The 56760-nt window shown below is 52.9% G+C and carries 57 protein-coding genes, 1 pseudogene and 1 riboswitch (2 of these 59 running past the window's edge); of the genes and pseudogenes, 29 read left to right on the top strand and 29 right to left on the bottom strand.

The features are described from left to right. From HQN87_RS32995 to HQN87_RS14170, 6 genes are all read right to left on the bottom strand, one after another. On the bottom strand, positions 1-594 hold the 5' portion of the coding sequence (locus HQN87_RS32995; protein WP_173134199.1) for a HAMP domain-containing sensor histidine kinase. It extends 810 nt beyond the left edge of the window; only the first 594 of its 1404 coding nucleotides appear in the window; the start codon lies at positions 592-594; its stop codon lies beyond the left edge, outside the window. Continuing rightward, entirely contained in the window at positions 582-1244 is a 663-nt protein-coding gene (locus HQN87_RS14190; protein WP_173134197.1) for a response regulator transcription factor, read from the bottom strand. Before HQN87_RS14190 ends, HQN87_RS32995 begins: the two co-directional genes overlap by 13 nt. 38 nt (positions 1245-1282) lie before the next feature. After that, positions 1283-2041 carry a lantibiotic immunity ABC transporter MutG family permease subunit gene (locus HQN87_RS14185; protein WP_173134195.1) on the bottom strand — a complete coding sequence of 253 codons (759 nt, stop codon included), beginning with the start codon at positions 2039-2041 and terminating at the stop codon, positions 1283-1285. A gap of 1 nt (position 2042) precedes the next feature. Further along, the gene (locus HQN87_RS14180; protein WP_173134193.1) at positions 2043-2771 is read right to left on the bottom strand and encodes a lantibiotic immunity ABC transporter MutE/EpiE family permease subunit; all 729 of its coding nucleotides are present in this window, start codon (positions 2769-2771) and stop codon (positions 2043-2045) included. Then, on the bottom strand, positions 2764-3480 hold the full coding sequence (locus HQN87_RS14175) for a lantibiotic protection ABC transporter ATP-binding protein (RefSeq protein ID WP_173134191.1): 717 nt from the start codon (positions 3478-3480) through the stop codon (positions 2764-2766). Before HQN87_RS14175 ends, HQN87_RS14180 begins: the two co-directional genes overlap by 8 nt. Positions 3481-3615: 135 nt before the next feature. Further along, positions 3616-3873 (bottom strand): GlsB/YeaQ/YmgE family stress response membrane protein, encoded by a 258-nt coding sequence (locus HQN87_RS14170; RefSeq protein ID WP_173134188.1) that lies wholly within the window; start codon positions 3871-3873, stop codon positions 3616-3618. A gap of 174 nt (positions 3874-4047) precedes the next feature. Between HQN87_RS14170 and HQN87_RS14165 the strand changes: the two genes are divergently transcribed. The 3 genes from HQN87_RS14165 (at position 4048) to HQN87_RS14155 (ending at position 7001) form a co-directional block, all read left to right on the top strand. After that, on the top strand, positions 4048-4746 hold the full coding sequence (locus HQN87_RS14165) for a response regulator transcription factor (protein ID WP_173134186.1): 699 nt from the start codon (positions 4048-4050) through the stop codon (positions 4744-4746). A gap of 29 nt (positions 4747-4775) precedes the next feature. After that, positions 4776-6143: a sensor histidine kinase gene (locus tag HQN87_RS14160; RefSeq protein ID WP_254075494.1), complete on the top strand. Its 1368-nt coding sequence runs from the start codon at positions 4776-4778 to the stop codon at positions 6141-6143. A 111-nt stretch (positions 6144-6254) separates the two neighbouring features. Further along, positions 6255-7001: a hypothetical protein gene (locus HQN87_RS14155; protein ID WP_173133733.1), complete on the top strand. Its 747-nt coding sequence runs from the start codon at positions 6255-6257 to the stop codon at positions 6999-7001. Between the two features lie 143 nt (positions 7002-7144). Here HQN87_RS14155 and HQN87_RS14150 read toward each other — a convergent pair whose 3' ends face one another. Next, positions 7145-8230, bottom strand: a complete 1086-nt coding sequence (locus tag HQN87_RS14150) for a GntR family transcriptional regulator (RefSeq protein ID WP_173134779.1) — start codon at positions 8228-8230, stop codon at positions 7145-7147. 281 nt (positions 8231-8511) lie between these two features. Here HQN87_RS14150 and HQN87_RS14145 point away from each other — a divergent pair, with 281 nt between their 5' ends. From HQN87_RS14145 to araA, 3 genes are read left to right on the top strand one after another with little or no spacing between them, the layout of a single operon-like run. Beyond that, positions 8512-10125, top strand: coding sequence for a xylulokinase (locus HQN87_RS14145; protein WP_173134184.1), 1614 nt, complete (start codon positions 8512-8514; stop codon positions 10123-10125). A 3-nt stretch (positions 10126-10128) separates the two neighbouring features. Continuing rightward, positions 10129-10824 (top strand): L-ribulose-5-phosphate 4-epimerase, encoded by a 696-nt coding sequence (locus HQN87_RS14140; RefSeq protein WP_173134182.1) that lies wholly within the window; start codon positions 10129-10131, stop codon positions 10822-10824. A 37-nt stretch (positions 10825-10861) separates the two neighbouring features. After that, positions 10862-12286 carry an L-arabinose isomerase gene (araA, locus tag HQN87_RS14135; protein WP_173134180.1) on the top strand — a complete coding sequence of 475 codons (1425 nt, stop codon included), beginning with the start codon at positions 10862-10864 and terminating at the stop codon, positions 12284-12286. Between the two features lie 434 nt (positions 12287-12720). Here the strand turns inward: araA and HQN87_RS14130 are convergent, their stop codons facing one another. The 5 genes from HQN87_RS14130 to HQN87_RS14110 form a co-directional block, all read right to left on the bottom strand. Next, positions 12721-14346, bottom strand: a complete 1626-nt coding sequence (locus HQN87_RS14130; protein WP_173134178.1) for a helix-turn-helix domain-containing protein — start codon at positions 14344-14346, stop codon at positions 12721-12723. Between the two features lie 7 nt (positions 14347-14353). Further along, on the bottom strand, positions 14354-16066 hold the full coding sequence (locus HQN87_RS32330) for a sensor histidine kinase (protein WP_173134176.1): 1713 nt from the start codon (positions 16064-16066) through the stop codon (positions 14354-14356). 112 nt (positions 16067-16178) lie between these two features. After that, complete coding sequence (locus HQN87_RS14120) at positions 16179-17774, bottom strand: ABC transporter substrate-binding protein (protein ID WP_173134173.1); 1596 nt, start codon at positions 17772-17774, stop codon at positions 16179-16181. Positions 17775-17844: 70 nt separating this feature from the next. Beyond that, positions 17845-18759 (bottom strand): carbohydrate ABC transporter permease, encoded by a 915-nt coding sequence (locus HQN87_RS14115; protein WP_173134171.1) that lies wholly within the window; start codon positions 18757-18759, stop codon positions 17845-17847. 14 nt (positions 18760-18773) lie between these two features. Then, complete coding sequence (locus tag HQN87_RS14110) at positions 18774-19751, bottom strand: ABC transporter permease (protein ID WP_173134168.1); 978 nt, start codon at positions 19749-19751, stop codon at positions 18774-18776. 252 nt (positions 19752-20003) lie between these two features. Further along, positions 20004-20083, top strand: a riboswitch (glycine riboswitch). A 145-nt stretch (positions 20084-20228) separates the two neighbouring features. On the opposite strand from HQN87_RS14110, the gene HQN87_RS14105 reads away from it, so the two are divergent. Genes HQN87_RS14105 through HQN87_RS14095 form a run of 3 tightly spaced genes read left to right on the top strand, consistent with a single transcriptional unit; the run spans position 20229 to position 23230 of the window. Then, the gene (locus HQN87_RS14105) at positions 20229-21605 is read left to right on the top strand and encodes an amino acid permease (RefSeq protein WP_173134166.1); all 1377 of its coding nucleotides are present in this window, start codon (positions 20229-20231) and stop codon (positions 21603-21605) included. Between the two features lie 34 nt (positions 21606-21639). Next, the gene (locus HQN87_RS14100) at positions 21640-22587 is read left to right on the top strand and encodes a helix-turn-helix transcriptional regulator (RefSeq protein ID WP_173134163.1); all 948 of its coding nucleotides are present in this window, start codon (positions 21640-21642) and stop codon (positions 22585-22587) included. Between the two features lie 46 nt (positions 22588-22633). Then, positions 22634-23230, top strand: coding sequence for a Crp/Fnr family transcriptional regulator (locus HQN87_RS14095; RefSeq protein WP_173134161.1), 597 nt, complete (start codon positions 22634-22636; stop codon positions 23228-23230). On the opposite strand, the gene HQN87_RS14090 is transcribed toward HQN87_RS14095, so the two are convergent. Next, positions 23187-23894 (bottom strand): DUF4386 domain-containing protein, encoded by a 708-nt coding sequence (locus HQN87_RS14090; protein ID WP_173134158.1) that lies wholly within the window; start codon positions 23892-23894, stop codon positions 23187-23189. The genes HQN87_RS14095 and HQN87_RS14090 overlap by 44 nt on opposite strands. Before the next feature lie 202 nt (positions 23895-24096). On the opposite strand from HQN87_RS14090, the gene HQN87_RS14085 reads away from it, so the two are divergent. Further along, positions 24097-24918 carry a methyl-accepting chemotaxis protein gene (locus HQN87_RS14085; protein WP_173134156.1) on the top strand — a complete coding sequence of 274 codons (822 nt, stop codon included), beginning with the start codon at positions 24097-24099 and terminating at the stop codon, positions 24916-24918. A 42-nt stretch (positions 24919-24960) separates the two neighbouring features. On the opposite strand, the gene HQN87_RS14080 is transcribed toward HQN87_RS14085, so the two are convergent. Beyond that, positions 24961-25329 carry a DUF1304 domain-containing protein gene (locus tag HQN87_RS14080; RefSeq protein WP_173134153.1) on the bottom strand — a complete coding sequence of 123 codons (369 nt, stop codon included), beginning with the start codon at positions 25327-25329 and terminating at the stop codon, positions 24961-24963. Between the two features lie 131 nt (positions 25330-25460). Here HQN87_RS14080 and HQN87_RS14075 point away from each other — a divergent pair, with 131 nt between their 5' ends. Next, positions 25461-25967, top strand: a complete 507-nt coding sequence (locus tag HQN87_RS14075) for a GNAT family N-acetyltransferase (RefSeq protein WP_173134150.1) — start codon at positions 25461-25463, stop codon at positions 25965-25967. A gap of 61 nt (positions 25968-26028) precedes the next feature. Here the strand turns inward: HQN87_RS14075 and HQN87_RS14070 are convergent, their stop codons facing one another. The 3 genes from HQN87_RS14070 to HQN87_RS14060 all read right to left on the bottom strand — a co-directional run bounded on the left by HQN87_RS14070 (position 26029) and on the right by HQN87_RS14060 (position 29864). Continuing rightward, the gene (locus HQN87_RS14070; RefSeq protein WP_173134147.1) at positions 26029-27060 is read right to left on the bottom strand and encodes an S-layer homology domain-containing protein; all 1032 of its coding nucleotides are present in this window, start codon (positions 27058-27060) and stop codon (positions 26029-26031) included. Between the two features lie 123 nt (positions 27061-27183). Beyond that, entirely contained in the window at positions 27184-28113 is a 930-nt protein-coding gene (locus HQN87_RS14065) for a phosphotransferase enzyme family protein (RefSeq protein WP_173134144.1), read from the bottom strand. 89 nt (positions 28114-28202) lie between these two features. Next, positions 28203-29864 (bottom strand): histidine kinase N-terminal 7TM domain-containing diguanylate cyclase, encoded by a 1662-nt coding sequence (locus tag HQN87_RS14060; RefSeq protein ID WP_173134141.1) that lies wholly within the window; start codon positions 29862-29864, stop codon positions 28203-28205. A 148-nt stretch (positions 29865-30012) separates the two neighbouring features. On the opposite strand from HQN87_RS14060, the gene hprK reads away from it, so the two are divergent. Together hprK and HQN87_RS14050 are read left to right on the top strand one after the other, a co-directional pair. Next, entirely contained in the window at positions 30013-30930 is a 918-nt protein-coding gene (gene hprK, locus HQN87_RS14055) for an HPr(Ser) kinase/phosphatase (RefSeq protein WP_173134126.1), read from the top strand. A gap of 61 nt (positions 30931-30991) precedes the next feature. After that, positions 30992-31276 carry an alpha/beta-type small acid-soluble spore protein gene (locus HQN87_RS14050; RefSeq protein WP_173134123.1) on the top strand — a complete coding sequence of 95 codons (285 nt, stop codon included), beginning with the start codon at positions 30992-30994 and terminating at the stop codon, positions 31274-31276. A gap of 110 nt (positions 31277-31386) precedes the next feature. Here the strand turns inward: HQN87_RS14050 and HQN87_RS14045 are convergent, their stop codons facing one another. Both HQN87_RS14045 and HQN87_RS14040 read right to left on the bottom strand, forming a co-directional pair. Continuing rightward, on the bottom strand, positions 31387-32256 hold the full coding sequence (locus tag HQN87_RS14045) for a GNAT family N-acetyltransferase (protein WP_216857300.1): 870 nt from the start codon (positions 32254-32256) through the stop codon (positions 31387-31389). Next, positions 32253-33053, bottom strand: coding sequence for an AIM24 family protein (locus tag HQN87_RS14040; RefSeq protein WP_173134117.1), 801 nt, complete (start codon positions 33051-33053; stop codon positions 32253-32255). The genes HQN87_RS14045 and HQN87_RS14040 overlap by 4 nt, the downstream gene beginning before the upstream one ends. A 225-nt stretch (positions 33054-33278) precedes the next feature. On the opposite strand from HQN87_RS14040, the gene HQN87_RS14035 reads away from it, so the two are divergent. The 4 genes from HQN87_RS14035 to HQN87_RS14020 all read left to right on the top strand — a co-directional run bounded on the left by HQN87_RS14035 (position 33279) and on the right by HQN87_RS14020 (position 37755). Next, complete coding sequence (locus tag HQN87_RS14035; protein ID WP_173134114.1) at positions 33279-34517, top strand: ATP-binding protein; 1239 nt, start codon at positions 33279-33281, stop codon at positions 34515-34517. 87 nt (positions 34518-34604) lie between these two features. Then, positions 34605-35063 (top strand): tetratricopeptide repeat protein, encoded by a 459-nt coding sequence (locus HQN87_RS14030; RefSeq protein WP_173134111.1) that lies wholly within the window; start codon positions 34605-34607, stop codon positions 35061-35063. Between the two features lie 322 nt (positions 35064-35385). Beyond that, complete coding sequence (locus HQN87_RS14025; RefSeq protein WP_173134108.1) at positions 35386-37092, top strand: ABC transporter ATP-binding protein; 1707 nt, start codon at positions 35386-35388, stop codon at positions 37090-37092. 81 nt (positions 37093-37173) lie between these two features. Then, positions 37174-37755: a GNAT family N-acetyltransferase gene (locus HQN87_RS14020; protein WP_173134104.1), complete on the top strand. Its 582-nt coding sequence runs from the start codon at positions 37174-37176 to the stop codon at positions 37753-37755. Positions 37756-38519: 764 nt separating this feature from the next. Here the strand turns inward: HQN87_RS14020 and infC are convergent. Beyond that, positions 38520-39029: a translation initiation factor IF-3 gene (gene infC / locus HQN87_RS14015; protein ID WP_173134101.1), complete on the bottom strand. Its 510-nt coding sequence runs from the start codon at positions 39027-39029 to the stop codon at positions 38520-38522. A 198-nt stretch (positions 39030-39227) separates the two neighbouring features. Here infC and HQN87_RS14010 point away from each other — a divergent pair, with 198 nt between their 5' ends. Beyond that, positions 39228-39809, top strand: a complete 582-nt coding sequence (locus tag HQN87_RS14010) for an RNA polymerase sigma factor (protein WP_254075493.1) — start codon at positions 39228-39230, stop codon at positions 39807-39809. Further along, on the top strand, positions 39802-40650 hold the full coding sequence (locus HQN87_RS14005) for an anti-sigma factor domain-containing protein (RefSeq protein ID WP_173134773.1): 849 nt from the start codon (positions 39802-39804) through the stop codon (positions 40648-40650). The genes HQN87_RS14010 and HQN87_RS14005 overlap by 8 nt, the downstream gene beginning before the upstream one ends. A 292-nt stretch (positions 40651-40942) precedes the next feature. Here the strand turns inward: HQN87_RS14005 and HQN87_RS14000 are convergent, their stop codons facing one another. Both HQN87_RS14000 and HQN87_RS13995 read right to left on the bottom strand, forming a co-directional pair. Beyond that, positions 40943-42169, bottom strand: coding sequence for an MFS transporter (locus tag HQN87_RS14000; protein ID WP_173134770.1), 1227 nt, complete (start codon positions 42167-42169; stop codon positions 40943-40945). Positions 42170-42192: 23 nt separating this feature from the next. Next, positions 42193-43365, bottom strand: coding sequence for a serine hydrolase domain-containing protein (locus HQN87_RS13995; RefSeq protein WP_216857299.1), 1173 nt, complete (start codon positions 43363-43365; stop codon positions 42193-42195). A 177-nt stretch (positions 43366-43542) separates the two neighbouring features. On the opposite strand from HQN87_RS13995, the gene HQN87_RS13990 reads away from it, so the two are divergent. The 5 genes from HQN87_RS13990 (at position 43543) to HQN87_RS13970 (ending at position 47919) form a co-directional block, all read left to right on the top strand. Next, positions 43543-44001, top strand: a complete 459-nt coding sequence (locus tag HQN87_RS13990) for an Lrp/AsnC family transcriptional regulator (protein WP_173134098.1) — start codon at positions 43543-43545, stop codon at positions 43999-44001. 104 nt (positions 44002-44105) lie between these two features. Beyond that, positions 44106-44426, top strand: a complete 321-nt coding sequence (locus HQN87_RS13985; RefSeq protein WP_173134095.1) for an ArsR/SmtB family transcription factor — start codon at positions 44106-44108, stop codon at positions 44424-44426. A 23-nt stretch (positions 44427-44449) separates the two neighbouring features. After that, entirely contained in the window at positions 44450-44959 is a 510-nt protein-coding gene (locus HQN87_RS13980) for an SRPBCC domain-containing protein (RefSeq protein ID WP_173134092.1), read from the top strand. Between the two features lie 234 nt (positions 44960-45193). After that, entirely contained in the window at positions 45194-46924 is a 1731-nt protein-coding gene (locus HQN87_RS13975; RefSeq protein WP_173134073.1) for an Imm51 family immunity protein, read from the top strand. 68 nt (positions 46925-46992) lie between these two features. After that, positions 46993-47919: a copper amine oxidase N-terminal domain-containing protein gene (locus tag HQN87_RS13970; protein WP_173134070.1), complete on the top strand. Its 927-nt coding sequence runs from the start codon at positions 46993-46995 to the stop codon at positions 47917-47919. 131 nt (positions 47920-48050) lie between these two features. On the opposite strand, the gene HQN87_RS13965 is transcribed toward HQN87_RS13970, so the two are convergent. After that, positions 48051-48410 carry a helix-turn-helix domain-containing protein gene (locus HQN87_RS13965; RefSeq protein WP_173134067.1) on the bottom strand — a complete coding sequence of 120 codons (360 nt, stop codon included), beginning with the start codon at positions 48408-48410 and terminating at the stop codon, positions 48051-48053. Next, positions 48400-48750, bottom strand: a complete 351-nt coding sequence (locus tag HQN87_RS13960) for a helix-turn-helix domain-containing protein (RefSeq protein ID WP_173134064.1) — start codon at positions 48748-48750, stop codon at positions 48400-48402. The genes HQN87_RS13965 and HQN87_RS13960 overlap by 11 nt, the downstream gene beginning before the upstream one ends. A gap of 165 nt (positions 48751-48915) precedes the next feature. Between HQN87_RS13960 and HQN87_RS13955 the strand changes: the two genes are divergently transcribed. Then, complete coding sequence (locus tag HQN87_RS13955) at positions 48916-49731, top strand: DNA-binding protein (RefSeq protein WP_173134061.1); 816 nt, start codon at positions 48916-48918, stop codon at positions 49729-49731. Between the two features lie 18 nt (positions 49732-49749). On the opposite strand, the gene HQN87_RS13950 is transcribed toward HQN87_RS13955, so the two are convergent. Next, entirely contained in the window at positions 49750-49953 is a 204-nt protein-coding gene (locus HQN87_RS13950) for a hypothetical protein (RefSeq protein ID WP_173134058.1), read from the bottom strand. A gap of 48 nt (positions 49954-50001) precedes the next feature. On the opposite strand from HQN87_RS13950, the pseudogene HQN87_RS13945 reads away from it, so the two are divergent. Next, positions 50002-50185 (top strand): annotated as a pseudogene (locus tag HQN87_RS13945) (helix-turn-helix domain-containing protein); the annotation flags it as partial. Between the two features lie 79 nt (positions 50186-50264). Here the strand turns inward: HQN87_RS13945 and HQN87_RS13940 are convergent. Together HQN87_RS13940 and HQN87_RS13935 are read right to left on the bottom strand one after the other, a co-directional pair. Then, positions 50265-51398, bottom strand: a complete 1134-nt coding sequence (locus tag HQN87_RS13940; RefSeq protein ID WP_173134055.1) for an SMP-30/gluconolactonase/LRE family protein — start codon at positions 51396-51398, stop codon at positions 50265-50267. Beyond that, positions 51398-52198 carry an SDR family NAD(P)-dependent oxidoreductase gene (locus HQN87_RS13935; RefSeq protein ID WP_173134052.1) on the bottom strand — a complete coding sequence of 267 codons (801 nt, stop codon included), beginning with the start codon at positions 52196-52198 and terminating at the stop codon, positions 51398-51400. Before HQN87_RS13935 ends, HQN87_RS13940 begins: the two co-directional genes overlap by 1 nt. A 195-nt stretch (positions 52199-52393) precedes the next feature. Here HQN87_RS13935 and HQN87_RS13930 point away from each other — a divergent pair, with 195 nt between their 5' ends. Both HQN87_RS13930 and HQN87_RS13925 read left to right on the top strand, forming a co-directional pair. Next, positions 52394-53071 (top strand): TetR/AcrR family transcriptional regulator, encoded by a 678-nt coding sequence (locus tag HQN87_RS13930; protein ID WP_173134049.1) that lies wholly within the window; start codon positions 52394-52396, stop codon positions 53069-53071. A 15-nt stretch (positions 53072-53086) separates the two neighbouring features. Next, complete coding sequence (locus HQN87_RS13925) at positions 53087-53833, top strand: sugar phosphate nucleotidyltransferase (protein ID WP_173134046.1); 747 nt, start codon at positions 53087-53089, stop codon at positions 53831-53833. A 112-nt stretch (positions 53834-53945) separates the two neighbouring features. Here HQN87_RS13925 and HQN87_RS13920 read toward each other — a convergent pair whose 3' ends face one another. Next, positions 53946-55055, bottom strand: coding sequence for an NADH:flavin oxidoreductase (locus HQN87_RS13920; RefSeq protein WP_173134043.1), 1110 nt, complete (start codon positions 55053-55055; stop codon positions 53946-53948). A 218-nt stretch (positions 55056-55273) separates the two neighbouring features. On the opposite strand from HQN87_RS13920, the gene HQN87_RS13915 reads away from it, so the two are divergent. Next, positions 55274-55858: a TetR/AcrR family transcriptional regulator gene (locus HQN87_RS13915; protein ID WP_036722827.1), complete on the top strand. Its 585-nt coding sequence runs from the start codon at positions 55274-55276 to the stop codon at positions 55856-55858. A 139-nt stretch (positions 55859-55997) separates the two neighbouring features. Here the strand turns inward: HQN87_RS13915 and HQN87_RS13910 are convergent, their stop codons facing one another. Next, positions 55998-56760 carry the 3' end of a cellulase family glycosylhydrolase gene (locus HQN87_RS13910; RefSeq protein ID WP_173134040.1) on the bottom strand. Its footprint extends 893 nt past the window's final position, so the window shows 763 of its 1656 coding nt (coding positions 894-1656); its start codon lies beyond the right edge, outside the window — the gene reads right to left on this strand; it ends in the stop codon at positions 55998-56000.

Genomic DNA, 56760 nt, shown 5'->3' with positions numbered 1-56760 from the left:
GAACTCCAGGTTCTCGCGCTGGATGTTCTCGGTCGCTTCCTGCAGTCCGGCCATTCTCTCGGAGAGCCTCCGGCCGAACCGGGCGGCAAGCAGAGCGGCCTGGAGCAGAATGCCAACCACGAAGAGCAGGATTCCCAGCAGCTGGGGGTTCGGCAGGGAGCTGCGCAGCAGGGAAGAGGCATACTGCGGTGTTAAGGTATAGCGGAATATCCAGAGCTGCTGCCCGTGCCTGGCGGTGGTATAGAAATAGGAGTCTCTAGCATCGCCTTGCCGGGTAATCCTCCAGGCTTGTGCGGCGTCCTTACGGTTCAGATTACCGGCGATCGGCTTCCCGTCCACGGTGAATACTGTGTAATCCAGCCAGTCCGGAGCCCTTCCGTCCGCGTCGGCTCCGCTTGCGGCAAGCTGCTCCTTGAAGACGGCGATTTCCTTCTCGGCATAGTTGGCAGGCAGCACTGCGCCCCAGGCAAAAGCCAGCGTGAATACACCAAGCAGCACCCCCAGCAGCAGGATCGTTCCCAGGCTGAGGAGCAGCAGATAGTGCAGGAAAAATGTACGCAGGCGTACGGTTTTGATAGGTTTTACAGCTTCCACTTATATCCGATCCCCCAGATAGTTTCGATTGCCTCAAGCCCATACCTGCCCAGCTTGGCGCGGATGTTCTTGATGTGCTCTGTAATCGCACTGCTGTCGCTTTCTCCGTCATACCCGAAGACACCTTCATAGATATTCTCCTTGGAAAAAACCTGACCCCGGTTGCGGGCGAGAAATTCGCAGATTTCATATTCGCTTTTGGTCAGCGGCACCTTGTCCTCCCGGGCAAACAGCTCTTTACCGGAGAGGTTGAAGCGCACAGGGTCCAGATACAGAATATTACGCTTCTCCCTGCCCTCCCGCCGGAGATGAGCATTGATCCGCGCCCGCAGTGCGCCTATGCCGAAGGGCTTCATAATATAGTCATCCGCCCCCAGCCCCAGGCCGTACATCAAGTCCGTTTCCAGCGTTTTGGCCGTCAAAAAAAGAATGGGGCAATCCACCGCCGGCCGGATCTCCCGGCACAGGGTGAAGCCGTCCACGCCCGGCATCATCACATCCAGCAGAATAAGGTCATACGTCCCGAGGTCAGTCTTGTGCACCTGTGTAGAATCGGACAGGGTGGTCACCAGATGCTGATCGGTGCTGAGTGCGTTATGAATGAGCGACAGAATGGCGGGTTCGTCATCTACTACAAGTATTTTGGCCATATTCATTCCCTCGATTGTAAATTTATCAGTGATCCGCCCTAGTTATCCGCGGAGCGTCCTTCCCACCGGCGGAACCATAACAGGCCCAGCAGACCTGCTATTATCGTTCCCATTATACAGGTCCACACTCCGGTAGGCAGTCCCGATGCTGCGGGTGATAACATGCCGCCCGAATGACCGAAGACCCAGAGCGAGAGGAAGCGGGCACCCCAGGCAAAGGGGATATAAGGCCACAGGGTATCGCCAAGACCGGTGAGCATCAGGGCGGCTACCAGACTCCCCGAGATTCCGATTCCGATGGAAGCGCCCCGTCCGAAGCGCAGGCTGACTGTGAGGTGAAGCAGATAGAGAAACACATTACTCCCGAAGGTAATGACTGCTCCCGTAAGGTAGAAGGGCAGTCCCTGACTGTCCTGGTGAAGCAGCCAGCCGAACCCTGCGCCAAACAGGGTGAAGGCGAGCAGGACGGCCCCCAAGCCGAACCACAGCAGAACCAGCAGCTTGCTGAAATAGGTTGTGAGCCGGGCCGCAGGCAGGGCAAGCATCCCCTGAAACTGCCCGGCATTCGCCTCCTGTTCCGCCGCCATAGCGCAGACCAGCCCGATCAGGGTAGGAAAAGCACAGGCGAGCGACTGCATGAAGGCCATCGCCTTGTCCGTCTCACTCCATGGAGAGAAGGAATAATAGGCCAGGAATATACCGGCCCCGATCAGCGGTGTCAGCAGGTGAATCAGCAGAAACGGGGTATGCCGTGTTTTGAGCAGATCCGCCCGAAGCAGGCCTGGCAGTGAATTCATGCTAAATCGCCTCCTGTTTACGGAACCACAGGGTAGTAAGCAGGAACAGAACGCCGAACCAGGCCAGGGAGACCAGGACATCTATAAGAATCATATCTGTGCTTCTCAGCGGACTGTCCGCCGGGACCGGAAGACCGTTCGGCAGAATCGACAGAACCGGGCACATCAGCCTGAAGGTAATCGTATAAGGGATGACATCCCAGAAGCCCCCGCTATTGAAGGTGAGAATCCCCATGGCATTGCCGGCCATATTAAGCAGTACTGCAGCGAATAGCCCGAAGCGTGCCGCCAGGAACAGGCATAACGGAATCTGCCACAGGAAGGTGATGAAGATCAGGGCGCTGCCTGCCAAGCTGCTCGGCAGCGGAATGGTCTGGCTAAACAGCAGGCCCCCGGCTGTAACGCCTATCAGGAACACGAGGAGAGCAGCCAGGAGCCAGGAGGCGCAAGCGATGATTTTGCCGGCCCAGAGTCTCCCCGGCGGCAGCGGCAGGGCCAGAAGTCCGCGGTATTTCAGTTTGGCATCCTTCTGAAGCGCCAGTGAACAGACGAGGGTCAGCGCTCCGGGCAGAAGCATTGTGTACCACCAGTTATAGGACCCGGTTTGAAAAAAACGCCCGCCCATTAGAACAGCACACAGCAATAACGTGAACACAGGGGCCATCCAGACCAGCTTCGGAATAAAGGTCCGCCGCCATTTCAGGCGTTCCGCCCTAATCACACTAAGCATGGGAAGCACCTTCTCTCCGGTGGGCTGCGGCAACCTGCATGAATAAGGCTTCCAGATCCTGGCCGTGGGTTACCGCTCCCTGATAGCCCAGCACTCCCCCGGCGATAATGCCGATGTGATCTGCGGTTTGCTCTACTTCAGAGAGCATGTGGCTCGATAGAATGACGGTAATTCCCTGTCCGGGGAAGGAGCGGATCAGCTCCCGCAGCTCCTGAATCCCGATCGGGTCCAGCCCGTTCGTCGGCTCGTCCAGAATCAGCAGCTCCGGCTGGTTAAGCAGGGCAATGGCGATGCCAAGCCGCTGCTTCATGCCCATGGAGAACTGTCCGGCGCGTTTCCTTCCGGTAGAGGTCAGATCAACGACAGTGAGCACCTCATCTATCCGGGAGTCCGGTAATCCGAGGGCAAGCGTCCGCACCTTGAGATTCTCTCTGGCGGTCAGATTCTCATACAGCGGCGGCGCTTCGATCAATACACCAATCCGGCTTAGATCCTTCCGGGTCCATTCCCGTCCTTGAATAAGAATGCTCCCGGAATCCGGGTGCAGCATGCCTGCGATCATTTTGAGCATGGTCGATTTGCCGGCGCCGTTCGGGCCCAGGAGGCCATAGACGGAATTGCGCGGCACCGCTAACGATACCTTGTTGACGGCTGTGTGGTGCTTGAAGCTTTTACATAGATTCTGTGTTTCCAGAATGTGATCCTGCATAGTATATCATCCTTTCTCTCTCTCTACTCTAAGGGGAGATTCTAAGGATTCTGTAAGGATCACATGGCAGAGCCCCTGCCTGGTTAACAGGAGGGGCTCTGCGTTGGAACTTTGCAGCTGGAACCGGCGGAGGGATTAACGTCGCCGGAAGGCGCCGCCGCGGGCCAGGGCAAAGAAGATCAGCAAAGCGACGATGGACCCGATAATCGCCGGAACGATATGGAAGCCACCCACTACAGGGCCTCTTGGACCAAGCAGCTCAGTGCCCAGCCAGGAGCCGATGAAGCCGGCGATCACATTACCCAGCACGCCTCCCGGCACATCACGGCCGATCAGATTGCCGCTTAGCCAGCCGATGAGTCCGCCGATAATGATTACCCAGAGCAGATACATTGATTTGTCCCCCTTTCCAGTGGTTTATTCAAGGTATGTTGGAAAGCGGGTTAGGTGAACCGCCTGCTGAGAATTTTTTCTGCCCGGATGGTGTAGATTTAGGCAGGTGAGGTGAACCTGAATTGGTAGTGTTACTATAAGAAGAGCATACTTCTGCTGAGGAGGAGGAACCGGATGAAGAAAATTCTGGTGATTGATGATGAGGCCGCCCTTAGAGACTTGATCGAGCTTGTGCTCAGAAGAGAGAACTATCAGGTGCAGACGGCAGAGAACGGAAGGTCGGGACTGCGGGCTCTGGATTCTTTTCAGCCGGATCTGGTGGTGCTGGATCTGATGCTGCCGGACTGCTCGGGCTATGATGTGTGTAAAGAGATCACTAAGAAGCAGGCGGTTCCTGTAATTATGTTATCGGCCAAGAATGAGATTATAGATAAGGTGTTAGGGCTTGAGCTGGGGGCAGAGGATTATATGACCAAGCCGTTTGATAACCGGGAGCTTCTGGCGCGGATCAAGGTGGTGCTTAGAAGATTTGACCATAGTGAGCCGGAGTCAGGTGATGAGGATACCCGGATCATTCATGAGGAGCTGGAGTTTGATCTGGAGACCCGGGTGGTGCGGAAGAACGGTGCGCAGGTCTCGCTGACGGCCAAGGAATTCAGGATTCTCGAAACGCTGCTGAAACGTCCGGAGAAAATCTATACAAGGGACGAACTGCTGGAGCTCGTGTGGGGATACGATTTCCTGGGGGACAGCCGTAGCGTGGACATGACCATTATGCGCTTAAGAAAAAAGCTGGAGGATGATGCCGAGCATCCGAAGTATATTAGAACCATTTACGGATTCGGGTATCAGCTGGGAGGTGGCTCCGCCTGAAGTACGCAACCCGGCTGCTGCTTAATTATTTGTTGTTCTCGGTGTTGTCGTTTGCCGTGATTATTATTTCGGTCAATACAGCGATTGAATACTTCAGCTTCGTCACCATAGAGAAGCAGATGATGGAAAAGGCGGATCTGCGTGAGCTGTCCTTCCGGGAGGTTCTCTCCAAGCACGATAAGGCGGAAGAAGCAGGGCAGCCTTCGGATGTGGCCAGGAGTGCGCTGGAGACGTTAAAAGCCTCCGGCAAGGAAGTACGGATCTACGACAGCAACCAGAAGCTGCTGGGACTTGCCGTGGACGGGATTATTATCAATAACAAGACGCCCGTGATCTTCGCCGGGAATATTCAGAACGCTCTGAAGGGAAATTATGCGTACACGGTTTCTGATGACCATCTGCTGTACTTCGCCATACCGATTCAAGACAAGTATTATCAGAACAGCTATGTGTTCGAATTCGTGGAGGATATCTCCTATTTCTATACGATGATGGACCAGATCCGGTATATCCTGTTCGCCGGTGCCGGAGGGTTCATTATACTGATTACAATCTCCAGTCTATTCATTGCCCGTAATACGACGAAGCCGATTAAATATCTGCTTGGCGCTACGGAGAGCTTCTCCAGGCAGCAGTTCCGGGAGGTGCACTTGAACAGGAAGGATGAGCTGGGGATGCTGGCTGCCGGCCTGAACCGGATGGGCATACAGCTCAGCGATTATATCCAGTATCAGAAGCAGTTTGTCTCGAATGTATCCCATGAGCTGAAGACGCCGCTCGCCGCCATCAAGGGGTTCTCCCAGTATCTGTATGAGGGCGAGAATGAGGATGAGGAGCTGCAAAAGATATATTATCACCTTGTAAATGAATCCGACCGCCTTACCCTGCTGATCAATGAGCTGCTGATGTTATCCCGGTTTGACAAGGCAGGACCGGATGAGATGGATACGGAGAAGACCGATCTGACGCAATTGGCGGAGCAGGTGGCCACCGGAGTACGGGCCAAGGCTGACAGTAAGGGGATAGAGCTTACGATCCGGCAGGGGCCGCACGCCTTCGTCTATGTCAATCAGGTATTGATGTCGCACGCCATCGCCAATGTGCTGGACAACGCGATTAAGTACTCTGATCCCCGTACCCGGATCAGCATTGAAGTGCTGATCCGGGAGCAGGAAGCCATCGTGCAGATCAGCGATCAGGGGATCGGAATCAGCGCGGATGAGATTGCCCGTGTTCAGGAGCGGTTCTACCGGGCACGGAATGCCAGCGCGGCTGGCGGAACGGGGCTGGGGCTGTCCATCTGTAAGGAGATCGCCGAGAAGTTCGGCGGGCACCTCAGCCTAGAGAGCCAGCTCGGCGCAGGAACGTCCGTCTCTATCCATCTGCCGCTCCTGTGACGTTACAAGACTGATACAACTCTGTTATTACACTAACAAATGGTTTTCGTATACTTACCTCATACCAAACAAACAACGCGTTCCATCGCGTACATTCATGGAGGGATAATTATGGGAACATTTCAAAAACCGGCAGCCCTGCTGCTGCCCGCAATATTACTGATGACACTTCTGGCGGGATGCCAGTCCGGCACGGCGGGTCAGGCGGCAGCCACTCCCGGGACGGCGCCCGCTTCTGAAGCAGCGTCCACAGAGGCACCGGCAGCTTCGGCTACCCCTGCTGCGGAGCCTGCGGCCACTCCGGCTGAGCCTTCACCTGCGGCTTCAGCAGGCACCGGCTCCGGTTCCGAAGCGATCAAGGAAGGAACCATTGAGAAGGAAGGGAATGTGATTCTTAAGGAGCTGGCTTTTGTCTATAAGGACCATACCATTGCCCTCTCCGACATTGTTGACGATAACAAGCTGGAGAGTATGCTGGGGAAGGCAACGAAGAAGAAATCGCACACGTATTCTGTGGATGACGGGCTGAATATGGATACCCTGATCGGCAGAACAGAGAAGACGTATACGTTCCCGGGCGTTGAGATTAAGACGATGGATTCAGGTGATGGCAAGCAGTTCTTCATCTTCAGCATTAAGATTACGGATCCGAAGTACACTACTGTCCGTAACATCAAGGTCGGAGACAGCCTGGATACCCTCAAAAAAGCCTATCCCGAAGGCAAGCTGACCGGAGACGGAGCACCTGAGGAAGAGGATGACTACCGGTTCGCCCCAAGCAACTATGTGGATTATATGCTGTTTCATGTCAAAGGCGCTAAGATTGAGAGCATCAATATCTCCACACTGATGGACTGAGCCGTCTTACCGGTTCTATGTAATAAATAAAAAACAGCCCTGCCGCTTCACGGCCGGGGCTGTTTTTATTTATTACGCCAGGGAAGAATGGGCTTCTCGCTGAAACGGATATTCCAGGGTGATCTGCCTTACTCCGCAGAGGGCTATTCCAGCACCCTCACCGTCTCCCCCTGCACCAGCACAGGCTGATAGTAGGTGCTGTTCCGCAGATCCTTTTTACCCTGCAGCTTCTTGATCACCCATTCTGCGGCATCGCGGCCCATCTGCTCCTGCGGGTGGGTTAAGGTCGTCAGCTTGATGCCTGCGTTCTTGGCAATGTAGGAATTGTCCTGGCCGATGATCGACAGCTCCTCCGGGATCGAAATATTCAGCTGCTTGCAGACATTGACCACTTCCAGACCTACCTCGTCGTTATAGCAGACAATGGCGGTTAGTATCTCTCTGTTATCGGTGAGGAATTGCTTGAGGTTAGCCGACAGCTCCCGCTTGGATTCGGTATCGAAGGAGAGCACCTGCTCCGGATGGAAGCGTAGTTTGGCTTCGCCGAGCGCCTTGATATAGCCTTTCATGCGGTATTTGCCCTGGAGATCATCCATTTTGGCAATAATGCCGATCTGGGTATGGCCCTTGGAGATCAGCTCCCGGGTAGCCAGATAACTGGACTGTACGTCATCCAGACAGAAGAAGGGCACCTCCAGCTCTTCATAATAAGCGTTAATCATGATGAACGGGACATCCTGCTCTTTGAACGACAGGTAGTAGGCGATGTTCGGATTGTACAGATTGCTCTTCGTAGGCTCAATGATCAGTCCGTCCACACCGAAGGATAACATCATTTCCAGCGCCTTCTTCTCCTGGGCGACATCATTATTGGTGCTGGCGAGCAGCAGCGAATAGTTGTCCTCATTAAGTCTGCTCTCGATCCCCCTGATAATGGAGGGGAAAATATAATCCGAGAGGTAGGTGGTGATGACGCCAATGGTTTTTTGGTTCAGGTTACCCCCGGATTTGGAGCGGAACTGGTTGCTGACATAAGTGCCGGAGCCCTTCTCGCTCCGCAGGAACCCCTCATTGGACAGCTCCAGGATCGCCTTGCGGACGGTCTGGCGGCTGACTCCATAGGTATCCTGCAGAGCAGACTCTGTAGGGATTTGTTCGCCCACACTGTAGACTCCGGACAGAATATTGCTTTTGAGTTCATCGAATATGATCTGATATTTGGTTCTCACACGGTTCACTTCTTTCACAGTTGTTCTTATATGGAATTGCTTATTCTCCGTAGTTGTACGTACATATTATAGCTTGAATATAAGCTTAATATCCTCCGATGTCTACTACTTATCATGATTTTCGTAAAATACAAGGAATTTCAGGTCTAATTTGTAGGTATATCTTATATATATTATTGACAAATGTACGAACAGAAAATATACTAAGGCTGTTCATAAAGGAAGCGCATTCTTTCGTTTGGCAAGAAATACAGTTTGGTTCAGAGAGGAGTAACGTGTGCATGGATCAGAACATCAAGCAAGCGATACTTAAGGGAGAGACTTCACTGGGTATCGAATTTGGGTCCACACGTATCAAGGCAGTCCTGATTGATCAGCGTTTCGAGACCCTTGCATCCGGAAGCTACGAGTGGGAGAACCTGCTTGAGGGCGGGTACTGGACATATCCTTTGACGGATATTATCAAGGGGCTGCAAGCGGCTTACCGCGAAATGAAGCAGGAGGTTGCACAGAAATACGGGGTTACGGTTACTACTGTCGGTTCTATCGGATTCTCGGCAATGATGCATGGATATATGGCTTTTGACAGTGCGGGCGAGCTGCTGGTTCCCTTCCGGACCTGGCGTAATGCAACAACCGGCACTGCGGCCAAAGCGTTAACGGAGCTTTTCCAGTTCAATATTCCTGAGCGCTGGAGCATTGCCCATCTGTACCAGGCCATTCTGAACGGAGAAGAGCATGTCCCGCAGGCCCGGTTCGTAACGACGCTGGGCGGATATATTCACTGGCTGCTGACCGGCAGCAAGGCGATCGGGATCGGCGATGCCTCCGGTGTCTTCCCTATAGATGAAGCTGCGCAGGATTACCATCCGGCGATGGTTGCACAGTTCGATGAATTGATTGCAGAGAAGAATTACCCTTGGAAGCTGAGCGATCTTCTTCCCAAGGTCTATCCTGCGGGTGAGCAGGCAGGCATATTAACGGAAGCCGGAGCCAAGCTGCTGGATGAGTCCGGGGACCTGCTGGCAGGAATTCCGCTGTGTCCTCCGGAAGGCGATGCCGGAACAGGCATGGTCGCTACGAATAGTGTCCGCAAACGGACCGGCAATATCTCAGTAGGCACCTCCGTGTTCGCCATGATCGTACTGGAGAAGGATCTTACAGCGGTATATCCCGAGATTGATATGGTAACCACCCCTGACGGCAGTCCGGTGGGAATGGTGCATGCCAACAACTGCTCCAGCGATATCAATGCCTGGGTCGGCCTGTTCCGTGAATTCTCGGAGGCGATGGGATTCAAGGCAGATCCTGAACGGTTGTTCAGTGTGTTGTTTAACAAAGCGCTGGAAGCGGACTCCGATGGCGGCGGTTTGCTCAGCTACGGCTATTTCTCGGGCGAGAACATTACCGGCTTGGAGAAGGGCCGGCCGCTGTTTGTCCGTTCACCGGAGAGCCGCTTCAATCTGGCCAACTTCATGCGCAGTCATCTGTTCTCCGCCTTCGGGGCGCTGAAGATCGGAATGGACATTCTTACCCGCAAGGAGCATGTATCCATTGACAGCATTCTTGCGCACGGCGGCTTGTTCAAGACACCTGTCGTCGGTCAAAAAATCGTGGCCGCTGCCATGAATGTTCCGGTGTCTGTCATGGCAACAGCCGGCGAAGGCGGCGCGTGGGGGATGGCGATTCTGGCTGCTTATATGCAGAACAAAGAGCAGCAGGAGCGTCTGGACGACTTCCTCGACCACAAGGTCTTCAAGGATATAGAAGGTCAGGTCATTCATCCGGATGAGGCCGATGTGAAGGGCTTCGAATTATTCATGGAACGTTACACCGCAGGGCTGGCGATTGAGCAGGCTGCTGTAGATCATCTGGTAGAGAACGGGAGGAATTAAACCATGCTGGAGCAACTGAAGGAAGAGGTATTCGAGGCCAACCTGGAACTTCCCAAACATGGACTCGTCAAATACACCTGGGGCAATGTGAGCGCGGTAGACCGGGCGAGCAGTCTGTTCGTCATCAAGCCGAGCGGAGTCAGCTATGACAAGATGAAGCCGAGCGATATGGTTGTTGTGGACTTCGATGGCAATGTGGTGGAGGGAGAGATGCGGCCTTCCTCGGATACAGCGACCCATGCTGTACTCTACAAGCATTATGCGGAGATCGGCGGCATCGTACACACCCATTCCACCTGGGCGACGATCTGGGCGCAGGCCGGATTGGATGTGCCGGTCATGGGCACGACACATGCAGACACCTTCTATGGTTCTGTACCGTGCACCCGGTTCCTGACCCAGGAAGAGATTGACCGCGGGTATGAAGCGGAGACCGGGCATGTGATCATTGAGACATTCGAGCAGCGGGGGCTGGATGTAATGGCGATTCCCGGCGTCCTGCTCAAAGGACATGCACCGTTCACCTGGGGCAAGGATGCCCATGCCGCAGTCATGAACAGTGTCGTGCTGGAGGAAGTGTCCAAGATGAACCACTTCGCCCGCCAGCTGAATACGTTCGCCGAGGAGCTGCCGCAGCGGATTCTGGACAAGCATTATTTGCGCAAGCACGGCAAGGACGCGTATTACGGCCAGAAATAAATCACTATATAATCCAACAGAGAAGAGGATGAATCATATGTCAACAGTAAGCGACAAGCAATTCTGGTTTGTAGTAGGATCGCAGCACCTGTACGGGGAAGAAGCACTCGGTGAAGTGAAGGCGCATGCGCAGGAGATGACCGATGCACTCAATAACAGCGGGGTGCTTCCTTATCCGCTGGTGCTGCAGGAGCTGGCCGTCACCGCAGACAAAATCACCTCCATTATGAAAGAAGTTAACTATCGTGACGAGGTTGCCGGTGTGATCACCTGGATGCACACCTTCTCCCCGGCCAAAATGTGGATTCGCGGAACGAAGCTGCTGCAGAAGCCGCTGCTGCACCTGGCTACCCAGTACAATGAGAGCATTCCTTGGGCTACGATTGATATGGACTTCATGAACCTGAACCAGGCTGCCCATGGCGACCGTGAATATGGCTTCATCAATGCCCGTCTGAAGAAACAGAACAAAGTAGTAGTAGGGTACTGGGAACGTGCTGAAGTCCAGAAGCAGATTGCAGAATGGATGGATGTTGCGGTTGCCTACAACGAAAGCTTCAATATCAAGGTAGCCCGCTTCGGAGACAACATGCGTAACGTTGGCGTTACCGAAGGCGATAAGGTCGAAGCCCAGATCCAGTTCGGCTGGACGGTGGATTACTTCGGAATCGGTGATTTGGTGGCCTATGTGAACGAAGTGAAGCCAGAGGAGATCGACGCTCTGTTCGCGGAATACACCGAGCTGTATGCCATTGATTACGGCACGTACAGCCAAGAAGCATGGGAAGCCAGCGTTAAGGTTCAAGCGAGCTATGAGATTGCCCTTAAGCGCTTCCTGGATGCAGGCGGCTACAATGCCTTCACTTCAAACTTCGAGGATCTGCACGGCATGAAGCAGCTTCCGGGTCTGGCTGTTCAGCGTCTGATGGCACAGGGCTACGGCTTCGCCGGTGAAGGGGACTGGAAGACCGCTGCCCTGGACCGCCTGATGAAGGTGATGAGCCACAACCTGAACACCGGGTTCATGGAAGATTACACTTATGAGATGGCTGCCGGACAAGAAGCCATCCTCCAGTCTCATATGCTTGAGGTTGATCCGAGCCTGGCCAGCAACCAGCCGAAGATCATCGTGTCTCCGCTGGGAATTGGCGACCGTGAAGACCCGGCCCGTCTCGTATTTGACGGCAAGGCAGGCGAAGGTGTCGTGGTATCCATGGCCGACTTCGGCACCCATTACAAGCTGCTGATCAACGAAGTTACCGCATTCGAGCCAACCGTTCCGGCTCCGAATCTTCCGGTAGCCCGTGTGCTGTGGCAGGTGAAGCCTAACTTCCAGGACGGGGTCAAGGCCTGGATCGAGAACGGCGGCGGTCACCACACCGTAGTATCGCTTAACCTGACTACCGATCAGATCGTTACCTATGCCAAGCTCGTTGGCCTGGAATACGTGATTATCAAGTAATTAGAGAATAAAGTATCACCATACATGTAAGAAGGAGCGAGTAGGCTGTATGCCTGCTCGCTCCTTTCTTTTTGTATATGCACAGGAAGAGATAGGGTGTGAAGTGGACGAGTGCAAACTGCCAGGCTAGGCTGAGAGGAAATAGCTGGATTTTGTACACTTGCTTATGAAGGATTGGACCGTGCCGGGAGAGCAGTTGGAAAAACAGCACTTAATAATCTGAAATTCCTGCAATGTGGCAAATGTATTATTAGCAGATGCTGTTTATCCACTTATTTAAGTAGTATAGATAAAAAACGATGAATTAAGCTACATTTTTCCACTTGCTTGTTGCCGGGACGGGGCGTACAGTGCAGCCGGGGGGAAATACGGTGCTACGTAGGGACAGTATCCCCCAGTAATCGTCAGTGCTTGGTTCCCTCCCCCGGCAGCGGTCACTTCTTATTCCGGGCGCGGTACTGCTGCGGCGTTACGCCGACCATCCGCTTGAACAGGTTGGAGAAGCTGCCCAGGCTGGTGTATCCTACCTGCTCGGCAATGTCGGTAATCTTGAGTTCGGTCTCCTCCAGCAGTTGCTTGGCCTTCTGCAGCCGTTCCTGGATAATCACATCGGATATGGATAATCCGGTCTCCTTCTTGAACAGCCGGGACAAATAAGCCGGGTTCAGGTACACATAACCCGCCAGCTCATCCCGGGTGATCTCTTCGCTCAGGCGGGAGCGGATATACTGTCTGATCTTGGTGACTGTGGCCGAGGATACATTATTGCTGGTCTGCAATAAGCGCATCGCGGCTCTCAGGCATTCCATCGCCCAGTTCTGGAGAGAGGCGGAGTGCTTCGGATAATTCTCCTTATCCATCAGCGACTTCAGCTCCGCAGAGTCGTGTGCAGATAAGCCTTTTTTGGCGAGAACCGTATGGAGAATGAAGAGGATGCCGTGGATGAGCTGACGGTGCAGCTCATTCGTCCAGCGGTCTGCCCCGATATTGACGAACCACAGCGTAACGCGGCGCTCCAGCTCCTCCAGCTCGCCAAGCTCCAGGATGGTCGCCCACTCTCCGAATAAATGCATCGGTGCTGCCAGCGGCAGGGCATCCAGCGGTTTGTCCTTGGCATCAGCAGGCTCGTCCGGTCCGAACACCTGACGCGAACGGTTCAGATTGCGCTGTTCCCGCTCGGTGACATAAGTGTAGGCACTCATGATTCCGGGCAGAGATACACCCGGACTGATGTAGACCGACAAGGAGCAATGCAGCAGCCGCTCGCAGGTATCCAGGAAGGTCCGGCAGTTCTGCTCCAGCGTCTGCCGGACAGCATTCATATCGCCTCTCACGTAAATAACCGCCAGGTTGTGGCCCACCTGATCCTGCAGCACCGTGCCTTCCAGCCCGCTGAGCAGCAGCTCCTCTGCCATATTGCGCAGCGCATATTCCATAATGGTCTCGTCCCGGGCGCTAAGATTCTCTTTCCATTGCTCCAGGCCAAGCAGGGCGAGGAAGTAGCGGTCATCCGGCTGTAGATCCAGATTATAGGTATTCGCCGGAATGGTGAGCGATTCCAGCACAGGGGCAGCCCGCTGGCTGAGAATATCCTGCCAGAAGCGTTCCACCAGAAGGGGCAGCTGATGCTCCCATTGTCTCCGGTACTCCTTGATCAGTGTCTCGAACTGTTGCTGCTCCCGCTGTTTGTGAATCTCGGCGAGCGCCTCACGGGAGATCTTCATCAATTCCTCATAGTCTACCGGCTTGAGCAGATAATGGAAGGCCCCATGGTAAATGGCGCGCTGCGCATACTCGAAATCAGCATGGCAAGTCAGCATAATCGTCAGCGTCCCGGGCGCGAATTGCTTCACCCAGGCCAGCAGCTCCAGACCGTTTCTCCCCGGCATTTCGATATCGCAGATCAGCAGATCTACGGGCGCCTGCTCCAGTGTGACAATCGCCTGATCCACATTCTCTGCAAGACAGACCTCCGCCACCTTCAAAGCGCTCCAATCCACCCCCTGCTGCAAACCGAGCAAGGCGAAATATTGGTCATCCACGATTAGAACTCTATACATACGAACGTCACAGCTCCCTCTGAACGGGTAGTCTTAGCTCCACAACAGCTCCCCCGTCAGGAGCATTATGGAAGGTAAGGCTTGCCCGGTTGTTATAGAACATCAGCATGCGTCGGTATACGTTCCATATTCCCAGATGACGGTCTGTAGGTTCTTTCTCATATAAGCCCAGATTAAGCTTGTCGAGCTGCTGACTGGAGAAGCCGGGACCGGAATCCCGGATCTGAATGGCAATGCAGGCATCGCTGTTCTCCCCGGCTTCTTCGCTCACCGTGATTCCGACTTCAAAGGGCTTGGTGTTATTGATGAAGCCATGCTTGATGGCATTCTCGACGAAGGGCTGAACCAACAGCGGCGGAATCAGGGTATGCTCAAGCTCCGCGGGGAGCTGTAGGTGATAGGCCAGCTTGTTCGGATACATCACCATTTGAATCTCAATATAGTTCTGAATATGATTGAATTCGCTCAGCAGAGGAATCCAGGTGTTATTGGTACTCATAATGAACCGGAAATGGGAGACCAGATGTCCAATCATTTTTTTGATCAGGGCATCCTGCTTCAGCTCTACCAGATGGAAGACGATATTCAAGGAATTCATGAAAAAATGGGGATTGATCTGCGCCTGAAGATGCTTAAGCTCGGCTTGCTGCACCTTCATCTGCTCCTCATACACATCAATCTTAAGATTGCCGATCTGCTCGGCCATCTGGTTGAACTGCCGGGTAATAATCTGGAACTCCCTGCTGTTGCCTTCCTTCAGCCGGTATTCCAGCTGTCCCTTCCCCAGGATGCGCATCCCGCTGGTCAGTTGCTGGATAGGCTTGAACACAAGCCGGCTGAGCAGCGCCAGCAGGATACCTATAATGATAATAATGGCGAAGGGAATAACCTTAATAATTCGCTGGAAGACCGGCAGCTCGTCGAGAATGGACTTCTCATCCAGCAGAATGAAGACATTCAGGTTGGAATATTGTGAAGGCTTGTCAATCAGCAGATAATTATTGCCGTTGCTCAGCCGGATTGACTTATCCGCCGGGTGGTCCGGATTGCCCAGCTGGCTGCGGATGAGGGCAAGATCCTCCCCGGCGAATTCGCCCCATAGCAATTTGCCGTCATTGCTGATGATGCCGATCTGTCCGCTGCCTGCTGTTGACTCCAGTTGGGTCAAGGGCTGAGCCAGGGAGTCGATGCTGACCAGTACCCCCATCAGGAGCCGGCCGCTCTTGTCCGGCAGCACCTTGAATAACACCGGCTCCCCGCCGAGGGTCACGGTCTCCCACTTCAGGGAAGCCTGAAGATTGGGCGCCTTAAGGCGCGGAGACAGACCGGAGGTAATCATCTCCTTCTCCTGATAATACTCTCTCTGGCTGCTGAGGAATAACTCGTCCCGGTCTTGATGGTATACGAATACACTGCGGATGATAGTGTAATAGCTGACATCGCTATACCACTGGTCCATCAGCTTGCGGATGGACAGGTAATAGTTGACACTGTCCGGGCCGCTGTCGGAGTATAACTCCAGCAGCATATTTTCATTCGCCGTACGCAGCAGATAATGGCTGGTCTGCTCCAGCAGCTCATCGAGTGTACCTAAGTGAAGGGTTAAGGTGTCTGAAGCGGATTTCGCAACTTTCTCCCGGACAATGTTGGTGGAATAGAGATTGGTGTAAGAGAGAAACAGGAACAGCGGCGTGACCAGCAGCAGGACAAGTGCGCTCACTTTGAATCGCAAGGATAATTTCACAGTTTCACGTTCACCCCTTAGGTACATTTGCGCCCTGGCGGCAGGAAAGGGGAAGGACGTCTGCCGTCCTTCCCCTTAGCCTATTTATTTAGGATTGTTTAGCTTTCCAGGCATCATATTGCTTCTGAACCTCGGCACGGATATCTTCGATTCCGTTGGCCTTCAGCTTCTTATTATATTCCTCAAGCACCTTGTCTACACCCAGGCTGCCTGTTTCAAGCAGTGGACGGAATTCCTTGATAATGTTGCTGACCACGGATACCTGTGTTTTGACAGGGTCCGTATTGAAGTTGAAGCCGAATGACTTCACCTTATGGGCGCTCTCGTTATAGGCCTTGAACTTCTCCCATTTATCGGCACTTTCGCCTTCCCACAGGTAGGTTATGGTCTGGTTGCCGAACATCCATTCAATCCCCGGCGCCCAGCCAGTATCGGCGCGGGTAGCAATGCCGTCAGGGAGCTTGATGAAGTTGTCCTTGCCTTCCACCTTGACATACTGCCGTCCTTCCACGCCGAAGTCAATCAGATTAACCAGGTGCGGGTCCGTATGGAGCAGATTGAGCAGCATCATCGTCCGCTCCGGATCAATGGAGGTACGTCCGATCGCCATCATGGAGTTGCTGACGCTGGCGGTGCTGATCTCAGGTTCATTCCCCTTCAGCTTCACCAGCTCAATGCCGGTGGCGATGGAATCTTCCTTGTCGGAATCCGGCTTATCCGAACCGAACTTCATCCAGGTCTTGCCAGCCTTGAAAGCGTCTTCAGTGCTGGTCTTAGTAGTGGCGGCATCCTTGTTGATGTAGCCTTTGCTGAACCAGTCGCCGTAGAGCTTCATCCGGTATATCGCTGTGTCGGATTCCATCGAGCTGATAATCATCTTATCGGTCTTCGTATCGAGAACGATACCGGCAGGAGCGCCTGCAACCAGCTCATAACGGAAGTTTTCCTTCATGCTCTCTTTGGTTTTGTCGAAGTAGCCAAGCGTATCGGAGCCGCTGCCGGAGAGCCAGATCGGCGCAATGGCCGGTTCCTTCTCCTTGATCGTCTGCAGCCATGGCTCCAGATCCTCCAGCGTCTGGATCGAGTTCACATCGAATCCGTATTTATCGACCAGATCCTTCCGGAACATAATCGTATGGCTCTCGCCAATTTCCTTATTGGTGGGGATCGCATATACTTTGCCGTCTACCGTTCCGCCGTCGAGGAAGCGGGGATCGAGAGTCTCCTTGATGCCTTGTCCATATTGGGCTAACAGATCATCAAGCGGCAGGAATGCGCCTTTGGCTACGTTGTTGGCGAAATCCGCCCAGTTAGGGGCAAAGGTCAGATCCACCTGTTCCCCGGATTGGTAAGCCAGCGCCATCTTCTCGGCCCAGGAGGACCAAGGAAGCCCCTGGAAATCAATCTCGGCGTTGATTTTCTCCTTGAGATATTTATTGATCTCTTCCACAACCGCCTTGGTATCATTCTGCGGGAAATTCCCAACCGTGTAAACGGTTAACTTCCGGAACGTTGAAATATCGGGATTACTGCTGCCTTCTGTGCCTCCGGCGGTAGCGGCTGCTGTCGATTCTGCCTTGGATGGAGCGGAAGCGCCCGAATTGCCCCCGCCGCACCCGGTAATGCCCAGTATCACGGCGGTCAGAGCAGCAAACACCGCGCCAGAGCTTCTTGTTGTTCTCATTTGTATGAACCTCCTCAATGATAATTAGATCATATATTCTAACCGGCATTTACGCCAGAGTCAGACCGGGTTACCCTTTGATGGCCCCTATCGTAAGGCCTTTGGTGAAGTACTTCTGGAAGAAGGGATAGACGAACAGGATCGGGCCAATCGACACCACTACCATGGCCATCCGCAGACTTTCGGTCGGAACCGACTCTTGGACCATCAGGGCTACTCCGCTGCCCGCCAATTGGTTCTTGAAGAACTCTGCCTGACGGATCATTTGAATCATGACATACTGCAAGGAGAACTTGTCCGTGTCATTGATGAAGAGCATGGAGTTGAACCAGTCGTTCCAATACGTCAGTGTAGTGAACAGGCCAACGGTGGCGAGAACGGGCAGCGAGATCGGAAGCACCAGCTGGAAGAAGATCCGCCATTCCGATGCCCCGTCCAGTTTGCCGGATTCGATCATCTCTTCCGGGATCGTCTGCTGGAAGAAGGTGCGGGTTATGAAGATATAGAAGGCATTGGACAAGCCGGGCAGAATAAGCGCGACCAGCGAGTCCTTGAGATCCAGATAGTTAACGTACAGCAGGTAGAAGGGGACCAGCCCGCCTGAGAACAGCATGGTAATCAGCAGGTAGAAGTTAAACGTCTTTTTGAAAGGAAAATCCTTCCGGTAGAGCGGATACGCATATAAGGCAATCAGCAGCACGGCCAGCACGGTTCCGGTCAGCGTAACGGTCAGGCTGATTCCATAAGCTTTGACCAGCGTCTGCGAATGATTGAACAGATATTGGTAGGCGGTCAGGTCAATCTTCTCGGGCCAGAATCTATACCCTTGCAGCGTTAACGTTTTCTCATTGGTTAAGGAAATGGCGACAATGAGCAGAATAGGCAGGATGCAGGCCAGACTGAAGGCGATGAAGAAGATGTTCAGCACAATCTGGGCACTCTTGGAGCCTTTGGGATAGGAGCGGGTTCGGGTTGCAGTAGTCATTAAGATCCTCCGTTCTAGAAAAGTGCCGTATCGCGGTTCAGCTTGCGGGCCAGACTGTTCGCCCCGATGACAAGGAAGAAGCCGATGACGGATTGATAAAAGTTCGCCGCTGAGGACATCCCCAGATCATTGAGCTGAATTAAGCCCCGGTATACATAGGTGTCGATGACATCCGTAGTGGACCGCAGCGCACCGGAGTCCAGCGTAACGTGGTAGAACAGCCCGAAGTCGGAGCGGAAAATCCCGCCCATGTTGAGAATGGTCAGAATGACCATGATCGGCGTAAGCAGCGGCAGGGTAATCCGGGTGATCTGCTGCCATTTGCTGGCGCCGTCCACCACCGCAGCCTCGTACAGCTCCTCGCTGATGCCGGTGATGGCTGCGAGATAGATGACACTGCCGATGCCGATCGAATGCCACATCTTGGTGATCCACAGGATATAAGGCCACGCATTAGGATGCATATAAGCATTCACTGAGGAATAGCCGAACATGGGCAGGATATGCTTGACCAGGAAGCCGTACTCCGGGTGCAGGAAGGCGTACACAATGAAGCTGACGACAACCATGGACAAGAAATTCGGCATGATCATCACGGTCTGGAAGAATTTAGAGGCGATCTTGCTGCGAACCTCATTGATGGCAATGGCCAGGGTTACGGAGAGGATCAGGCCTGAGATAATGAAAACCACGTTGTACCCGACGGTGTTGATGGTTACCCGCAGGGCATCGGAGGTGGCGAAGAGGAACCGGAAGTTGTCGAGTCCCGCCCAGGGGCTGCCCATAATGCCGTCAATATAGTTGATATTCTTGAAGGCAATGAATAATCCGAACATCGGAATGTAGCAGTTGATGAAAAAGATAATCGAGGTGGGCAGCAGCATAATCAGCAGCACCCGGTATCTCACGATATTGAGCAGCAACCGGCGGAAGCGGCCCTGCGGCTGCGTATAGGGCGGCTTGGTTAAAGCTTGGGTTCTAGGATTTGTCATAGGTTCTAACCTCACTCTGCTTATTCTGGATGAATTTATTATAGTAGAGACGATGAACGGAATTCTCTCTTGCAAATGACCCTGTTTATTCAAAAATGACCTGTTCCCGCAAAACTCCTGTAGAGCATTGCGACTTTTTTCACAGATCATTACTCACATTGCCGGTAATATGTTAGAATATCAGAACGCATTAACGCTTCACCAATTTAATACATCACACAAGCTATGATTGCTATGGATCACACTATAGCAGGAGCAGCTTCTGGAGAGACTGCGGGGAACTGCAGCGCCGAAGGGTTCACAATCTCAGGCAAAAGGACAGAAGAGTACCGAATTTGTATTTGCCGTGCTGAGGAACCCTCTGCCGGGCAGAAGCTTATTTGGATATTCTTTAGGAACCGGGAGATTGGATGACATCCAGTCTCCTTTTTGTGTTACCGGCAGGACAGCGTCATATATATTAAGGGGGAGACAGGTATGGCACAGACAGAATTAAAGAGAGAGCTGGCTAACCGGCATGTTCAGCTTATCGCTATCGGAGGCACGATTGGCACAGGGTTGTTCCTGGGCTCAGGCAAAGCGATTCAGCAGGCCGGGCCTTCCATTATGCTCACGTATCTCATCGTGGGAATTGCCGTGTTTTTTGTGATGCGGGCGCTGGGGGAGCTACTGCTCTCCAAGGCGGGGTATCAGTCTTTTACAGACATTGCTGAGGACTATCTGGGGCCCCGGGCGGCGTTCATTACGGGCTGGACCTACTGGTTCTGCTGGATTATGACGGCGATGGCGGATGTGATTGCGGTGGGCGTCTACGTCCAGTATTGGTTCGATATCCCGCAGTGGGTGCCGGCTGTCATCTGCCTGATGATTCTGCTGGGCCTCAATCTGCTGACGGTCAAAAGCTTCGGCGAGCTTGAATTCTGGTTCGCTCTGATTAAGGTGGTCACGATTCTGGCCCTGATCGGCCTGGGGATCATTCTTCTGGTGATCGGGTTCAAGACAGATGCAGGCTCGGTTACAGTCCGCAATCTCTGGGAGCATGGCGGCGTGTTTCCGAACGGGGTGAGGGGCTTCTTATTTTCCTTCCAGATGGTGGTATTCGCTTATGTGGGCGTGGAGCTGGTGGGGGTATCGGCGGCCGAAACAGCTAATCCGGAGAAAAACATCCCGTCAGCCATCAATAAAATCCCTCTGCGGATTCTCTTCTTCTATGTAGGCGCGCTCTTCGTGCTGCTGTGCATTAACCCCTGGACCCAGCTTAGCGCGGCTGAAAGTCCGTTCGTGAGAACCTTCAGTCTGGTAGGGATTCCGATTGCTGCAGGGATTATCAATTTCGTGGTCTTAACCTCGGCGGCTTCTGCCTGCAACAGCGGAATGTTCTCGACCAGCCGGATTCTCTATAACCTGAGCAGAAGGAATCAGGCATCCCCTCAGCTTGGCAAGCTGAACCGGAACCATGTGCCTGCGAATTCCTTGTTCATCTCCACCCTGGTGATCTCTGCCGGGGCACTGCTCAGCAAGCTCATTCCGGGTCAGGCCTTCGGGATCGTGACTACCATCAGCGCCATTTGCTTCATCTGGGTATGGGGTGTTGTGCTGGTATGTCATATCAGGTATAAAAAGAACCGCCCGGACTTACATGCCGCATCCCGGTTCAAGGCACCGTTCACCCCGCTGATCAATTATGCCGTCCTTGCGCTGTTCGCTGCCATTCTTGTCATCATGCTCTTCGCGGATGAGACCCGTCCGGCGCTGCTGTTCACCCCGCTCTGGTTCATTCTGCTGTTCCTCCTGTATTCCATGAGGAGCAAAAAGGAGAAAAAGGAACAGGAAATCAGTATAATCAATACATAAACTGATTTCAGCATGACAAGGGAGCAGCAGCCGCATGAACAAAACAGACCGCATGTTAGCTATCGTACTGGAGCTGCAGCGTAAAGACGTTGTACGGGCAGAGGATTTGGCGGCAGCCTTCGAGACGAGCGTAAGGACGATCTACCGGGATATTCAGGCTCTCAGTGAAGCCGGAGTGCCGGTGATAGGGGCGACGGGTCAGGGATATTCATTAGTGAAGGGGTATTTCCTGCCCCCGGTCAGCTTCACTGCCGAGGAAGCGGTGACCCTGCTGATTGGGACGGACTTCATTGAACAACGGTTCGACGCTCATTACGGGACCCAGGCCTCCGCAGCAGGCAGGAAAATAGAGGCGATTCTGCCGGAGGATGTCAAGGAGAATGCCTCCCGGCTCCGCCAGAGCATCCTGCTGCTGAATACCAGTAAAGATAAGCTGCAAGGACAGGAGAAGGAGTACATGGAGCAGATCCGCCGCGCGATTCTGGAGCAGCGGAAGATCAGCTTCGGGTATACGAAGGGCAGACAGGAAGCTGATGGAAGTCACCGGAGTGTCCGAACGGCCTCGCCGTATGGACTAGTCCTGAACAGAGGCGCCTGGACCCTGGTCGCCTGGTGCGGGCTGCGGCAGGAGATCCGTCATTTCCGGTTATCCAGAATGAGCGAGCTTATCGTTCTGGATGACCGGTTTCAGGCGCCTGCGGATTTCGATCTGCACGAGTACCAGCCGGAGGATGACCGCCATGTACGCGTGCGCATTTTGGTTCAGCCGGAGATCGCGGGCAAGGCGGCTGAATCGGGTAACTTTTATCTGGAGGCAGTGGAGGACCAGGCTGCCGGAAGGCTTATGACCTTTCGCGTGCGTCACCCCGAGGATCTGCTGCAATGGGTACTCGGCTGGGGGGCAGATGCTGTTGTGCTGGAGCCTGAAGCCCTGCGGAACCGGGTGCGGGATGAAGCTGCGAGGATATTCAGCCGATACTGACATCACGTAGTGACCAGGGAAGAATTCATTGTGAGGAGTTACGAACATGAAGCACCGGTTACGCCAATATATGACCCGCCTGACCTCTCTCAGTGAAGCGGAGCAGCAGGCCATACTGGATGAGATTCTGGTTGAGGAATACAGCAAAGGAACCATTCTGCTCAGGCAGGGGGAGGTTCCCGGGAAGTGCTATTTCGTGTTACAAGGCTGCGTGCGGCAGCATAGCGTGGACATTACAGGCCGCGACATCACCTCTAACTTGTATACAGAGGAGCAGGCCATCGCGATCTTCAATGCGCATAAGGAGGATGCCTCTTCGGAATACAGCCTGACCTGTCTGGAGGACTGTGTACTTGTTGTCGGCGCGCTGAATATGGAGCAGGCCATGTACGCCAAGCATGCGCAGCTGGAGGGGATGACCCGCCGGATGATCGAGGAGAACTTCGGTCAGATGCAGGAGGAATTCGCTGCTTTTGTAGCCTCTTCCCCCGAAGACCGTCTGAAGACACTGATGCAGACAAGACCCGGATTGATCAGCCGCGTCCCCCAGCATCAGCTGGCCAGCTATCTCGGCATGACCCCGGAGTCCCTAAGCCGGATTAAGAAGCGGCTGCAGCGTGAGCGGGCGGAGCTGGAATTCTGAACAGCAGCCATATCCCGAGTCCCAGCTCCCCGGCGGTCATCGGCAGTATAAATATCCACTTCACCATCTGGATGAACCCCGTATATTCTGGCACGAGTAAGCTGCACAGATGCAGTGCCATATAACCGAAGCCTGCCAGCAGCAGCAGTACACTGAGGGGCTTCGGAATATTCTCCGCCCGAACCGCAAGTAATCCTACCACGAGCAGATGCCCGCCGAATAGAATCAGACCCGCCGACCATACCGCCTCGAATCCCTGAAGAGCAAGCATAACCTCCCCCTGTAGTTGTCCTTTGGTGAAGCCGGAGAGTTCCGGTGCACTTCCTCCTGTAAGCAGGGAAACCACGATCAGACTCGACACAGCCACCCCCAATACCGCCGTATAAGCCAGGCGCAGCCAGGCCCCCAGCAGGGATAGAGCCGGATGTACAGGCCTCAGAACCTGATATAAGGCCCAGGCAGCCACGACGTCACAGGCGATGATTACGATCCACCCGAGGATTTCGGCCCTGAACAGCGAAGGAGAGGACTGAAGACGGGCGAAGGTAGCGGCGGCATCCCCATTCACCACAACACTTCCATGAATATATCCATACGAGAATGCGGCGGCAATTGCCATTACAATGAGTGAGATTCCCCCGGTACGTGCCACTGTTGCTGACATCAGCATAACCCCCTGATTGATTAATGATTGTGGTTATATTGTACGCAGCAGCGGGCAGGGGAACATTGACTTAAGATAAGAGGGGAATGTTTAATTTTAAATATTAAGAATTGAATAAAGGGTAGTAATCAAAAAATGTCGAACCTTAGTTTAGGATATTGCTGAGCAATGAAGCTAACTGAATAAAAGGAGACCCGCACCTATGAAAAACATCGTACGCTCCCTTGAAGATATAGTGAATCTGGCACCCATCCTGAAAGCTGCTTTTCCTTATGATCTGTCGGTTGCGGTCTGTGACACTGAGAAGTTTCTCGTCTATTACCCTGGGGATTCCATTGATCTGGGGATTAGCGCCGGGCAGATTATTCACGCAGACGAACCTCTGTATCATGCGCTGAAAAATGATGAATACTCAAGGGCCAATGTTCCCAAAGAGTATTATGGATACGAATTTGTGGGTACGGTCCTTCCGGTACATGGAGAGGATGAACGTGTCTGCGGGGCGATCTGCATTCAGGTGCGCAGACAGACCGAGCTGCGGGAAATTGCCGACCGGATGACACTGTCCCTGAATCAGGCTAATGCGCGGATCGTGCAGGTAGCGGGCGGGTCTAACCAGTTGGCCGACTTCTCACAGAAGCTGCTGGCCCAGTCAGAGACCACTGCTGCAAGTATCCAAAAAAGCGATGAAGTGCTGGCCGTCCTGAGGAAGGTTGCCGACCAGACGCACCTGCTTGGAATTAATGCGGCCATTGAGGCCGCCCATGCCGGAGAGAAGGGCCGGGGCTTCGACATTGTCGCCAGAGAAATCCGCAAGTTCTCACAGGAGAACGAGCAATCCGCGCAGCGGATACGGGACACCCTGCGGGAGATCCAGACAGCGATGAAGGGAATCGGCCAATCCATCGGTCAGATTGCCTCAGTGGGGCAAGAGCAGGCAGCTTCAACGCAAGAGATGTCCAGCTTCATTGAGGAGATCCGGGCAATGTCCGAGCAGTTGAACCAGTTCGCGCAGAAGCTGTGAAGCTGGAGCAGAGAGGAAGCTGCCTGCATAGGCCCGCGAATCTTACAGATGTGCGATCAGTGTGGCCGCCAGCGCCAGGAAGGCCGGGAGGCCTTGCATCAGCAGAATGGATCTTTTGGAGGTGAGTCCGCCATAGATCGCCGCAACCGCCACGCAGATGAGGAAGAACAATTGCAGCTGGTACCCGAAGTCCGCGCTCGGATGCAGCAGGCCCCAGATTAGACCGGCTGCCAGGAAGCCGTTATACAAGCCCTGGTTGGCAGCAAGCGACTTCGTCTCCCGGGAGAAGGCAGGGGAGGTTCCGAATGCCTTCTGTGCTCTCGGGGTGGTCCACAGAAACATCTCCAGTACAAGTATGTACACATGCTCTAGTGCTACTAAGGCTACAAGAATTAAACTTACAGTCATCATAACGAGTCCCTCTTTTCAAGTGATAGGAATAGGAATTTACATTGCGCAAAATATAATTTTACAAACCTAAATATAACCAAGTATTTGCCTTTTGTCAATTTATTGCATCCATATTGTAAGGGAGGAAGGAAATGTACATCAGAACACTGGCCCCCTCGGACGCCGAAAGCTACCGGGCGCTTCGTTTGCAGTCGCTGCAGCAGCACCCTGAGGCTTTTCTAAGCTCCTATGAATCGGAAGTGAAATTGTCCACCGAGACGACCCGAATCAAGCTGGACTCCTCGGACGAACATTTCACCCTGGGTGCCTTCTTGGACGGGGAGCAGAGGCTGGTGGGAATGGCTACCTTGTTCCGGGAGAGCAGGCCCAAGATTCAGCACAAAGCTCATGTCTATGCAGTATATGTAGATCCGGATGCCCGTAAACATGGCGTGGGCAGCGCGCTGATGCTGGAGCTGATTGCCAGGGCGAAGGCCGCACCGGGGCTGGAGCTGCTGACGCTGACCGTAACCTCCAATAACGTTCCGGCAAAAAGACTCTACGAATCCCTGGGATTCATCCGCTACGGCACAGAGCCGAAGGCGATGAAGCTTGGCAGCGAGTATCTGGACGAGGATCTGATGGTGCTGATGCTGTAAAATACAGCAAAAGCCCCTCCCGCCTTTTCGGCAGAAGGGGCAAAGATGAAGGGGCGGTTGCTTACTTCGCAGACTTTCCGCTCAGGATGGCCTTCACCTGGCTGACCATTGCCGCTGCGTCAGCACTGGTGACACCGTCCTGCGGACGGAAGCTTCCGTCTTGATCCAGCTTCACGATCTTAAGGGCAAGCGCGGTCTGAATGGCTCCCGAGTTCAGGGTATTGATCTTGTCATTATCCTTGATCTCCACCGGGATCAGCTTGATCATCGGCAGTTGGCCGCTGGTCTGGAGCGTATTAATCAGCAGATAGGTGAACGATTCGCGGGTTACGCTCATATTCGGATCAATTTTGATCTGAAGATTCACCTCAGGTCCAGCAGCGTCCTTGATGAACTGGACGGCTTCGGTTGCGGTAATCGTCCCGCTCACCGCACCGGGTGCCGGATGTGCCTTCAGATAAGCCAGTGCATTGCTGATGGCTACTGCCGCTTCCGCACGGGTGATCTCCTGTTTCGGGTTAAGCTTGCCGCTGCCATCCAGCTTCAGGACACCATAGTTCAGCGCACGCTGAAGGGCACCGGAGTAGTCTACCTTCACCTGATCCTGGTCGGCATACTCCATCACTACTGGCTTAATCATCGGCAAGTGGTTCGTGTTCTCCATCGCATCAATGAGCTGGTAGGTAAATTCTTCGCGGGTCAGCTTCTCACCAGGCTTCAGATCCGCTGGCAGGTCCAAGCCGTGCACACCGGCAATAATCAGCGCCTGTGCATACCAGGCGGAGTCACTCGCGTTCTTGAAATAGTCGGTGGCATGCGGCTCCTTCACGAACCGGATCGTATCCAGATTCAGATCAAGCGCACTCACGATCATCTGCACCCCCTGGGCGGCTGTGATGCTGAGGTTCGGGCCGAACAGATCCGCGCTGATGCCTTTAATCAGGCCGCTGTTCTGAAGCGCGATAATCTTGTCTTTATCCTGCACGTTATGGATATCCTTGAAGGCTGCGGCCGAGGCGAATTGTTGTCCTGTGAAGCTGAGCGCCAGAGCGGCGGCTGCGGATAGGGTTATCATCTTGAATGTATTCTTCATGTCAAGTCACCTCGAAAGAGTAGTTTGTGGTTTATTTGTGATCATAGACGGCGGCTTAGTCAAAAAGGTTCCAGCAAAAATAAAATAATCGAAATCATATAAAAAAGCACTGGCCGCATTGGGCTAGTGCCGTTTTCTCATACAAATCTCCTGCCATCTCATAAGCCATCCGTACTGCTCATCACAGAATTCTTTCGATACAGACTGTAGGCCCTGGCAGCGGACAATGCGGGATATAATCTGATAATGCCTTACCGCAATAAAGTCGAAAATCGCGTAGATCTCATTGTCACTCAGGGTTCGCACCTTAGAATAACCGGTATAGAAACGTTCAAATAAACGCTGAGTATCATCATACATTAAGTCGTGATATTGATTAAAATGAGTAGCGTCTGACATGTATGCCACGTCCATGCCGGGATAGTCGCCGGAGGCATCATCAAAATCCATAAAGATATACTGCCCGTGGCAGTCCCTAATCATGTTGCCTGTATGAAGGTCTCCGTGGCAAAAGCCCTGTGGGAGCTTGGACATACGGCCCCACAATTCATTTCCATATTGTTCAAGAGCAGCCATGGAATTTGAATCACAGTCCAGTTCGCTCATAATAGAGAGATAATCATCAATATATTCATCTTTTGTCCGGTGAAGCAGTGGTTCATCAGGGTAATTGCGCATTAGCTTATGAAGCTCGGCTGTCTGGTGACCAATAAGCTCCGCTTCGGCAAGTCCATCAGGATTGTCACCCTCTACATAGTCGTAGAGCACAGCGGTAAGCCAGCCCTCCTGAGCTTCAAGAAGAATGTGGTTCTTGTGTCTGGCAGTCCGCAGGACCGTCACAGCCGGAAAGGAATGAGCCTGCAAATAGTCAAGAATCCGAAGAGACTGCATGGCATCGGCTGTTTTGAAGCTGCGGTATATTTTGAGCACATAACTCTTACCCCTGCCCTCTGCAAAATAAACCGAGCCAATCATTTCCCGGTGAAGCTTGATCTGCTCAATACGTAACAAATAGGATTTGTTAATCTCACGGATAAGATGATCATGGTTCATCTAGCAGCGTCTCCTTTAATGAATGGCTCCAGCTGCTGTTCATTATCCTATGGGAGAAAGACAGATGTATAGAGAAAGATTAGTTATAATTATACCTCCGCCGACACAATCTGATTCCGGCCCTGGTGCTTCGCGGCATACAGTGCTTTGTCCGCAGATTTGAGCAGGTCATTCAGGTAGGTTGTAGCATCCATGCCTGGCGGGACCTTGAATTCATCAATGCTGAGCAGACCCATGCTGATCGTAATGGATACGGGTTCATCAATATAATCAATGTTAATGCTGTTGTGCTCCACATTGGTTTTGAGCTGTTCGGCCAGCAGCCGGGCCCCGGCTTCATCCGTATCCGGCAGATAGATAATGAATTCCTCTCCGCCGTAGCGGGCCAGAATATCGGAGGGCCGCAGACTGCGCTGCAGAAGCTCCACCGTACTGCAAATGACCACATCGCCGGCCATATGGCCGTACTGATCGTTGATTTTTTTGAAAAAGTCGATGTCGATCAGTATAATAGTCGAAGGTGTCAGAGAATTACCGGTCCGCAGCACCTCCTGCTCCAATTGCTGCATCAGGTAATGCCGGTTGTAGCAGCCGGTCAGGCTGTCGGTAATCGCCAGCTTGCGGAGCTTGGCGTTCGTCTGGAACAACTCCTCCTGCACTTTGATCAGCGCAGCGTTGCGTTCCTGAAGAATCGTATTCTGATGGTTCGTCTCATCAATGAGCCGGTGGATCTCGGTAATATTCTGGAAGGTAACAATCCGTCCGACCCGGATGCCGCTTACCATGATAGGCGCAGCATGAATGCTGATATACATTTGAATAACAGGATACGGAATTTCAGTCCCGGCCGTCTCCAGCGGATCATCACGGTAGCTCCGCAGGAAGGGTTCAATCTTCTCGTCAGGGCCGTCAGGCAGATAGCTGCTTATGTTGAACGCTGCACCTTTATCCAGAGTAATATAAGGGTGCAGGGCCTGGTTAATTTCTACGACCTGCTCTTGATCATCCAGCACGAGAACCCCGTATTCCATGGTATTGATAATATCCTGGTGGGCGATAGTGACGATATCAAACACTTTGTCCTGATGGATCGTAATTACAAAAAAAGTAGCCGACACCACGATGCCCAGTGAAGTGAAGCCCGGAATCACCGGCAGGTAATCATCCAGAATCACATTGAAGAATACATCGAGCATAATGAAGGCACCTACGGCAATAATTCCTCTGAGCATATACATAATCTGATTCTTGATCCGCTGGGCCTGATTGGAGGTCAGGGCCACGTATATGACATACAGGGATATGAGGGCATTAACTATAATAAAGGCCATGCTAAGCCAGAAGACAGGCCCGTAGATGCGTTCCGCATATCCCCCGTTCACCGGGAGGACAAACCATTCATAAGGATTCAGCACCACTAAGACGGATGACAGCAAGGCCGGGACGGTCAGGGCGGCCACTACTTTTCGATTCAGGAATTGGGATTGTCCGGCCAGCAGGATGGTGAAGAAGATCCAGCCCAGGCTCAGCAGGGAAGCATCCACGAAGGCAAGCTTCACATAAAAGAGCTGAAAGACAGGATCATCGACCGTCCGGATCGCAAACTGGCAATAGGGCCAGATCAGCATAGAGAAATGGAACCCTAAATAGACTTTGTGCAGATTGGTAATGTTAACCGTAGCAACGATATAGATAAGCAGTAGAAACAGAATGAAGCACATGATCAGGTCAATCCACGATGCTAAGGCCAATATATTACACCTTCTTGGTTTTAATAGTATTTATTGATTTTTATGGGTCTAAGGTCTTATATATTGTTTTTAATATATAATTAGCGTGTGCAGATTACAAGATTTTTAGTTAAATCTTTCGGAAAATATTGGATTGGGAGGGAACCGCATGAAGTCTATCAGCGTGCAGAATCTAATGGAGAAATTCCATCTGGAGGTGCTTGCCGGAGCCGGCCGTATGGACCGTCTCGTCACCCGTCCAAGGACGCACAGACCGGGTCTGGAGTTCGTCGGTTACTTTGATTTCTTCCCGATGGAGCGGGTGCAGGTTCTTGGCCGTAAAGAGATCAACTATCTGCTTACGCTGAGTGTAGAGGAGCGCATGCTGCATATCGGAAACATCGTCAAATACCACCCGCCGTGCTTCATCGTGACCAGCGGGCAGCAGGAGATTCCTTATCTGACGCTGTTCTGTGACCAGGAGGGCATTCCGCTGCTGCGGACGCCGGAGGTGACCACCGAGTTCATCGCCAAGCTGGACAGCTTCCTGGTGAAGACGCTGGCCCCGGAGCTGTCCATCCATGGGGTATGCGTGAACGTATCGGGGATCGGTATCCTGCTGCGGGGCAAGTCGGGCATCGGCAAGAGTGAGACTGCGCATACCCTCATCCGAAGGGGCCACCGCTTCGTGGCGGACGATATTGTAGTGCTTAAGAAGCTGGGTCCGGCGACACTTCTTGGAACGCATAATGAGACCACGCGTGAGTTCCTCGCGCTGCGCAGCATTGGCCTGATTAATGTAGTGCGGCAATACGGGCGGAGAGCATTCCAGGATGAGACGCGGATCGTGCTTGATATTGAGCTTGCGCCGTGGCAGGAGAATTCGCTCAACAATGAGCTGGAGCTGGTGCCCCAGTTCACCGAATACCTCGGTGTTCAGATTCCTCATATTGAGGTCCAGCTTCAGCCCGGACGCGATGTAGCCGGTCTGATTGAAGCTGCCGCGAATAACTGGTATCTCAAGCAGCTCGGGTACAGCGCGGTTGAGGATTTCATGAAGCGGATTGAAGACGGAATGCAGTCCTGAGGAATGAAGAACTGCTCTCCCGGGCAACTTAGAGTAAACAGCAAGGGAGGGGTATCCGTTCATGGCGAGAAGAAGCAGAAAATATGCAGTGCCGGGAGCAGCCCAGGGAATGCAGACCTTCAAGGCTGAGGTGATGAGACAGGAAGGCTATCACGTAGATCCGAGTCATCCTGATGATGTGAAATACGAAGTGGCCAAAGAAATGGGAATTCCGCTGGAGGCAGGTAATAACGGCAATCTGACGACGGAAGCGGCAGGACAGATCGGCGGCAGAATCGGGGGCTCCATGGTCCGGGAGATGGTTCGCCTGGCACAGGAGCAGCTGGCGAATAAAGGGAACTTATAGTATTTCTTTAATTATTTAAAGAACACAAAAAAGCAATGATTCTCCAATTCACGGGAGAACCACTGCTTTTTTAACGTTTGAAGCTTTGGAGATATTTCGTACAGCTCAGGTTACAGGCTGCCGCTGTAATATTTGAACTCTGAACGAACCTTGAATCCGGCACGGATATAGAGATTCAAGGCCCGGACGTTCTCGGTGACTACACTGAGGCGGATAACGGGATAAGGCTTCTGCAAGAGGAGACCGAGGGTCTGTCTTAGCACCTTCCCGCCAACCCCCTTACCCTGACAGGAGGGCAGGATACAGAAATTATGAATAAATGCCGTATCCTCATTGATATAATTGACCCGGATCAGCCCCAGCGCCTGGCCCTCTGCCCAAGCGATATACGTTACCCGCTCCGGCTCATCCGTCTCAGTGAAGTACTCGCGCGTCTCCTCTTGCGATTCTCCGAAGGCCTGGGAGGAGCAGGATATCATGAATTCCCAATCCGCCGGTGTGGCCGGGAGCAGATGCAGATCTTCCGGCACCGGCTGCAGCGTTGTCAGGGGATCATAGGACATGGCGTACTCAGACCGGCTGAAACGGGCGCCAAGGGCCGAGGCTGCCCCGAGCCCTGTCTCTGAGCCTCCGGGAATCTTGTAGCTAAGCTTGTGAATGCCCAGTGGCGCGATATCCTGCCCTGCCCGCTCTACAAGACTGCGGAATACGCCCTCACGGCGATAATCCGGGTGGACCATCCCATTGATCTGCGCCTCACCGCTGCCGGAAGCGAACCAGCTAAGCAGGCCGATGAGCTGGTCTTCACGGTAACAGAGCAGCGCATGGTCGCCGTCTTTTTTGACGAGATGCTCAAGGTCTGAGCTTAACTGGATGGAATCCGCGCGGCTGCACTGCTGTTCCAGGTCTGTAATATCCGCTGCCTGCTGCCTGGAATCGTAGGTCATTGGAATGATGATATTCCCGTTCCTCAGCATCATGAAGTGGGTCCAGACGGCTGAAGCAGCGAGTTCCTATAGTTCATGAGCGGAGCCAGCCAGACCATACCGGTTCCCCGGTAGACATTGACCAGACCTTCACCGGATACCGCGGAGCCCATGCGGGTCTTGCCTGACTTCTCCACCGTAAAGTCCAGCGAATTCGACCACATTAACGCGAAATTGCCATCGACCTTCAGCACATCATTCTGCAGATCGACCACGATGGCTTCCTCGGAAGGGATGGGCGCTTCCAGTGCGATAATTCCTTTGCCGCGTGCGCTCAGGTTGAACAGTCCTTCTCCGCCGAGAACGGCAGAGGATACATTCTTGCGTGCAGCCACAGAGATGTCGAGCGAGGCCTCGCAGGCCAGGAACATGCCGTCATCAATGACGATATGGTCGTTGTCCACATCAATCAGCCAGAGATATTTGTAGGTGGTTTCGAGCATAATCGTCCCGGTTCCTTTATAGAGCGGCTTGACCGCACTTGTTCCGGTAGCCGCACTGGATAACATATTCCGCATCAGGCCGCCGACACCCTTGATCCCGGAGGTCATCTCGATATTGCCAATCATATACTGCATGGCACCGGCGCTCAGCATCACCTCACTGTTGTTAAGCTCAATCATGAGCTGCTTATTGCGCATATTGCTCTTGCTCATGAAGAAGTTGGTCTCTGCTTCATAGCGGGAAGTGGTGCTGAGATCCTCTTTGTATTCGATAATGCTGAAGCCGCCGAGCTGCTCTTTGATGACCACGTTGGAATTGTCCTTCAGGTTATTGATAGTAAAAGCCATGGATATCCACTCCTTCGGTAGCAGTTATTCTGCAAGACGGTGTATCGTGCCTTCAAGGCATAGGTATTCGACATCTCTCGCGGGTATCCTTGCTACCAGACGCAAAAAAACGGGCGGAACTATTACTTTACATATATTATCAGGTTAGCGTAATGTTCTATATGTAGTGCACAGATCACAAACGCATGTCCTATAACCAGCAGTAGTGCCGAAAGGAAGTTAGCCTTGTTTGAGACGTTGCTTCTCAATTTTTTGTTTATGCTGTTTCCGGTGCTGATCTTTCTGATATTTTTTGAGAACCGGCCCCACGCCTACAACCGTAAGATTCTTGTACTGCTCATAGCTATAACCATGATCCTGTGTATTGCCAAGCCGATCCGGCTGGAGACGGGGTTCATCTTTGATCTGCGGTATGTTCCGTTCATTATTACGGCCTTGTATGGCGGGTACAAAAATACCCTGCCCTTATATCTGATTCTAAATGTGTACCGGTTCTACATAGGCGGAGAGGGAACGATCCAATCGTTTCTTTTTTCGACAGCAGTCTTGGTTCTGGTCCCGTCTATAAGCTCGAAATTTCTCCGTTCCAAGCCCAGGGGCCGGATGATTTGGGCCATCTCCATTGTGATCCTGACTATGGGCTGTTATCTGTTTATCCTGAGCCTGATCATGGATAAGCTGGATATACAGTATTGGACGCTGGCCTTCTATGCCTTAACTATCCATGCCGTGGTCATGGCGGTTCTCATGATTCTGCTGGAGCAGATTCTTACCAACCTCAGGAACCGGGAGCGGATCATGCAGTCGGAGCGGCTGAATGTGGTCAGCGAGCTGGCGGCCAGCGTCTCACATGAGATGCGGAACCCGTTAACCGTGACGAGCGGCTTCCTCCAGCTGCTTAACCTCTCGAAGACGCTTACACCTGAAGAGAAGGGGTACATCGAGCTGTCGCTGCTGGAGCTGAACCGGGCGGAGAAGATCATCAGCGATTATCTGTCTTTTGCCAAGCCGCAATCGGAGAACCGGGTCTACTCCAACCTCCAGGCCGAGTGTGAATACACCAAGAATGTCATTATGCCGTATGCCACCATCCATAAGGTCGCGGTTGAATTCAGCTTCAGCAATACACTCTGCACCCATTATGACCGGAACCAGATGCAGCAATGCCTGATTAATCTGTATAAGAATGCGATAGAAGCCATGCAGGGAAGGGATGACGGCGTTCTGTCCATCGAGATCACCGAGAGTAAGCCGAATATCGTGATTACGATCCGCGACACCGGTATCGGAATGACGAAGGAGGAGATATCCCGCCTGGGCAAGCCTTATTATTCGACCAAAGAAGAGGGCACAGGCCTCGGGATGCTCATGGTCTACAACGCGATCAACAAGGTCAAGGGCCGTATCGAGGTTCGCAGCGAGAAAGGAAAGGGAACCACCTTCAAGATCATCATCCCGACCTAGGGGCCCGGCAACAGTGGGAAACCTGGTGTGAAAATGATAAAGTAACTATAAGAGGACTTCGATCTATTATCCGGGAGGCTACAGGCAATGAGAGAAGAGTTAATCGCACAATTAAATGCGTGGCATGAGGAAGACCAATTTGAAGAAATCGTATCCCGCATCAAAGAGGTGCCTACACCGCTGATTGATGAGGAGCTGGCGGTCCACCTGGGCCGGGCGCTCAATAATCTGGGCCGCTACCGGGAAGCGCTTAAATGGTTCAACAAGGCGGCGGACAAGGGTAAAAAAGACCCGCTGTGGCATTTCCGCGTCGGCTACGCCCATTATTATCTGGACGAATACGATGAGGCGATCAAAGCCTTCAAGAAGGCGAATAAGCTGGACCCTGAGGATCAGGACACCATTGAGTTCCTGGCCTGGAGCCGGAATGAGAAGGCTGCGCTTGCCGGTGATGACGATGATTCGGCGGAGGATACCGGTACCGGTTCTGATTCCGATTCCAGTGCCGGAGCGGAAGCGGATGCCGCAGAAGAACCCAAGCGTTAGGGGTTGACGGCCGGGTTAACCCGCGGATATAATGTTAAACAATCTTACGAATGAGGTGAAATGGATGCCATTCCGTACCGTCGCAAGGAACTAGTTATCGGGCTGGGTAGAACGCGTACCAGCCATCAAGGGGGCAGTCTGCCCTTTTGAGAAGATACCCTAACTAGAACCTTGAACGGTGCCTGTGCATTCATTTTTTTGTAGCCGGGACACTGAGTTATTCCGCTTGAAGACTATGCTGCAGATGCAGGTGGTGCTTTGCGTGGAATGGCGGGGGTCCCGGCTTTTTCATACCTTATTGATAAGATTGGAGATTGTAATCATGCTAAGGAAATGTCTTGTCCACCTCAGAGGGTGGGTTGCTCTCTATATATGCCTCGGCTTCGCCATTCAGCTCTTGAGCAGTCTGGGTATTGTCGTCTTTCAGAAGATTCTTGACCAGGCGGTGGATGGAACGGGCTTCGGCGAAATCACTTATTGGATTGTCATCTACGGCGTCCTGCTCGGCTTGAATGTCCTGCTGAATTATGCGGATGAATATCCGAGTGCCCATCTGCCCTGCAGTATCACGGAACGCCTGAAGATTATGGCCTTGTCCAAGATCTCCAGAATGGATTATTCCGCCTATCAGAACATGGGCACAGGCCAGATGATCAAGGTGATTGAGAACGGCGCGGCGGCCGGGAACAGCATTCTGTTTTCTTTTGTTCTCCATACGCTGCATGAGCTGCTGCCTACGATTCTCTTCAGCCTGCTCTTCATCAGCTATTATGATCTAAGCATCATGCTGGTGATTGCGGGCGGCTACGTGGTCATCTTCGTGTTAACCCATGTGCTGCTGAAGTCGCTCTACAAGATCAAGGCGTCGGTGCTGAAGGAGCAGGAGGCCATGTCCCGGTACGGGGTGCGCGGCTTCATGGAGCTGGTGGTCTTCCGGACCAACAAGAAGTATGCGCAGGAGATCAGCCGGTTGAACGAAACCGCACGGAAGATCATTAAGCAAAGTGCGAAGCTGCAGATGATTCATGAGTCTTTTTTCGCCCTCTTTGAATTATTCATTACGGTGATTAAAGTGATTGTGCTGCTGTATGGCGTGAAGAAGGTCATCTCCGGGCAGGCCTCGGTCGGGGTGATGGTCGCGTTGTTCATGTTCATTGAGAAAATATATACGCCGATCGCCATCTTCAACGTGCTGTTTGTCGGATATAAGCTGAACCGGGTGACCTATCAGCGGTTCGAAGAATTCCTGAATGCCCCGGAGGACCGGAATCTGGAGCAGGGTATAAGGATTACGCGGCTGGAGGGGGGACTGGAGTTCAAGGAGGTATCCTTCAGCTATGGTGAGGTGCAGGTGCTGGACCGGCTGTCCTTCTCTATTGCGCCCGGAACCTCGGTTGCGCTGGTCGGCTTAAGCGGAAGCGGGAAATCGACGGTGATCAAGCTGATTACGGGCCTGCTGAAGACAAGCGGCGGCAAGCTGCTGGTAGACGGCACGGATATTGATGAGCTGAGTCTGGACAGCTATTATGATCATATCTCGTATCTGTCGCAGGACAGCCCGATCTTCGACACCTCCATCAGGGGCAATATGGTGTTTGACCAGAAGGTCCCGGATGAGGAGCTCTATGCGGTGCTGGACAAGGTTCATCTGAAGGAGAAGGTGCTGTCGCTGCCGGAGAAGCTGGAGACGAGGGTCGGTGAACGGGGCCTCAAGTTGTCGGGCGGTGAGCGGCAGCGGCTGGCCTTCGCCCGGGCGATCCTGCAGAAGCGCAATCTAATCATCCTCGATGAACCGGTGTCGGCGCTGGATAATATTACGGAGCGGAGCCTGATGGAGACGGTGTTTGCCGAGTTCAGGCATAAGACGGTCCTTATTATCGCGCACCGGCTGAACTTCGTCAGCGAAGTGGACCAGATTCTGGTCATGGAGCAAGGCAGGCTGGTGGGGGAAGGGGACTTCGATTCCCTGATCCGGGACTGCGCATCCTTCCGCACGCTGTGGAATAACGGCAGGGGACAAACGGATTAAATTATCTTTTACCTTGCGGGCCTCTGGTGCCTGACCTATGCTGGGGTACAGACAGAACTTGAAAGCGAGGCTGCTCGTATTATGAATCCGGCATTGTCCAGGATGAGGCTCGAAACAGAGCGGTTAATCATCCGTCCCTATATTGAAAGTGATCTGAAGGCTTCGTTCGAGCTGATGCAGAACCCGGAGGTGCTGTCCTTCATGCATATGGAGGTCATGCCGCTGCATGAGTATGAAGGCCTGTTCCGCTGGCTGATGTTCAGCTATCATACCCCGTTTGAGCTGCCGTTCAAGTATTCCTTCGCGGTCTGCAGCCGGGCGACCGGCGGGCTGGTCGGCTGGTGCGGTGCCGGCGTGCTGGACTTCAGCGCACCGGATGTAGAGCTGTATTATCTGATCGGGCGTGAACACTGGGGCCGGGGATATGCGACCGAGGCCGCTGCGGCGCTCGCAGGCTATGCCTTCGATGTGATCGGGCTGGAGCAGTTATATGCCAAGGCAGATCCGCGCAATACAGCGTCCATCGGGGTGTTCCGGAAGCTGGGCTTCCGGTTTGAACGTGAGCTGGCCGGGCTGACCGGCGATTATGCAGAATGCAACGGTGAACTGCTGCATGTACTGACGAAGGCACGGTTTGCGGAGCGGCTAAGTGGTGGAAAATGAGCATGGGCTGGGCGGGCGGCCTAGTGTTGGGGAATGACCATGGCTGGGCTGGCAGGCGGGTGTTGGGAAATGACCATGGCTTGGGCTGGCGGGCGAGCGGACGGGCAATGAACCGAAGAGGCTGATGCGCGGATGGGCGCGGGATATGAGCGGGAGATCGGCGGAATAGGATGGAAGTAGCGCGGAAGAAGTGCGAATAAGTGCGGGGTGATCGGGAGATCGGAGATCAGGGATCAGGGATTGGAGATTAGGGATTAGGGATTGGGGATTGGGGATTAGGGATTAGGGATTAGGGATCAGGGATTAGGGATTAGGGATTAGAGATTAGGGATTAGAGATTAGAGATCTGAGATCTGAGATCACGGCTTGCTTAGCCGTATTGTAATAACAGGTGCCGTCCTTATAGGATGGCACCTGTTGTGTGTGAGCGGACTCCTATCGCTGTCTTATGCGGCATTGCGCCATTGTGGCAGTTTTGCAGACTGATTGTATTTTCTGCAATAGAATTCGCACTTTGCTAAGTTAAATCATCATCTGTTGTATTTCATACAATGACTTTCGTGAATTCTGCCCGAAAGCCTCGATTGTTCACGATTCTGCTGTACAGAGTGCAACAGAATCAATTATTAGACCAATTTCGGGGTCAGCTAATGTACAAAGTACAACAGAAGTAGAATTCAGCCAGTTCTGAACTCCTAACGATTAAGGGTGTCGAACAGGACCAAGACCATAATTCAGGCTTAAGCGTGCCTTGATAAGACAACTTACGTACGCGGATTCACTCTTACCTGTGCGCCCTTACCGCTGGTCTGCAGCCCGGAGGCCTTGCTTCCGGCGTCCTTCAGATCGGCCACCAGCCGTTCCAATACTGCCTTCGCGGCGGCGGCTTCCTTCGCGCCGGAAGACTTCACGACGAGCTGCACCGGCTTGCCGGAGCGCAGATGCTTGTCCGCCTGACGCAGCTTCGTATCGTAGTCATGCTCTTCAATATGGGCGGTGAAGCGCAGCTCCTTCACCTTCTCGTTGCTGCTGCCGCCTTGCGGGCGGCTGGTATCCCCCTTGCGCGCTGCTTGTGCAGCGGCTTTGCCTTTGCCCTTGGCAACCAGGCTGCAGGGCGGCGGACTGCTCATCAGCGAGGTGCAGACCAGGTCTGCTCCTGCGGCTTTGGCCAGGGCCAGAGCCTCGTTTCTGGATACGGTACCGAGCCTTTCGCCCTTCAGCCCGGTCAGCTCGACCTCGGCTGCCTTGATCTGTTCATTCATCAGTACGGCCACGGAAATGATCCTCCCTTTGTATATAATATAGCTATCATATATGGAAGCGGACGGGGCTTCAATAACTGCCGCCGGTTGCTTCCGGAAGATGGACAGGCAGTTGAGCCGCTCCTGCAAAGCGGTTATACTCAGTGGAATGCAGCATATTCAGTGCTGAGTCACTGAAATACTATATTTTTGTTGAATGGGGGATGGCAATTGAATGACACCACGGACGATAAGCAGTGGATGCTGCTTATTGCACAGAAAGACTCGAATGCCCTCGAACTGCTCTATGACCGGTATGAACGGTTCATCTACAGCTTTGCTTATCAGATCGTGAAGGACCCGGCGGCTGCAGAGGATATCATGCAGGAACTGTTTCTGCGCCTATGGAAGAATGCCGGGCAGATAGACTTCGGCAAGGGCAAGCTGCTCACCTGGATGTTCACGGTGACCCGCAAGCTGGCGATAGATCATCTCCGGAAACGGGATGCCAGACTGCCGCAGCAATCCGTAGATTTCGGGAATCTGGAGCAGGTTCAGGATCTTACGGCACTTACCGGGGATGTTGCCGGGCTGCTGACAGCCGGGGAAGAGATCAGGGAGGCGCTGCTGGGGCTGAGCAGAGATCAGCAGCAGGTCATGGATATGATCTATTATCAGGGCTATACCCAGCAGGAGGTAGCGCAGCTTGTGGCGATTCCACCAGGGACAGTCAAGGGAAGAGTCCGATTGGCTATGAAGCAGCTTCACAAGTCTGTACGGCACTGGGCAAGGAGGGATCATGTGTATGAGTGAACAGGTCGAGGAACTCTGCGAGTGGGTTGAATTATATGCTCTAGGTGCACTCACGGCAGAAGAGATGCAGCAATTCGCTGCCCATGCAGCAGATTGCGATGAATGCCGGAGGCTTGTAGCTGAATACCGTCAGGTACTGGACCATCTTCCTCTTGCCTCAGAGCCTATAGACTCTCCCACCGGCATGAAGGAACGTATATTGTCACGGGTGTTAGAGTCCGGAAATGCCGGGGCTCCGGCAGCTAAGCCGAATGCGGGCCTTACGGTTCAGCCTGCGGCAGAGCGCAGCAGCGTGGAGCGTGAGCCGGTTAAGGCTCCTTCCGCAGAACAGGGCTTGCCCCAGTTAAGTATTCCGGCGCCTAGACCAACCCGCTTCCGGGGTTATATAAGCCTCGGATTAGCTGTGGCTGTGCTGCTGCTGCTAATCTATACCGGGCAACTGCGCGGGAATGTAGCAGAGCTGAAGCAGCAGAGTACTGCTGGCACCGGGCCGCTGCAGGGGCTTAAGGTGAACGAAGCGGTAACGCTTAGTCCCGCGGGAGAGGGGATATCCGCCAAGGCTGTGGCAACGCTTGCCGCAGATGCTTCCGGTACACACCTCATAATCCAGGCGCAAGACCTGCCGGAGCTTACAGGTACGGAGGTCTATCAGGTGTGGCTGATGAAAGGGGACGCACCGGTGAATGCGGGCACCTTCATCTCACAGGCCGGAAACGGGGCGCTGTATTATACATTTGACCCGAAGGCTTATGATACCATAGCCGTTACGCTGGAACCGGATGCGGCGGGAAAGACCCCGCGCGGGAAGAAGATACTGACCGCGCCGCTTAAGCAGGGGTAGCAGCGGGAATATGGAGAGATAGCGAAATCTATCGCTATTCAAGCAGAACAGCCGGGAAGGTTCCCGGCTGTTTTTGTGCAAATATAAGGTGTTATATGAGCATAAGTGCACCTCATTTCAGCAGACGCAGGCCAAATGAGCCAATGAAGTGTATTAGTGCACCTCATTTCAGCAGACGCGAGCCAAATGAGCCAATGAAGTGTTATTAATGCACCTCACCTCATTTTACCGGATGGCACCAGGGGGAGATGAACGAGAATGGTGAGGTTGCCTTACATTTATTGGATTGAAATTATTTATCGCCCTGGATATCCACGGTTCCGGGAGGGAACCCATGCGTTCTGCTGCGCCGGACTATCCATACCGAAAGAGCCAGCAAGACAAACAACGCCCATGGGAACGATGCAACACCCGTTGTTTCGAGAAGAATTCCACCAGCTATACCGCCTCCGCCAATGGCCAGATTCCATGCGGTTACAAGCATGGATTGCGCTACATCTGCGCTCTCTCCTCCAGCTGTAGCAATGGCTGTTTGCAGTAGCGTGGCTGCTCCCCCGAACGTTAAGCCCCATACAGCAGCTACCAGATAGATTACAACAGGCTTGCCGCTTCCAATGCTGAGCAGAACAGATGCCAGCGCAAATGCGGTCAGGCTAATCAGAACCAGCAGCCTCAGATGACGATCAATCCACACGCCTGTTAACCAGATGCCAAGAAGTGCTGTAATCCCGAAAATAAGAAGCACCAGATCCACGCGCCCGGATAGTCCGGCCTGAGTAAGGTACGGTGCTATATAGGTGTATAGGATATTGTGGGCCAGTACCCAGGCCAGCACGACAAACAGGATCGGCCGCACTCCCGGGCTTGTGAACACCTTATTTAGCGGGAGCCGCTTATCCGCAGCTTCTCCCGGATAGTCCGGCAGCTTCCAGAGTATCCAAAGGGTTAGCAGCAGAGCGAACAGTGACAAGACTCCAAAAATATTACGCCAGCCTGCAAGGTCACCCAGGAACGTTCCGGCAGGGACTCCAAGCGCCAGGGCCAGCGGTGTCCCCGCCATTGCAATAGCCATAGCCCGTCCCTTAAGCTGCTCTGGTACCATGCGCCGGGCATAGCCTGCGATCATTCCCCACAGGACACCCGCGCACACACCCGCGAAGAAACGGGCCGCAAGGGTCAGAGGATAACTCGAAGATACGGCAGTAACGGTATTGAATATGAGGAAGCCAAGGATGCATAGTAACAGTAGAGGTCTCCGCCTCCAGCCGCGTGTTACTGTGGTCAATGGAATGGCGGCAAGTAACGAGCCCAGGGCATAGAGGGTAACAAGCTGACCTGCCATGGCCTCTGTTACTCCAAGACCCGTACTGATCTGAAGGAGGAGTCCGGCGGGAATCGTCTCCGTCAGAATACAGATAAACCCGGTCATTGCCAAAGCAATCAATCCAGCCCAGGGAAGACGCTCTGGGGCAGGGGGAGGGGGGCTTTGCTGCGGAGAAGCAATTGTGCCGCTGCTCATCGCGATTGTCTCATTAGTGTTGTTCATGACGGGTCCAATCTGCCGTAGATGGCATTGCACAGGTCAACCGTGAATGGACCAGACATACCCTCCAGTGCGGTATTGGTGAAGGCTACCACGCTTAGCCGCTGCTTGACATCGACGAACCACGAATGGCCATAGGTACCGCCCATGCGCCAAGTGCCAAGGGACTCCGCAGTGTTGGCGGCAGCAGGATCTTTAAGGACGGTCATCCCGAGGCCGAAACCCCGTCCCGGCCAGAAGGGCATGGGCAGATCGCCAATCTGGTTGGCCGTCATTTCGCGGACCAGAGACTCCGGCAATAGCGGCGCACCGCCTTTGCGCAACGTCTCCAGCAGCTGCAGGAAGTCTCCCGCACTGCCGACCATGCCGGCTCCGCCGGAAGGAAAGGCAGTGCTGTCTAACGCCCGGTCCGGGGCAAGGCGGAAGCCTGCCGTTCCTTCTACGAAGGCCAATCTGTCCGGATTCTCCATAAGCCGCAGTCCGGGAACATCATCGGCATAAGCTGAGGCCAGGCGCTGCGGGTCTACGGCAACGAAGCTGGTATCCGTCAGATCGAGGGGGCGAGTAATAAGTGAGCGGACCGTTTCACTGAGCGTGTTCCCGCTAACGTTAGCAATTACTGCTCCCAGCACATCTGTTGCGATAGAATATCTCCACTGGGTGCCAGGATGATAGAGAAGCGGAACAGAAGCGAGCCGCTTCAGGTTCTCTTCAAGCGTGATACCGGACTGATCCATGCCATCGGATATGCCAGCCTGCTCATAGGAACCGCCTTCTTCCTGAAAGAAGCGGTAGGTCAGACCGGCAGTGTGTGTCATTAAGTGACGGACTGTCATTGCTGGAGTCTCTCCGTTCTCAAGCCGTGGCTGAAAGCCCGGCAGCCACCGGTCTACACGGTCATCCAGCTTCAGGCGCCCTTGCGCCACCAGAATCAGAGCAGCCGTAGAGGTATACGGTTTGGATACCGAGGCGAGCCGGAACAAGGCGTCTTCCCGCATAGGCTGGTTGAGCTCGCGGCTCGCATAACCAGCAGCACGGCTATAGATGAGTTGCCCGTCTAATGTTACCTTTATGACAACACCTGCCAGACGCTTGTCTGTTAATGTCTTGTCGATGACCTTATTAATGCGTTCCGGGAGACGGTTAGGGTTCATGGTGTTCGAATAGAGCATACTCAACATCCTTTCGCTACAGTTAAAGCAGTAACCATTTCTGCTTTACTATTGTAAGTTAAGTATATAAAATAAATTAACTTGAATACATGAGCCATTAACGTTAAAATCCGCCTTATACATTTAAAGTTAAGGGATTTCAAATAAATAATCTTAAAATTAAAGGAGAGGTCAACAATGGACTCTATTGATAAGCAAATTCTGTTCCATCTGCAAAATCAGGCGAGAATCTCTATGACAGAGCTGGGGAAGAGCGTAGGTCTGTCTCAGCCAGCAGTAACGGAAAGAGTTAAGCGTATGGAGGAAAGCGGGGTGATCAAGGAGTACCGGACAATTATCTCGCCGGAGAAGATCGGGAAGCAGGCCGCGGCTTATATCCTTTTCCACTCCAGAGAGTGTCATGCTTTTGTGGACTTCTGCCGTGCCCATCCCGATGTCGTAGAGTGCTACCGCATCAGCGGAGAACACAATTATCTGTTAAAAGTCATGTCCGACTCTACACAGGGCCTTGAGGAGTTTGGGAATCAGTGTGATAAATACGGGAATTATACGATTCTGATCGTTATGTCATCGCCAATAGATCATAAGAATCTCCTTCCTTCGCTGGAAGAAGCAGGTGAAAATCTGCTTAAATAGAGATAAGAAATCCTAACAATATTCCTTGACAGGAATATTCCTGATAAGATATATTAAGAATGTACCCGGATACTAAAAGGCTGTATAAAAGGAATATGGAAATGATGGACACAATGACATTTAGCGCACTTGCTGAGCCTACCCGCCTGCGGATGGTTGAGATCCTGAAGGACGGGCCTATGAGCGTAGGCGATATCGCCGAGCGGCTCGCGCTCCGTCAGCCCCAGGCCTCGAAGCATTTGCGTGTGCTGCTGGAAGCCGGACTGGTTGAGGTGGAAGCGGCGGCTAACCGCCGGAACTACAGGTTGCGTACGGAGCCGCTGGAGGCTATGGATACCTGGCTGGAAGCTTACCGCAAGCTGTGGAATGAACGCTTCGACAATCTGGATGATTATCTGCGGCAGCTGCAGTCCGAAGACAAATGAATGACTATCAGGAGGGATTAGGAATGTCTGGAACAATGATTTCCCGAGTAGAAGGTCTTGAGCTGGTTCTGGAACGTGTATTCAATGCCCCGCGTGAGCTGGTATTCAAAGTATTCTCTGAGGCAGAGCATCTGAAGCAGTGGTGGGGACCGCGCGGCTGGATTGTTCCCTTCTGCACTGTTGATTTTCGTCCGGGCGGCATCTGGCATTATTGTATGAAGTGTGTGGATGAGAAGCAGGGGGAATTCTTCGGAATGGAATCCTGGGGCAAGGGCGTCTACCATGAGATTGTCGATGGCGAGAGATTCGACTATACCGATTACTTCTCCGATGCCGAAGGCAATGAGACGGAAGGGATGCCGTCCACACTGGTCAGTATGAGGTTCGAAGAGGTTGAGGGGGGGACGAAGCTGGTCAGCCGGTCGAAGTATGATTCGGAGGAAGCGCTTAAGACGGTCATGGATATGGGGATGGAGCAAGGGATCACCGAAACCTGGGACCGGCTTGAAGAGCACTTGCAATCCATTCAGTAACTTGACGGAATATAGGTTGAACGTTCATAGAGAGGTTGTCTTGATGCCGGATATCCGGCCGAGGCGGCCTCTTTTTGAGATGGACTGTTATAGGGTCACCTTAAAAGGACGGCGTAGCCGTTTCTATTTGTGCTTTTCCGGTGAATGGGTAATAGCGAATATACTGACAACAAGCAGTCCTGCGGAATTGGGGACAGGCTTGTTTTGCAGTGTCCAATTAGGGGGGCCAAAGGCATGGATGAGGCGTTGCTGGAACAGGTGAAGCGTTGGCATGATGAAGATGAATATCAGCAGATTGTGGACCGTATTCTGGATATTCCGCCGGCTGCAAGAGATTATGAGTGTATCGGCCAATTAGGCAGAGCTTACAATAACCTGGGTGAATACGGGGAGGCGCTGGAGCACCTGCGCAGCATCTCCAAGGAAGGCGGGGATGATCCGCTGTGGCAATTCCGCATAGGGTATTCCTACTATCACCTGAAGCAGTATGAGCAGGCTATTCATGCGTTTGAACGTGCGGAGGCGCTGGAGCCGGGAGATGGGGATACCGCGAGAATGCTGGAGTGGAGCCGGGAAGGCGCCCGGCGTGAGACAAGAGAGCAGGCAAGACGCGCCGAAGCGCTGGAGGCCTTGAAGGTGAATAGAGAGGGTGGCGGTAGAGACCTTGGTGCATTCCTCGACTATTGCGCGGACTTCTGGGAGGACAGTGATTATGCCCTGAAGGAGTATGTGTCCCCGCTGCCCAGTGACGAGCTGATTGCCTCTGTGGAGCAGGAGCTGGGTTATAAGCTGCCGGCCTCTTACATCTCCATGATGAAGCAGCATAACGGCGGGATTCCGCTCAATACGTGTTTTCCGGTGAATGAACCCACTTCCTGGTCTGAAGATCATGTTGCAATATCCGGAATTGCCGGGATCGGCCGTGACAAAAGCTATTCCCTCTGCGGGGAGCTGGGCAGCCGCTTCATGATTGAGGAGTGGGGCTACCCCGATATCGGCGTGGTTTTCGGTGACTGTCCTTCCGCAGGACATGATGTCATTATGCTGGATTACCGTCACTGCGGCCCGGAAGGGGAACCTGAGGTGATTCATGTGGACCAGGAGAGCAACTATGAGATTACGTTCCTGGCCCCGGACTATGAGACCTTCATTCGCGGGCTGGTGAACGAGGAGGTCTATGATACCTCGGAGGAGGATAAGCAGGAGGATCTGCAGAAGGTAGCGTCCGCGCCGTTCTCTCCGCTGCTTCAGGAGCTGTGCGATAAGGTTACGGAAGTGGACGGTATAGAAGGGATTATCCGCAAGATCTGCACCTCCATCGTAGAGGAGAAGGGCCATTTCTCTCTTCACGCGGACGAACGCTCCACCTTGATGTATGATCTCCAGTTCTGGCTCTATACCAGCGCTTACCCGAATACGAGCCGTGACCAGTATCTTGAGGTGTATTCCAAAATGATCGCGTTCGGCGGTGAATTCAGCACAGGCGGATATGCCCCGGGCTTCATCTCGGACTGGCTGGATGACCGGGTCCGGCAGGGAATGATCGTGGAGACGGAGGGGGCGCTCCGGTTCACGGATGAGGCGAAGGAACAATTGCTGAAGAAGCTGAAGCAGGCAGAAATCGCGGATGCTGTGGACCTGAAGCCTTTTATAATCGTGGAGCAGGAGAATGGCGGGAAATCGGTGATTCTGAACGTTGGCAATTATAGGACAGAGGTATTCGCCACACGGGAAGAGGAAGGCTTCGAGGGAAATGGATATGATTGGGCATCTCTGGCCGCGGTATTCCTGGAGGAAAAGATGCCTGAGCTGGCCGGTATTGTCCGCTTCGATCCGGAGGCAGATATGTTCTGCGCCTATTCGTCCGATGGTGATGCGCTTGTCGCCTTCGCGACTGCCTTCAAGCAGGCTTGCGAGGATGACGCGCTCATCCGCGATCTGTTCTCACGTGCGGAGCTGGATTAGACTAGGAACTTTTTGGATTTTTTTGCGTCTCTACTATAAAGGAATGTAAAATTCAGGAGGTTGTGATGATGAGGAAGTTACTCCTAGGTTCATCTGTTATTCTATGTGCTGCGCTGCTGGCACCGGTAGCGCATACGGCGTCCGCAGCGGGTCCGGCTCCAAAAGGAACACAAGTAGTTGTGAATAATAACGATTTAGAGACCAAAGATATTCTTAATAAGAATAATCAGGTGTTTTTTAGCCTGACTTCACTCCAAAGCTTGGGCGGATTAACGTTTGCCTGGAATAATACGACTAAGCAGGTAACCGTGAAGGGGAGCGGCACCAGCCTGCAGTTGACCATAAATCATACCACAGCCCTGAAAAATGGAGCCTCCGTGTCCTTAAGCGCTGCTCCCTTTATTCATAAGGGCAAGACCATGATTCCTTTACGTTTTGTTGCCGAAGCTCTGGACGGTTCCGTAACTTGGAATCCCAACACCCAAACGGCATTTGTGTCCAAACCAGGCGCGAAATTGTTGGCTGATCTGAAGAGCAGCGAGTTAAGCACGGCAAGGAATGCTGCGATTAATCTTCCCAGAGTGTCACAGCTCACGGAGGACTTTGAACCTTCTCTGGAGACCGCCAGTCTCCAGTATTATTTTCCGGCAACGACCAAAGACCGGTTCATCGAGGTCAATAATAATGTAATCCGTTATTATCAATTGACGCAGAACACAGCTTACCTTAAGTGGCAAGCTCTCACTGGCGACAAGGCCGGCAAGCAAGGTAACCTGTATTTCATTAACCGCGCTCTTACGCAGGAGAATGGTTCCTTACCGGATTTTACAGCTACGACCTTCGCAAGCTTTCGCTGGATGCCTCATATCACTTCCACGGGGTATGGTTTGATAAATAAGGGGAATTGGAATGAGGTTATTTATAAAGAAGCCGAGGTTCCTCAACCTAAGCTGAAGGAAAATTATATTATTGTGGATATTCCAGAGGAACAATAATGGGTGATCGTATGGTGACTGTCCTGAGGTTGCTGTGACTCCAGGGAGAATGTAAGGCTGGGTGTCTGTGACGCCCAGCCAACTGGGAAAGGAACACCTTATGGCATTGCTTTAAAGTCCAAGTAGTGTTTTTAAAGAATATGCTTCTTGTCCTCCCACTCCAAAATAGAGATTAATATACGGAGTACCATCTCCTGATCTACTGACGAACGTTCAACAAGCAACTCTATAATCTGACTAAGAGCATCCTTTTGCTCCATGGGTCCAATATAGCGGAACAGTTCCTCCAACGATATGTGTAACCCGCCAACTACCTTCTCCAAAGTTTCAAGCGTGAGGTTCTTCTCTCCACGTTCAACTTGTCCCACATAATTCGTATGTAAACCTGACCGTTCGGCAAGCTGCTCTTGCGATAGGTTCATCTCTTTGCGTATTTTTCGAATGCGCTCTCCGATTCTTTTAACAAGCTCGGATTTGGACTCATCTGTCATCTTTTTTTTCAGAGCTATCCAATGTAGCCATCACTTCCCGGTTGATCTTGGTGAGAGCTTCGATTTCGTTTGTACTCCTACCACTAATCAGAGTCATATGTTCATCTAACGCCTTACGGCGGTTGGTATGATCCTCGAAACGGAAAATTTCTTCAGCGGGAATTTGGAAGGCAGCTATTATTTTCTCCAGTGTCTCCAAAGAAATATTACGGTCTCCACGTTCAACCCCGCCTATATAGCTATAGTGAAGTGATGCAGCTTCCGCCAGCTGTTCCTGGGTCCATCCTTTTGCTTTTCTAAGCTCACGTATCCGACTTCCTACACTTTCCGGTAAATTCATGGGATCACCTCCACTTAAGGTTAGAAGAGGTATGCTAACCAATACAGATAACTAAACTCAAACTTAATGAGAATTAAATTGTACTTAAAAGTACTGTTTATATTGACCAAATATATATTCGGCTATACAATTAATTGGAAATGGATAAAAAAGGAGGCCCCATCCATGCGCCCTTCCATTCTGAAATTACTTAACCCGGACATTATCGTTGAAATGCTGGAAATGGCATGCCGCTTAGAGGATTGGGACAAGATGCTGAACACGGCGGGTATTCTTTACAATTTCGCGCAGTGTATCTATGAGGAGCGGCAGTATCACAAGGCTAAAGGGCTTCCGGTACCACTTGTGGACACGCAGCGTCCGCTTGTGTATTACTTCGGGTTCAGTCATCTGATGCAGGGCATTGCCTATCAGAAGCAGCAGAAGTATGACGAGGCAAAAGAGACGATATACCGTTATGCCGAGCTTGGCTGGATGGAGGAGTTAGGGGGAGAAGGGGAGGAGATTGCCGAGGAATTCAGGTATCTGGCCCGTGCCAACCTGTATATCGTGGAGATTTTGTCCGGCAGGATGGAGTTTCTGGAGGGGTATACCCAGTTCTTGCAGGATAATCCTGAAGAGCTGTTGCCGGGATTAGGGACTATTGTGCAGGCTGCGGTGAATTATAGGCTGGATGTGGACGATCTGCTGCATAGGTTCGCGGAGCAGAGTGCCGGATTTGGGGACTATGAAGATGCAGATAATCTCTCGCATTATTTCAGCTATTGTTATCATTTGGCTCTATATCATAGACGGGCAGGCAGACTGCAGGAGGGGCTGGACTGGACAATGCAATCTTTAAGGCTGGCCCACCAGTCCAAGCATGACGGGAATTTCAAGCGCTGTCTGGCGTTGTTCGAAGCACTGCGGGAAGGGATGACGGACGAACAGGCCGGGGGATATCATGGATTGCTACAGGAGTGCCTTGGTCAAATTGTTTGAGTGCATGTGGAGTTAGGTTCAAATCTTGTTCTTCTTCCGTAAAAGAAAGATCAGTCCGCCAATCAAGAATCCGCTTATCACTCCTGCTAAGACAGATTTGAGGATGCTGAGTACAATATCTATGGATGTGTCGTCAGGTGTTGCAGTCAGATTCACAATGAATAGCAGACTGAACAGAATAGATGTGATTAGAAAAGTTTTTGAGGCAAGGAATCGTTTCATGGTTCTCCTCCGTTCACCTTCGATTCTACCATAATTATCCTGAAAAATTTTCATTTTTCCTATATAGGGCAAATCGAACGGGGCGAAAAGAATGTATCGCTATTGAATTTATCCAAAATTGCTGAGACCTTAGACGTTAATCTGATTCATGCTCCGTGAGTCCAACAGTGATAAGGTTCGATTAGCTACAAATGTGTTAAGAGAAATTTTTAAAGGTAATACTTCTACATAAACAGCAGCCCCTCCTGCCGGAGAGGGCTGCTATTTGGACTGCCTCAAACCCGGCAGCAGAGTGGATTAATGTAACAATCTTACGGCTTCAAAAGCACCCGGTGAACTCCCTGGCTGCCGCCTGGTGCGGTTCCGAGATATAAATACTCCCCGTGGCTTACGGCAGTGGTGATGCCATACAAGGTTCCTTTCGGATCATGCCAGCTGTTCACTAGCTCTCCTTCGGGTCCGTATTCTGCGACTAGTCCGTGCTTCACCGGGGCACTTGCTCCATTCAACAAGGGCTGCGGAACTTTGGACATCGTTGCTGCTACCCAGGGGTGACTATGCATGTAATCGGCAAAAGCCAGACGGGTCGTGAATACCCCTACCCAGAAGTGTCCCTGGGCATCCCGGGTGATATTGTCCGGGAACCCCGCCAGATTCTCCGCAAAAAGATCAGAGGTGCCTTGCTTGGGCCCCTTCAGCCAATAGCGGGTCAGCTGGTAATGGTAAGATTCAGCAACAAGTACGAAATCTTCATCGGCAGACAATACGACTCCGTTGGCGAAATACAAATCCTTCAGCAGAACGGTTGTCTGCTTGGTCTGCGGATCATATTTCAACAATCGTCCATGCGGTTTGTTCTCGGCGATCTCTTTGAACATGACCTTCCCATAGTTAGAGGTATCGGAGAAATAGATCGATCCGTCTTGCGCGATGTCCAGCTCATTCGCCAGATAGATCGGTCCTCCATCTACTTCAGTGGCCAACACTTCAATCTTTCCATCCTTGTCAATCGACAGCAGCCCCTTCTGAATATCCGCCACAATCAAATTTCCGTCGGCATCGAATTTCAGCCCGTTAGGTGTTCCCTGGGTATCGGCGAACACTTCGGCCGGCTGCGCTTTGCCTTCCGCATCGAAGGCCACCCGGTAGATTGTGCCGTCAGAGTCGCCTGTATATAGCCGCCCCGCGGCATCAAAAGTGATAAATTCCGGGAACTTCGCGCGGTCTGTCACAAGCTCTGCGGAGCTAAGCTTGTTGTTCTCTTTCCAGGGACCCTCCGTCTCAAAAGAAGGGGCGGCAGGTGCAGACCATACAGCGGGCTCCACCGGGGCAGGCATCAGCAGGAATCCGGCGATTCCCAGCACAATGACCCCGAGCAGGACCAAACCCCATCTGCGGATGTGTTGACCGGTGGAACGTTTACGTGGATTGGTTACTGTGGACATTATAGATCCTCCTTAGAGTGTGTAGGGCGAAGCATACCGCCAACCAGCCGCAGACCTTGTCTGCGGGTCATGAACCGGGTAATCTGGGCACTCAGGTAATTGCGGAGTCCCGGAACAACATACTGTTTCCCTCTGGCCATAGCGCGCAGGGTAAGGGCTACTACCCGCTCCGGCGTGTCCTTCGCGCCGCCGACAGACGCATCCTCCGTACCCACCACGTTGAAGAAATTAGTCTCCGTCGAGCCTGGACACAGGGCGAAGAATTGAACGCCGCGATTACGATTCTCCCACCACAGCGCGTCGGTAAAGGACAAGACAAAGGCCTTGGTCGCCCCGTATACGGCCATATAAGGCAGCGGCTGAAAGCCTGCGGTCGACGATACATTGATCACCGCACCTGCCCCTCTGTGGAGCATGCCGGGAAGGAATAAATGAGTCATATCGACTACAGCGGTGACGTTGAGCATCACTTCTTCATGCTGCCGTTCGCCGGAGACCTCCTCGAATAGGCCGTGGGTGGCAAAGCCCGCATTGTTAACCAGCAGATCTATACTCAGGCCAAGCTGCTGGCATTGACGGTACAGCTCTCCGGCAGCGCCTTCGAGCGATAGATCCAGGGGAATAACCCGGCACTGGACTCCATGGCTGCGCGTCAACTCGGCTGCGAGCGCTTCAAGTTTGCTTTTGGTTCGGGCTACCAGCACCAGATGACTGCCTTCCTTGGCTAACTGTCTTGCGAACTGTTCGCCGATTCCCGAAGAGGCCCCGGTGATCAACGACCATTTTCCTTTAATATTCATAAGTTCTACTCCTTCTGGTACAATGTTTTGTTTTGGTAACACTGTTTCCTATGTGAATCATAGTAACCAAAAGGACGCGCCTGTGTCAACTCCTTTTTTTGAGCGTGAGGGTTCAATTGACAACCTATGTTCAAATGTTTAGAATTCCTGTTATAACCGGGCAACTCTGTTGCTGGTCCATAACATGATAACCGAATGAAGGTGATTCTTATCAGTAGCGAAGACAAATCTTCACCCTCCACGGAGCGGGTATTAAAAACATATCAGGAAGCCCGTCTGCAAAATACGGAGAATCTCCGTAAGCTTGTGGTGGATGCGGCCGCCGCCATTCTTCAGGAAGAGGGGCCGGAGGCCGTCACTGTGCGCAGAGTATCGCAAAGAATGGGCTGCTCCACCAAGATCATTTACAATTTGTTTGTCAATAAAGAGGGTCTGGCCCAGCAATTGTATCTGGAGGGCTGCAAGCTGCTGGCCCAGCGCTTCGAAGAGGTGCCGCCGTCGCCAGATCTGCTGCAGCATCTGCTGGATCTGGGCGAAGCGTTCTGGCAGTTCGGACAGGACTACACCAGCTACTATAAGCTGATGTTCGGAGGGGCTTTTGCCGAGTTCAAGCCGGATGCGGAGAGTATGCAGGGAACGATGACTGCCATACACCGCCTGCTGGTTCTAATCAGCACTGCCCAGGAGCAGGGACAGATCTCGGATCAGGAAGAGACCGGGAACCTGGTCAGCACCATATGGGCATCGCTGCACGGTGTAATCCACCTGTATATGGGCGGGTTCCTGGGTGATGTGGAGGCAGCCCATACCATATATAGACAAACAATGATGCTGCTGTCTGAGTCCTTGTTTGCCGCATCCAAGCCAGAGTAGAGGAGCGAACAAGGGATGATTGCACTAATCTTGGCTGCGGGATATGCCACCCGCCTCTATCCGTTAACCCGGGATACCCCCAAGCCGCTGCTGCCTGTTCAGGGGAGTCGGACGATCCTGGATCTGCTGGCCGCCCGGCTGGAGGTACTGGAGGAGATTTCAGAGATTCTCATTGTGACGAATGACCGCTTTTTTCATGCTTTTGAACAGTGGCAGCAGCAGTATCAGGGCTTGAAGCCGGTTCGGGTGCTGAACGATGGCACTTCTTCTCCTGAGGGCCGGTTAGGCGCGATTGGCGATATCCAGTTTGTGCTGGAGCGGGAACAGCCGCAGGAGGATCTGCTGGTTCTGGCAGGCGATAATGTGCTGGGATTCGGCCTTGAGGGGTACTTGGAGTATTTTCACGAGGTGGGTACCGACTGTATTCTTGTCCGTAAGGTAGATGATCCGGCTGAGCTTCGCAGTATCGGTGTGGCGGAGCTGGATGCGCAGATGCGGGTCCTGTCGCTGGAGGAGAAGCCGCAGGAGCCCCGCTCGAACATAGGCGTATTCGCTCTCTATATCTATAAGCGGTCCACGCTGCCGCTGTTCTCCCGTTATCTGGCCGAGGGGGGCAACCCGGATGCGCCGAGTTATTTCCCCGAGTGGCTGCATTCCCGCCAGGAGATGCGGGCCTATTATACGGAGGGGACGATTGATGATGTCGGCACCCCGGAGGCCTACGCAGAGATGCGGGTCAGGCTGGGGGAACAGGCAGAGTGATCTGGGTTAATAATCAAAAAAAACGCACGGGTACAGAGAGAATTTCTCATTCCCGTGCGTTTTTTTTGGAAGAGCAAGGGTAGTAGAGCAGTTCTTGGAGATTATCTATGATTCAGTACAATTGGGCCGCCGCCTCTGGAGTAAAGGCTTGAATTTCCTCCAACCTGCCCTCACGGATTTTCTTCGCCCATGCCGGATCACCCAGAAGTGCGCGTCCAACCGCTACCAGATCGAACTCCTGGTGGTCCAGCCGCTTCAGCAGCTCCTCCATCCCTTGATGGTCTGCATCCCCGCCTTCAGCGGGATCATTGTCCATGCCTACGGAACCAACGGCAATCGTCGGCTTCCCGGTAAGCTTCTTCACCCATCCGGCGAGACCCAGCTCCGAGCCCGCGAATTCCGGGTCCCAGAACCTGCGGGTCGAGATGTGGAAAATATCCACCCCTGCCTGTACCAGCACATCCAGGAATTGCTCCAGCTGCTCCGGTGTATCCACCAGCTTCGCCGTGTAATCCCCCATCTTCCACTGGGACAACCGGATGGAAATCGGATAATCCGGTCCGACTACAGCGCGGACGGCCTGGACAACTTCGGCTGCAAACCGGGTACGCTTCAGGAAATCGCCGCCATAGCGGTCCGTCCGCTGATTGGTTATTTCCCAGAAGAACTGGTCAATCAACAAGCCGTGGCCGCCGGAGAGCTCTATTCCGTCGAAGCCAGCTTGCTGTGCATTCACTGCCGCATCGGCATAGGCCTGAATGACCCCGGCAATTTCTTCTTCTGTCATCGGCCCGCTTATCTTGTTCCCCTGCATGTCGAGTCCTGATGGCCCGATTGATGGTGCATCCGGGTGAGGCTGGGAACCCATGGACCGAATCATTCCCATATGTGACAACTGCGGAAAAATGATACCGCCGGCCTCATGAACCTGTCTGATGACTTCACGCCAGCCGTTCAGAGCGGCTTCACCAAAGAGATTAGCCAGTCCCGGATCACTGCTTGCTGCCGGATGGTCAATCATACCAACGGTGATGATTAGCCCCACCCCATTCTCAGCACGGCGGCGGTAATACGCTGCCATATCCTCACCCGGTACTCCCTCCGGTGAAAAAGCACGCGCCATCGGTGACATTACAATCCGGTTGGGTATAGTTAATTGTTGAACCGTGTACGGTTCAAATAAGGTCTCCAGTGAATGGATTTGCTCCTGTTGTTTAGCCATGGTTAACGCCTCCTGTAGGTTGAATGATTATTCTCAAAGCGGGGTATGAATGCAATAGTAACAAGCTCCAATCCTCCCTTCAACCAACAAACTGCCCAAGTTGTTGCTTAAGCTAGAAGCCGGAAAAACTGTCGTATTGGCAGATCCTATTTGTTGTGTACAGAGCACATGTTTATAATAAGAGGATTATAATCTCTTCTGAAAGGGGCGCTCCTTGGATGGCTGGCATACTTCCCCCCAATCCGAACGACCCGCGGGTGATTCGGACCCGTCAATTAATTCTGGATGCCTTCGTCCGGCAATTGAATATCATGGACTTCAACTCGATAACCGTCGGCGACATTACCAAAGCAGCTACGATTAACAGGACCACCTTTTATGCACATTTCCAGGATAAATATGCGCTGTTCGAAGCCTTTTTGTTAGATGCCTTTACGAATATGGTCCTCCATAAAGTCGATGCAAAAGGACCGTTGACTGAGAAAACGCTTCAAGAGCTGATAGTAGCATTATGTAATTATCATGAAAACAGCCACCGCTGTTTCAAAAGATATGATTCTGTAGCTCTCTTACTTGAGGAGAATATTAAGCTGCATCTCGAGAAACTTATCCTGCAGCTGATCTCCGGATCAGCTGCAGCTACAGATTCGAAGCCGCTTGCAACTGCCGCCACCCTGCTAAGCTGGTCCTTATATGGCGTAACCTACCGCTGGAATCTGGAGGGAAGATCAGAGTCTTCCTCCGAACTGGCGGAGCGGGTAATGCCGCTGATCACGGGCGGATTTCCCATGAGCCCCCAATGACCAAAAACGCAGAGCAGCGATCCTCCAAATGGGAAAATCGCTGCTCTGCTCACTTTTTGTTGGTTTTAAGAATGAAGAGAACTGTCTTCCGCCGTAGAAAACCTGCCTTTGGGATAGCCTCGTAGCCGTTTCCGCTTGGTTACGGCTCTACGCCGTAGATGAGCGTCCCGTTATGGTATACAGTGATCCGGTCGTTGGCGGTGAAGCTGGTCAGCAGCGGCCGGAAGGAGTAATCGTTGGCCTGGCTATAATTCGCATAGTTATCCTTGTGAATACGGAACTGGATCTCTCCGGTCGAGCCGGAAGCAGCCAGGCTGCCTGCCCCGTCCTTAAAGGAGATTTCAGCGTAGGCATCGGCATCAGGGACCGGAGCTGTGAGCGGGACGATGGTGGTCTGGATATTGTTTTTGCCGACGACGGCGTAGTCAATCTCCATGGTGTGTGCGGAGCTGCCGTCCTGGGTGAACCAGTAACGGATCGTGAATTGGCTGAGCGGGACGGGGACGGTGGAAGTGCTCTTTAGCTGAAGACTTGCCCGGATGGAGCCCACGTTGTTGCCGGCCTCATCACTGCGGTAGAGCGGAGTGGCGGTTACAGGTCCTGTCCCGGGGCCTCCAGGCTGTTCAATAGGAGGGAAGGTGACCGTCTTCATGATCCGGTTCAGCATGAGCTGCTTCGGCCGGTTCCAGGTTGCCCAGTCATCCTGCAGCAGACCGCCGGTATCCCCGCTGTTGGGATTCAGTGTCCAGTAGGTCCAGTACAGGTCATTCGTGCCGATGTAATCGACTAGTTTATTTTGCCACTTCCCTTCAACCGAGAGGGTATCCACGCTGCGTCCTCCGAATTCACCCATGATTAGAGGGGCAATGTTCTCTTTGCTGATATAGCCCCACGTCTGATCC

It is taken from the genome of Paenibacillus tritici (assembly GCF_013204885.1).
GTDB classification, from domain to species: Bacteria; Bacillota; Bacilli; order Paenibacillales; family Paenibacillaceae; genus Paenibacillus_AQ; species Paenibacillus_AQ tritici.
The sequence above is the reverse complement of the archived record's forward strand: the minus strand, read 5'-3'. Positions and strand labels throughout refer to the sequence as shown.

Coding starts and splice junctions, on each gene's coding strand:
- HQN87_RS14190 (WP_173134197.1), bottom strand. CDS start 1,244: ATGGCCAAAATACTTGTAGTAGATGACGAACCCGCCATTCTGTCGCTC.
- HQN87_RS14185 (WP_173134195.1), bottom strand. CDS start 2,041: ATGAATTCACTGCCAGGCCTGCTTCGGGCGGATCTGCTCAAAACACGG.
- HQN87_RS14180 (WP_173134193.1), bottom strand. CDS start 2,771: ATGCTTAGTGTGATTAGGGCGGAACGCCTGAAATGGCGGCGGACCTTT.
- HQN87_RS14175 (WP_173134191.1), bottom strand. CDS start 3,480: ATGCAGGATCACATTCTGGAAACACAGAATCTATGTAAAAGCTTCAAG.
- HQN87_RS14170 (WP_173134188.1), bottom strand. CDS start 3,873: ATGTATCTGCTCTGGGTAATCATTATCGGCGGACTCATCGGCTGGCTA.
- HQN87_RS14165 (WP_173134186.1), top strand. CDS start 4,048: ATGAAGAAAATTCTGGTGATTGATGATGAGGCCGCCCTTAGAGACTTG.
- HQN87_RS14155 (WP_173133733.1), top strand. CDS start 6,255: ATGGGAACATTTCAAAAACCGGCAGCCCTGCTGCTGCCCGCAATATTA.
- HQN87_RS14145 (WP_173134184.1), top strand. CDS start 8,512: ATGGATCAGAACATCAAGCAAGCGATACTTAAGGGAGAGACTTCACTG.
- HQN87_RS14140 (WP_173134182.1), top strand. CDS start 10,129: ATGCTGGAGCAACTGAAGGAAGAGGTATTCGAGGCCAACCTGGAACTT.
- araA (WP_173134180.1), top strand. CDS start 10,862: ATGTCAACAGTAAGCGACAAGCAATTCTGGTTTGTAGTAGGATCGCAG.
- HQN87_RS14130 (WP_173134178.1), bottom strand. CDS start 14,346: ATGTATAGAGTTCTAATCGTGGATGACCAATATTTCGCCTTGCTCGGT.
- HQN87_RS14120 (WP_173134173.1), bottom strand. CDS start 17,774: ATGAGAACAACAAGAAGCTCTGGCGCGGTGTTTGCTGCTCTGACCGCC.
- HQN87_RS14115 (WP_173134171.1), bottom strand. CDS start 18,759: ATGACTACTGCAACCCGAACCCGCTCCTATCCCAAAGGCTCCAAGAGT.
- HQN87_RS14110 (WP_173134168.1), bottom strand. CDS start 19,751: ATGACAAATCCTAGAACCCAAGCTTTAACCAAGCCGCCCTATACGCAG.
- HQN87_RS14105 (WP_173134166.1), top strand. CDS start 20,229: ATGGCACAGACAGAATTAAAGAGAGAGCTGGCTAACCGGCATGTTCAG.
- HQN87_RS14100 (WP_173134163.1), top strand. CDS start 21,640: ATGAACAAAACAGACCGCATGTTAGCTATCGTACTGGAGCTGCAGCGT.
- HQN87_RS14095 (WP_173134161.1), top strand. CDS start 22,634: ATGAAGCACCGGTTACGCCAATATATGACCCGCCTGACCTCTCTCAGT.
- HQN87_RS14090 (WP_173134158.1), bottom strand. CDS start 23,894: ATGTCAGCAACAGTGGCACGTACCGGGGGAATCTCACTCATTGTAATG.
- HQN87_RS14085 (WP_173134156.1), top strand. CDS start 24,097: ATGAAAAACATCGTACGCTCCCTTGAAGATATAGTGAATCTGGCACCC.
- HQN87_RS14080 (WP_173134153.1), bottom strand. CDS start 25,329: ATGATGACTGTAAGTTTAATTCTTGTAGCCTTAGTAGCACTAGAGCAT.
- HQN87_RS14075 (WP_173134150.1), top strand. CDS start 25,461: ATGTACATCAGAACACTGGCCCCCTCGGACGCCGAAAGCTACCGGGCG.
- HQN87_RS14070 (WP_173134147.1), bottom strand. CDS start 27,060: ATGAAGAATACATTCAAGATGATAACCCTATCCGCAGCCGCCGCTCTG.
- HQN87_RS14065 (WP_173134144.1), bottom strand. CDS start 28,113: ATGAACCATGATCATCTTATCCGTGAGATTAACAAATCCTATTTGTTA.
- hprK (WP_173134126.1), top strand. CDS start 30,013: ATGAAGTCTATCAGCGTGCAGAATCTAATGGAGAAATTCCATCTGGAG.
- HQN87_RS14050 (WP_173134123.1), top strand. CDS start 30,992: ATGGCGAGAAGAAGCAGAAAATATGCAGTGCCGGGAGCAGCCCAGGGA.
- HQN87_RS14045 (WP_216857300.1), bottom strand. CDS start 32,256: ATGATGCTGAGGAACGGGAATATCATCATTCCAATGACCTACGATTCC.
- HQN87_RS14040 (WP_173134117.1), bottom strand. CDS start 33,053: ATGGCTTTTACTATCAATAACCTGAAGGACAATTCCAACGTGGTCATC.
- HQN87_RS14030 (WP_173134111.1), top strand. CDS start 34,605: ATGAGAGAAGAGTTAATCGCACAATTAAATGCGTGGCATGAGGAAGAC.
- HQN87_RS14025 (WP_173134108.1), top strand. CDS start 35,386: ATGCTAAGGAAATGTCTTGTCCACCTCAGAGGGTGGGTTGCTCTCTAT.
- HQN87_RS14020 (WP_173134104.1), top strand. CDS start 37,174: ATGAATCCGGCATTGTCCAGGATGAGGCTCGAAACAGAGCGGTTAATC.
- HQN87_RS14005 (WP_173134773.1), top strand. CDS start 39,802: ATGAGTGAACAGGTCGAGGAACTCTGCGAGTGGGTTGAATTATATGCT.
- HQN87_RS14000 (WP_173134770.1), bottom strand. CDS start 42,169: ATGAGCAGCGGCACAATTGCTTCTCCGCAGCAAAGCCCCCCTCCCCCT.
- HQN87_RS13995 (WP_216857299.1), bottom strand. CDS start 43,365: ATGCTCTATTCGAACACCATGAACCCTAACCGTCTCCCGGAACGCATT.
- HQN87_RS13990 (WP_173134098.1), top strand. CDS start 43,543: ATGGACTCTATTGATAAGCAAATTCTGTTCCATCTGCAAAATCAGGCG.
- HQN87_RS13985 (WP_173134095.1), top strand. CDS start 44,106: ATGGACACAATGACATTTAGCGCACTTGCTGAGCCTACCCGCCTGCGG.
- HQN87_RS13980 (WP_173134092.1), top strand. CDS start 44,450: ATGTCTGGAACAATGATTTCCCGAGTAGAAGGTCTTGAGCTGGTTCTG.
- HQN87_RS13975 (WP_173134073.1), top strand. CDS start 45,194: ATGGATGAGGCGTTGCTGGAACAGGTGAAGCGTTGGCATGATGAAGAT.
- HQN87_RS13970 (WP_173134070.1), top strand. CDS start 46,993: ATGAGGAAGTTACTCCTAGGTTCATCTGTTATTCTATGTGCTGCGCTG.
- HQN87_RS13965 (WP_173134067.1), bottom strand. CDS start 48,410: ATGACAGATGAGTCCAAATCCGAGCTTGTTAAAAGAATCGGAGAGCGC.
- HQN87_RS13960 (WP_173134064.1), bottom strand. CDS start 48,750: ATGAATTTACCGGAAAGTGTAGGAAGTCGGATACGTGAGCTTAGAAAA.
- HQN87_RS13955 (WP_173134061.1), top strand. CDS start 48,916: ATGCGCCCTTCCATTCTGAAATTACTTAACCCGGACATTATCGTTGAA.
- HQN87_RS13950 (WP_173134058.1), bottom strand. CDS start 49,953: ATGAAACGATTCCTTGCCTCAAAAACTTTTCTAATCACATCTATTCTG.
- HQN87_RS13940 (WP_173134055.1), bottom strand. CDS start 51,398: ATGTCCACAGTAACCAATCCACGTAAACGTTCCACCGGTCAACACATC.
- HQN87_RS13935 (WP_173134052.1), bottom strand. CDS start 52,198: ATGAATATTAAAGGAAAATGGTCGTTGATCACCGGGGCCTCTTCGGGA.
- HQN87_RS13930 (WP_173134049.1), top strand. CDS start 52,394: ATGAAGGTGATTCTTATCAGTAGCGAAGACAAATCTTCACCCTCCACG.
- HQN87_RS13925 (WP_173134046.1), top strand. CDS start 53,087: ATGATTGCACTAATCTTGGCTGCGGGATATGCCACCCGCCTCTATCCG.
- HQN87_RS13920 (WP_173134043.1), bottom strand. CDS start 55,055: ATGGCTAAACAACAGGAGCAAATCCATTCACTGGAGACCTTATTTGAA.
- HQN87_RS13915 (WP_036722827.1), top strand. CDS start 55,274: ATGGCTGGCATACTTCCCCCCAATCCGAACGACCCGCGGGTGATTCGG.